We start from the raw sequence: 57,671 nt of genomic DNA on the forward strand, positions 1-57,671 counted from the left end.
AGGTGAGTTTCCTGACGCCACAGTCGTTTCGTACCTTCGCGATGCCGAGCTATCCAGATCTGCGGCTGGCGCTGCCGTATCCGGCAAAAATCGCGCGACTGATCGAAGCGGCAAAGCCCGACAGCATTCATATCGCGACCGAAGGCCCGATCGGGCTGTTGGTCCGGCGCTATTGCCGCAAGCATGGCGTGCCGTTCACCACGAGCTTTCACACCCGTTTTCCGGAATATGTATCGGCGCGCTCGCCGATCCCGGAATCCTGGGTATGGCGGGCGATGCGCTGGTTCCACCGGCCGAGCCAGGCGGTGATGTCCGCAACACCGGCGCTGGCGGCCGAATTGCGCATGCGCGGTTTTCGCAACGTGGTGCTGTGGTCGCGCGGCGTCGATACTTCGCTGTTTCATCCGCGCAGCGTTGATCTCTGCCTGCCGATGCCGGTTTATCTCAGCGTCGGCCGCCTCGCGGTTGAAAAAAACCTCGAAGCCTTCCTCGACCTCGATCTGCCCGGCACCAAGCTCGTCGTTGGCGATGGACCGGCCCGAGCGGCGCTGGAGCGGAAATATCCGGAGGCCGTGTTCCTCGGCGCAAGGCACGGCGAGGAGCTGGCCGAAATCTACGCGGCGTCGGACATTTTCGTATTTCCCAGCAAGACCGACACGTTTGGGCTGGTGTTGCTCGAGGCGCTGGCCAGCGGCCTGCCGGTGGCCGCTTTTCCGGTCACCGGTCCGCGCGACGTGATCGGCTCGGCGCCGGTCGGCGTCCTGCACGAGGATCTGCGCGCGGCCTGCCTGGAGGCGCTGCAGGTTTCGCGGGAAGATTGCGTCGAATTCGCCGCCGCCCACACCTGGCAGGCCTCCGCGCGGGTTTTTGTCGAGCATGCCCTGAGCATTCGCCCGGTCCAGCCGGAGGGCGAGACCGTTGAATTCGTAGCGGAAGACCCCCATTTCGCCGCCTGACTTCACCTGAATGCGTCTTGCCCGCTGGTCGGCTGGCGCGATACAAAGAGGGCATGACCGAACCAGTCTCCCTTGCAGCGGTCGGCGCCGCGGATATCGATGCGGCGGCGCGGGTAGTTGCGCCCTTTGCGGTGCGGACGCCGCTGTTGTCGTTTCCTGTTCTCAATGAACGCGTCGGGACCAAGGTCTTCCTGAAGCCCGAAATGCTGCAGCGGACCGGATCGTTCAAGTTCCGCGGCGCCTTCAACAAGCTGGCCTCGATCCCGCAGGACAGGCGCGGCGGCGGGGTGGTCGCGTTCTCCTCCGGCAACCACGCCCAGGGCGTGGCGGCGGCGGCGCAGATCTTCGGCATGCAGGCCACCATCGTGATGCCTGTGGACTCTCCCGTCACCAAGCGCGAGCGCACCAAGGGCTACGGCGCCGAAGTGGTGCTCTACGACCGTGACAAGGAAGACCGCGAAGCCATCGCGAATGGCATTGCCAGCAAGCGCGGCGCGACGCTGGTACGCCCCTATGACGATCCCTTCGTGATCGCCGGACAGGGCACCGCGGGCCGCGAGATCGCCGAGGACATGGCCGCGCTCGGGCTCAGCCCCGATATCGTGGTGGCGCCGGCCTCCGGCGGCGGGCTGATCGCCGGCGTTGCGACGGCGGTGAAGGCAAAGTTTCCGCAGGCGCAGGTGATCGTCGCCGAGCCCAAGGACTATGACGATCATGGCCTGTCGCTGCGCGCAGGCCATCGCGAGGCCCATCACGCCGCCGGCCGCACCATCTGCGATGCGCTGATGGCAGCGATGCCGGGCGAACTCACCTTCTCGATCAACAGCAAGCTGCTGGCCAATGGCGTGACCGCATCCGACGAGGAAGTCGGCGCGGCGGTTGCTTATGCCTATCGGGAATTGAAGCTGGTGGTCGAGCCGGGCGGCGCCGTCGGTCTCGCCGCACTGTTGGCCGGCCGCATCGACGCCAGGGGCAAGAACGTCGTCATCGTGCTCTCGGGCGGCAATGTCGATGCGGACCTGTTTGCCAAGCTGGTTGCCTGATCATCCCTTCTCAAACGGAGCCGGGCAGAGCGTGTGCTCTGCCCGGCTTTGCATTGGACGAAGCTCTTTAGTGAAAGTTAGCGCCTGAAGCCGCCGCCGCGTCCGCCGAACGAGCCGCCGCCGAACGAACTGCGGGCGAATGAATTGCGGGACGGGCTTGCGGCGAAGCGCTGGCTGAAGCCTCCGCCCACACCGCTGTTGAAACGGCGCGGCGCGGTGTTGACCATGGGCCTGTTGGTAACCCGCATCGGATGGCTGTTGATCTTGCCGGGCATGGTCGTGACCCTGCCGGTGTTGCCACTGTTTTTGCCGGCATTGACGGGGGTGTTGATCTTGCCAGGCAAGGTCGTGACCTTGCCCACTTTGCCGTTGTTGCCAATGTTGGCCGGGTTGATCCCACCCTTGGCGGGCAGCGTAACGATCTTCGACGGCGACGGCATATGAGCCTGGGCGCCAAGATTGCCCTTAAGATTGCCCTTGGAGATGCCCAGCGTCGGCGTATTGCCGAAGTTCGCCGGCTCGAACGACGGCGACTGCTTCGCCAGATGCGTGAACTGCATCAGATGCACCGCCTTCGGCGCACCCTGCAGCTTCAAGGCAGACTTGGCGTACTGGCTGTTGGAATAATTGTCGTAGAACGCCTTGTAGGCAAAGGGTGAGTTCGCAAGCACCGTCTTATGCCACGCCTTTGCCACCTGCAGATTGCCGAGCAGCATGCGGATGTGGTCGCACAGCGGGTCATGCGGGTAGAGCCGGATGAACTCTTCATAATACTCGGGCGAGCCTTCGGACAGCACGTAGTCGTAGGCCTGACGCACCGAACGCGACGGCAGGTTCGATGCGGTCTGCACGATCGGGCGGCGATCCGGCGCGCGGCCTGCGGCGACCGCCGTATCGCCGAAGAAATAGAAATCGGAGGTCAGCGACGAGCTTTCCCATGGCGTCTGACGGCCATTGGTCACGTTGTTCACTTCGAGCCGGACGCGCTTGAACAATTGCTCGATCGGTAGGTTCGGTTCGCGCGCGACATTCAGGAAGGCCGAGGTATACGGGCTGTGATTGCCATCGCCGTCCTGCGCTTCCATGCCCGGCGCGGTCGAGTAACCGACGATCGAACCCCTGGGGGCATCGACGATGGCAAGGCCCCGCCGGGTGTCATTGACCTCCGGGAATGGATTGTTGCGGCAGGCGTCGAGCACGACGATGCGCATCCGGCTCTGGATCGATTCCAGCGTGCCCATCAGGTCGACCAGCCGCAGCGAATTGCCGTCGAGATCGGACGACGAAGCGATCTTCGCATCGACCGGAAGCAGATAATTCTCGCCCGCCACCTGCACGCCGTGGCCGGCATAGTAGATCATGGCGACGGTGCCGGGGCCGCGCTCGGCGACCTTGGCGGAGAAATCCTGCACGACCCTAATCATGTCGCTGCGCGTCAGGTCGGTCGCCTGAGTGACCTCGAAGCCGGCCGAGTTCAGGAGCTGCGACATCGATTGCGCGTCGTTGCCGGGGTTGGTGAGCCTCGGTGCGGTCTGGTAATTCGAATTGCCGATGACAAGGGCGATACGCTGGTCCACGGGCGGCGGCACCTGCATGCCGTTGCGGATGTCGGCATTGGGAGCTTCGGCAAAGGCAGCGCCGGTGCCGAAGCTCAACAGGCTTGCCAGGAGACCGGCGCGCAATAGTGTTGACTTAAAACGGGACATGGCAGCGTTCCTCAAATGAAATATCGTCGCGGGATTCGCTGTGGGAACGCTAGATCGCATCCGCACGGCGGTACGTGACGCCGGTCACGCTTATTGCGAGCGGGTGTGCCGCGCTTGGTGCCGCTCTTGCCGCGGCGTGAGGTAGCTGACAATCTCGGGTTGCGGGAAGGTCGAAGGAGCCCAACATGGGGTAAGCTTCGGGCTAAACATCACGACGGCAATCATTGCGGCGGTGCTGGTCATCGCGGCGTTGGCGCAGGCGAGCAAGGTGTTCGCACCGCTTGCGGCGGCCATTTTCATCATTGCCATCGTGTGGCCGGTCCAGAAGCAGTTGCAGTCGTGGATGCCGAAGCTTGTTGCGCTGGCGATCACCGTCGTCGTCACGGTGGCGATCTGTCTCGGCTTTGCCTCGCTTGCGGCCTGGGGATTTGGCCGCGTCGGACGATCGCTGGTCGCGGAGTTGCCGCGCTACCAGGCCTTCTATTCGGCGATGGTGACCTGGCTGGACGGCCACGGCGTCTCGGTCGCAGGGCTTTGGGCGGAACATTTCAACGTAGGCTGGCTGCTGCGCGCCACGCAGTATGTCACTGGGCGCGTCAATACCACGCTCAGCTTCTGGGTGATCGCGCTGATTTACGTCATGCTCGGGCTGCTCGAAGTCGAGAACGTCAGGCGGAAGATCGAGCGGCTGGATAACCGCACGGCAGCGCGCGTGCTGCTCGACGGTAGCGCCGCGACCGCGGCGAAATTTCGAAGATACCTGCTGGTGCGAACGAAGATGAGCGCGGTGACCGGTCTGTTGGTCGGCATTTTCGCTGCGATTACCGGCCTGCCATTTGCATTCGAGTGGGGCGTGATTGCCTTCGTGCTCAACTATATCCCGTTCATCGGTCCTTTCGTCGCAACGCTGTTTCCTACTTTGCTGGCGATGACGCAGTTCGAGAGCTGGCCTGCGGTTTTGGGCCTCTTCGTCTGCCTCAACGTCATCCAGTTCGTGGTCGGCAGCTACATCGAGCCGCGGGTCGCCGGCACCATGCTGTCGATCTCGCCCGTCGTCGTGTTGTTCTCGATCTTCTTCTGGACGTTCCTGTGGGGCCTGTTCGGGACCTTCATCGGCGTGCCGATCGCGCTTGCCATTCTGACCTTCTGTGCCGCGCACCCGTCAAGCCGCTGGATCGCCGATCTGCTCGGTGGACCGGACCCGGCGAAGCCCGGCAAGCCTTAGAGCGAGATGACTTCTCTTCGATTCGTCATCTCGCTCTAACTTTTTTGTTTGAGCACGATCTTTTCGGAAAAGCCGGTGTCCACCTTTCCGGATCATGCTCTAGGATTCGTTCTCTCCGGCAATCTCCACGCGCTCCGGAGGCCGCAGATCAAGCCGTCCGCCCGGGCCGGCCGTCAGCGTGTGAATGTAGAAATGCGTCGCCGCATTGTCGGTCGCGCCCATCACGGGTGAGGGCGCGGAGACGATCTTCAGCGGGCCGCATGTACCGATCCAGTCGATATGACGGTGGCCATGCATCACGACGGCGCGATCCGCCAGCGCCGCCAGCCTGCGGACGAACCAGCTACCGTTGATCAATGCCGTTCCGATGCGCTCGGAAAACGCCTTCACCGGCATGGGATATTCCACCACATGGTGGTGCAAGGCGACGAGCCACCGTGCCCTCGGAAACCGTGCGGCCGCGCGCTCGAAGCGATGCGTCTGTTCGAGCGACACCAGCCCGAGCGCATTGGTGAAGGAGAAGTGAGTTTCTGCATTGGAGTTCAGGATCGCTATTCCGAGGCCGTCATCGCTGTCGGGCGGCAGGATCATCGGAAACTGGTCGTCGAACAGCCGGCGCAGCGCCGCAGCACGGCGCAGGCCGCCTTGCGCCGCAAGGGCCACGATCGCATCGCGGTGCGGCGCCAGCGCCTGATGCAGCGTAGCAGTCGGCATTCCCCGGGAATCGACCACGTGCAGGCGATCGCCTTGCACGGCTGCCATTGCGGACAGGGTGCGAACTTGCCGCAAGCGCTTGTTCGGGCTGAACGGCAGGTCGAGCCGGGCCGGATTGGCGCGGTCGACGATGTTGACGTCGTGATTGCCCGGCAGCAGGATCATGCGCGCGGCAAGTTCCGGATGAAGCGCCATGGCGTCGAGAAATGCCGCCCATTCGCTGGCGCGGCCGGCGTCGGTCATATCGCCGCTGACCAGGATGTGGTCGAGCGGATTGATCGCATGGATGGCGGCGAGATGCGTCAGCAGCCGCCCGAGCCGGCCATTGCCGCGCGGACCCGATCGTCCGCTTTCGATGCGAAAGCCATATTGTTCGCCGATCACGTGAAGGTCCGACAGATGCGCCACGCGCCAGCTACGGCCGCCGGAGGAGGCGGTGTCGAAGGCGGCGAGATCGACGGGCTGCGGCATGCTGGCATCCGCAAATCCCCACACCAGCGATGCGGCCGTCAAATATAGCGACAGCAGCACGACGGCATTGGCCAGCGTCGGCACGGCGAGGCGATGCAGCAAGACCAGGTCGTTCCAGCTACCTGTCCAGCGTGAGGCAGGCCAGGCCGCAAGCGCAATCAGCACCGCGCATGTCGACAGCATGACGGCGGCGCCAACCGAATTGGCGCTGCGCAACCGCGCCCGCCCGGCGAGGGTAAGGTTTTTGCTCCATATCCGTTCCGTCAAATGACGCAGCGCCTCGCGAGCGAACGCGTAGCCGGGCTGCACGGCGAGTGCGTTGAGCGACCAGAAACTGATTTCGGCGATCCGAAACAGCGGCCGCCATCCGATCCATCCCAGCGTGACGATCGCGACCAAGGCGAGGGCCGTGCCGATCTCGGTCAGCGCGGCAAGCTGTTCCGACAGCGTCGAAAACCAGGCGGACGCCAGCAATGGCACCAGACCAAGCAGCACCGCCGGCAGCAGCAGCAACACCGTCCAGGCGAACAGCAGCTTCGGCAGACTGATTTCGACGAGCAGGCTTCCGGCGATCGCAAGCAGCGACCGCTGCCCGGGACTGGCGGCATCGTCCTCGATATCGCCGTGGCGCGGATCGACCAGCATGCAGTCTTGCATGCTGACCGGATCGCGCTCCGCAGTCGGCCTCGTCATCACCGAGCCCCTATCTCGCGCCACGCTTGCGGTTACACCCCCCAGGGCAGGCCCAACAGGTACCACGCGATGAACAGAAGAATCCAAAGTGCGAACATCCAGGCCACGTAAGGCAGCATCAGCGCGACCACCGTGCCGACGCCGGCATCGCGATCGTATTTTTGGGCAAAGCCTATGACCAGCGCGAAGTAGGGGTTAAGTGGCGTGATTGAGTTGATGGGGCCGTCGCCGACCCGGTAAGCAGCCAGCACCGCCGCCGGATCGACGGCGAGCTGCACGAACAGCGGCACGAATACGGGTGCAAAGATGGCCCATGTCGCGATTGCCGGCGTGAAGACCACGTCAAGGATTGCAACAACCAGAATAAGACCCAGCAACAGCCACAGCGGACCGATGTGTGCATTCCTCAGGACGTCGGCCATCTTGACCGCTAGCAGCGTCGGCATGTTGCTGTAGGTGAAGTAGTCGACGAATTGGCTGATGACCACGAACAACAGGATGGTGCCGCCTAATCCCGAAACCGCCTTTGTCATGGCATCGACCACATCCGTGGCGCGCCGGATTGTTCCTGCTCCGATGCCATAGGCGATGCCGGTTACCAGGAACAGCATCATGACGAGCCCGATTAGTCCACCCATGAAGGGCGAATTTCCGATGAGCGCGCCGGTTGTCGGATTGCGGAGAGGTGCTCCGGATGGCAGCGTCAGCAGGCAGAAGACCAGTATGACGACCAGCAATCCCGCGCCGGCGTACCTCAACCCGAGCGTTTCCTTGGCGGACAGTTGCCCACCTTCGTGCGGTGGCAGTCGTTCCTTCGCGTGATCTTCGCGATACTCGCCAAGGCGAGGCTCGATGATCCGTTCGCTGGTCACGGCAATTACGATCGTCAAAACGACGACGGACACGATTGAAAACCACAAATTGGCGGTCACGGCGATCGACATCGATGGGTTGACGATATGAATTGCGTCGTTGGTCAATTCAGTGAGGACGGCATCGAGCGGCTTGATCAGCATGTTGACGCTGAAGGCGCTGGCGACGCCGGCAAAGCCCAGCGCGAGCCCGGCCAGCGGATGCCGGCCGACGCTCAAAAACGCGGTGCCTGCCAGCGGGATCAGCACGAGATAACCGGCGTCGGAGGCAACGCTCGACAAAATGCCAACGAAGGCGAGAATATAGGTCAGGGCCCAGTGCGGCGAGACCGTAACGAGTTTCCGGATGCATGCGTTGACGAGGCCTGCCTCTTCGGCCACGCCAACACCGATCATGGCGACGATCAGCAATCCGACCGCGCTGAAGCCCATGAAGTTCGGCACCAGTTGCGTATAGATGTGCCTGATACCCTCTGATGTCAGCAGGCTGTTGGCTCGGGCCGTCACGGTGTCCGTGTCGTGGGTCGCCAGATTGATGACCTGATAGGAAACCGAAGCGTCGAGTAGATACAGCAGGTGTGATGCGATCACGGCAACGGCGATCAGTAACAGGAAAATCACCACGGGATGGGGAACGCTGTTGCCGATCCGCTCGATGGTATCGAGAACGGCCCGTGTGGGTGCTTTCGCTGCCTTGGTATTTGCTTCGCTCGCGGCGCGCATGTCGGCCGTCCTTGTTGAGCGTGCTCCAGCCACAGCCGGCTACGGCGTCACAGCCGCAACCGGCCGATCCCTCGATAGGTCGCCGCGACCTAGGCGGCGTCGGTCTTGGGTGCAGGCTTGGGCGCAGCCTGTTCGGTGCTCGCTTTCGCCAGCGCGTCGCGAAGTTGCTGTTCCTTGGTATCGTCAAGGGATGTCTTGAGTACGGTGCCTCCCGCGTCCTGAATCTCCCGCAGCACCTTGTCAGGGGTCATGTTCTTGATGAGCACGAACAGCGCAGCGTTGCCGGGCTGCAGCTTCCCTGAGAGTTCCTTCATGAAGGCGTCATCGATGCCGTAGTCCGACAGGGCGCCGCCGAGCGCTCCGGATGCCGCGCCCAGGGCAACGCCGAGGATGGGATTGAGGAAGATCACGCCGATCAGAAGTCCCCAGAAGCTGCCTGATACGGCGCCCACCGCCGTCGTGTTGACGAACTGGTTCAGCTTGACGGGACCGGCATCGGTCTTCACTGCAATCACGGCATCGCTGATCGTGATCAGATATTCCTTCTGCAATTTGAACAGGCGCTGCCGTACCTCTTCGGCCTTTGCTTCGGATGGATAGATGATCGCGACTAGATCTGACATCTCCGTATCCTCCAACTCGATATGATGGACATGATGGTGGCCGCGCAGCGCGCTTTTGACGGATCAAAACTCCCTACGCCGCGCAGGCGCACAAACGTCGCTGCCGGCAGGTCCGTCGGCGGCGAGAACGACCCGGCAAGCGCCGTCGATCTATCAGCGGCAAGCGGCCGGGTCGCTCGGCGGCCGCGCGGATCCTGTCTACGGTATCACAACCTGCGAGCGAATGGATCACGCTTGGCTGATCGCACTCATCAAACGGTGAGAGCGCTCGGTCAAATTGGTTTCTAATTCGCGGAGCTTTGTCGATGCATCCTCGTCAGCGTCGCGCGATTTGTCACAAAGTTTTGTAGCAAAACACACTCGCCGCAAACCGACTCTAAGGTTGTACGGTTGACTCGATACACCTTCGGGCACTACGTTCGTGCAGTTCACAAGAAGCTGAAGCGGTCGAAGATCGTTTCTCGGCGTGCAGTTGGTTTGTGTTGAGCGGCCCGACAATCTCCAGGGGAGCTTGTTCCAGCCGCCGGGAGGGGTCCAATGGACTTGCCCTCGATCGCAGAACAATCAGAACGGCCATACATCTCGACGGGACATCTGCCCGAGCCCGAAATGGTGCAGAGGCTGGTGAACGATGCGCACCGGCGGTTCAAGTCGAATGGCGATGGACACAATTCTCAAGTCTATCCGGCGCTGGCCCGGGTCCCGCGAGAACTGTTTGGGGTATGCGTCGTCGGCACCAGCGGGCGCGTCTACGAGGCCGGCGACACCGAATATAAATTCTCGATCATGAGTGTATCGAAGCCGTTCGTGTTCGCGCTGGTTTGCGAGACGGTCGGCCCCGAGGAGGCGCGCGCCAGACTTGGGGCGAACGCCACCGGATTGCCGTTCAACTCGCTCGCCGCCATCGAGCAGGGCGGTGGCCGGACCAATCCGATGGTGAATGCAGGCGCCATCGCGACCACGAGCCTGGTGCCGGGGCTGACGGCGGAAGGTCAATGGCAGTTCATTCACGACGGGCTGTCGCGCTTTGCGGGGCGCAGGCTCGCGCTCAATGAGGAGGTTTACGCCTCGGCGTCGCAAACCAACTACCGCAACCGCAGCATCGCGCGGCTGCTTCAGAGCTACGACCGCATCTATTGCGACGCGAAGCAGGCGACCGATCTCTACACCAGGCAGTGCTCGCTGAACGTGAGCGCCAGGGATCTGGCGGTGATGGGCGCGACGCTGGCGGACGGCGGCGTCAATCCCGTCACCCGGCAGCGCGTGGTCGATGCGGCGGTCTGTCACTATGCGCTCACCGTGATGATAACAGCGGGATTGTACGAGACCTCGGGCGACTGGCTCTACGACATCGGCCTGCCGGGCAAGAGTGGAATCGGCGGCGGCATCGTCGCGGTTTCTCCGGGCAAAGGCGGCTTCGGCACCTTCGCGCCGCCACTGGATGCGGCCGGCAACAGCGTGAAGGGACAGCTTGCGGCAAAATTCCTGTCACAGCGGCTGGGCATGGATCTGTTCGTTTCACAACCGGAAGCTTGAGGCGATGCACAGGGCGGTGTGAACGAGCCGCCCGGCGGCCGGCCTATCCGAAACCGGGAAACTCGGGAGGACATCATGGCGACGCATTCGATACCGATCGGAGCAATCCGGGAAGGAGCGCGGGAGTCATGGGTGCCGATGATCGCAATCGCGCTCGGCCAGATGATCATGTCGTTCAACGTCGCCTCGCTGCCGGTCGCGCTCGGCGGGATGGTGAAGAGTTTTGGCGTGCCGCCGACGACGATCGCGACCGGGATCGTGGCGTATTCGATGCTGGTGGCCGGCTTCGTCATGCTCGGCGCCAAGCTCGCGCAACGGTTCGGCGCGTTGCAGGTCTTTCGCTTCGCGGTGATCCTGTTCTGCGCATCGCAGATATTGATGACCTTCAGCCCGACGGCAACCTTGATGATCACGGCACAGGCGCTTTGCGGCGCGGCGGGCGCGGTCATCGTGCCATCGCTGGTGGCGCTGATCGCCGAGAACTATACGGGGCGGCAACAGGCAACGGCCGTCGGCGCGCTCGGCTCGGCGCGGGCGGCCGCCGGCGTGCTGGCCTTCATCATCGGCGGCGTGCTGGGCACCTATATCGGCTGGCGCCCGGCGTTCGGAATCCTGGTCGCGGTTTCCGCCATCGTCTTCCTGTTGAGCTTCCGTCTCAAGCGCGACTACGGCCGCCCCGACGTGCATATCGATGTCGTTGGTGTGGTCCTGGCCGCCTCAGCAATCGTTCTCATCAGTTTCGGCTTCAATAATCTGAACGGCTGGGGCCTCGCGCTGGCGACCGCCAATGCGCCGTTCGACCTGCTCGGTCTTTCGCCGGCGCCGGTCATGATCATTCTCGGCGTCGTGCTCGGGCAGGCGTTTCTGATGTGGACGCACCAGCGGCAGGCGGCGGGAAAGACGCCGCTGTTGGCGCTCGAGGTGATCGACTCGCCGGAGGAACGCTGCGCAGTCTACGCGTTGTTTGCCGTGGTCGCGCTGGAGGCGGCGCTGAATTTCTCGGTGCCGCTGTATATCCAGATCGTCCAGGGCCGTTCGCCGCTGGCGACCGCGATTGCGATGATGCCGTTCAATCTGACGGTGTTCTTCGCGGCGATGCTGATCGTCAACGTCTACGACAGGCTAACGCCGCGGCAGATCGGCCGCTACGGCTTCATGCTGTGCACGATCGGCCTGGTGTGGCTTGCCTTTGTCGTGCGCAACGACTGGAGCGAGGTTCCCGTGATTCTCGGCCTGGTTCTGTTCGGCATCGGCCAGGGTTCGCTGGTGACGTTGCTGTTCAACGTGCTGGTCACGGCCTCGCCCAAGGAACTGGCGGGCGACGTCGGATCGCTGCGGGGCACCACGCAAAATCTCGCCGCCGCGGTCGGAACGGCGCTGGCGGGCGCGCTTCTCGTCGGCCTGCTGAGCACGATCGCGCTGACCAGCATCGCGGCGAACCCCGCGCTGCCGAAGGAAGTCCAGGGCCAGGTCGATCTCGACAACATCACCTTCGTCACCAACGACCGGCTGCGCAGCGTGATGGAAGGCACGACCGCCTCGCCGCAGCAGGTCGAGGAAGCGGTGCGCGTGAACACGGAAGCGCGGCTGCGCGCGCTGAAGATCGGACTGCTGATCATGGCGGGCCTTGCGCTGCTGGCGATCATTCCGGCAGGCCGGCTTCCGAACTATCTCCCGGGCGAAATTCCGAGCGATGCGCCGACGGGTAACCGGGTGAGATCGAACTGACTGAATACGAAGAGGCGAGGAGAGGGACATCCCGGCAAGGAGAACAACAATGGATGCAATCGATCGACGCAGTGCGCTGCGGAGCCTTCTTTGCGGCGTTGTCGCCGCAGGATTGGGCGCGGGCTTGGTGGCAAATCCGGTCGAAGCGACGCCACTCGCGATGCAGAAGGATCCCGGAAAGAAGTCGGGTGATTTCAAGGAAGAAGCGCAGGCCGTGGTGACGCGGCCGCGACCTCGGCCCCGCCCTCATCATCGGCACTGGCGCCATCGACGTCGCCCGCGTCGGGTCTGCTGGTGGCACCGGGGCCGTCGCGTATGCCGCTGGCGGTAAGCATTCGAGTGCAATGAGGCAGGGGCGATCCGAAATCTAGGAGGATTCCATGGCCACAATGGACAATAGCTCGCCGGTCGGCGCGACCGACCTGCCTGCACCGCCGCTCTGGATTTGTGTTCTGCTCGGGCTCGCGATGGTCGGGGCTGGAATTCTGGTTCTCGGCGACATCATGCTTGTCACCGTTATCAGCACCATCTTCATCGGCTGGATCTCCATCATCGCCGGTGCCTTCGAGATCGTCCACGCCTTCTGGACCAAAGGATGGGGAGGGTTCGTCTGGCAGGTGCTGCTCGGCATCCTCTACGTTGCATTCGGCATCGTGCTGGTGGGCCAGCCGGTCGCCAGCGCGCTGATCCTCACCTATGTCCTCGGCCTGGTGCTGCTGATTTCCGGTTTCGTTCGCATCCTGCTCGGCATCAGCCACTGGCGAGAAGCGGGCTGGATCATGCTGTTATCCGGCGTATTCGGCGTTCTGGCCGGCCTCGTGATCCTGACGGGATTCCCGATGACGGGATTGTGGGTCCTTGGATTCCTGCTCGGCGTCGACCTGATATCCCACGGGATCGGGTGGCTGGCTTACGCGTGGCTGCCGACGGCCAGGACAGCGAGCAGCACGTAGCAGATTTCGGATTCCGGAAGGGTTGGCAGGACTGGCGAACCCAATGCGATTTGTCGAGGAACGAACCGCCACATTGCGGTGGATGTTTGCACTTCGTGCCGTGCGTACGCGGAGGGGAGGTTTATATGCCCTCAACAGAATGGTCCGGCGTCGTTAAAGTCCTGACAATCGTTGCGGCCTTGAGCCTCCCGGCTTTGCTGCCTCCGCTCCCTGCGCAGGCCCAGCAAGGCGCGGCTGTCCTGTTTCAAAACGTACGCATCTTCGACGGAAGGAGCGGCACGCTTTCAGCGTCGTCCAATGTCCTGGTCCGGGGCAACAAGATCGAGAAAATCTCGCCCGCCGCGATCACGGCGGACGCCGCGCAAACGGCCGTCATCGACGGCGGAGGGCGCGTGCTGATGCCCGGCCTGATCGACGCGCACTGGCATGCGATGTTGATCCGCCCAACGCCGGCGGCCGCCATCGCGGGCGACGTTGGCTACAACAATCTTCTTGCGGCTGCGGAAGCGACGGACACGCTCATGCGAGGCTTCACCACTGTTCGCGACGTGGGCGGGCCTGTCTTTGGGCTCAAGCAAGCCATTGATGATGGCCTCGTCCCCGGTCCTCGCATCTACCCGTCCGGCGCCATGATCACGGTCACCAGCGGCCATGGCGACTTCCGGCAGCGCTCCGAACTGCCGAGAACGATCGGCGGCATGCTCAGCCGCATGGAGCAGATCGGCGGCAGTATGGTCGCGGATAGTCCCGACGAGGTGCGCGTGCGCGTGCGCGAGCAACTCATGCAGGGGGCGTCCCAGATCAAGTTGACGGCGGGCGGCGGGGTGTCATCGCCCTTCAGTCCGATCGACGCCGTCACCTTCACCGAGCCCGAATTGCGAGCTGCGGTCGAAGCGGCTGAGAATTGGGGCACATACGTTGTCGCGCATGCCTTTACGCCGGCTGCGATCCAGCGGTCTATTGCCGCTGGCGTGAAGTGTATCGAGCACGGGTTCCTCATGGACGACCCGACCGCCAAGCTGATTGCCGAGAAGGGCGTTTGGCTGAGCTTGCAGCCGCTCCCCGAAGAGTTGAGGCAAGGCTTTCCCGAGGGCTCAGTCGAGCGAGCCAAGGCCGAGGAGGTCTGGCCGGGCATAGGCAAGACATACGAGTTTGCGAAGAAGTACAAGCTCAAGACGGCGTGGGGCACCGATGTTCTGTTCTCCCCCGCGCTGGCCCAGCGCCAGGGGGCAATTCTGGCCTCGCTTGTCCGGTGGTACACCCCCGCCGAAGCACTCGCCATAGCGACGGGGACGAACGGCGAATTGCTGGCACTATCCGGTAAGCGCAACCCCTATCCGGGAAAGCTCGGCGTGGTGGAGGAAGGGGCGCTGGCTGACCTGCTGCTGGTTGACGGCAATCCAATCGACAACATTAAACTGATAGAGGATCCAGCCAGGAATTTCCTCGTTATCATGAAGGACGGAAAGATTCACAAGAACCTCGTCGGCGGTGACAAGGCGAAACCAGATCGGGCGGCTCGGTGAGCGCTACGTCGAGGACGAAGCGAGTTTGGGCTGGGTTCGATTGAGTGCCGCCACCTTCAGATGGAATGGCAGCATCGTGACCGACATCGGCAATTGCCCGATGCTTTCGCCGTCGACGTCGGCGCGGACCATGCGGTCGCTATCGATGGTGACCCGCGTCGCGTGACGCCGCGAGACTTTTGGATGCGCGAGATAACTGCCGTCGCCGAGGTTGGGAACGATCTTGGTCAGGCTTTCCCAGCGGCCCATCTCGCCGACCATGATCAGGTCGAGCTTGCGGTCACCGGGATCGGCGCCCGGCGCGAGCATCAGGCCTTCGCCGGCGCCGTCGAAACTGCACAGCATCAGCGACCACATCGGCAGGTTCTGTTCGGCCTCGTCGTCGATCCTGATACGGTAAGGGCGCGGACTGTAGGTCAGCGACGTGAACGCCGTCATCAGGACGTAGCTGATCGGGCCGAGCCGCTTCAGGAGCGGCACACGTTGAGCGCGCCAGGAAATCGTGGCGGCGGCGCCGACGATGGCGAGCACGAAGCCGTAGCGCGTCACCTGGTTGCCCGCATAGCCCTTGGCGTCGGCGCGGAATACATCGATGTCGCGGGTGTGGCCCATGGCGACGGCCTTGCTTGCCTCGCCGAGCGAGAGTTGGCCGAAGGAGCGGGAGAGTTCGTTCGACGTGCCGCCCGGCAGTTGCGCCAGCACGAGGTCTGGCGCGATCGGCCGGTCGTCCGAAATCACGCCATTCATCATCTCACTGAAGGTACCGTCGCCGCCAACGGCGATCAGGCGCTGGCAACCGGCATCGACGGCTTCCCGCGCCAGCTTCGTCGCGTGATTGGGCGCGCGGGTCATCGCAATGTCGTCGTCATCGATCGGGCCGAGATGCTTTTCGAGTTCGGCGCGAATCTGCAGCCAGCGCATGCCGCAGCGGCCCTTGTTCGCCATCGGATTGACGATGATCCTGGTTTTCACGGTCATCTCCGCCAGAAGACAATCGCGCCAGCTTGACGTCGGCGCAGCAGCGAATCAACCGGAAAGCGAACTATTCGCAGGTGCAATAAATGCTCCGGGCGCGTTATGGAAGCCGGAGAGCTTCGAGCGGCGGCGCAGAGCTTTTACGAAAAGAACGCGATCTTCTCGACCTGGCTCATGCGCCGGATCGGCGCCAGCGGGTCGTTGGCCGCCGTGACCGGCTTTCGCAGCATGCCGCTCGCGATGAGGGTCGAGCCGAGCGACACTTCCACCGCCGGCATGGGCGCAGGTGGCACAGGCGCAGCGGCGGGCGGCGGGGGCGGTTGAATCACCTGTTGAACCGGCGGCGGCGATGGCGCGGCGACCGGTTCGGGTGCCTTTGCGACGATCGCGGGGGCGATCGGTGCAGGCTCCGCCAAGCGGGCCTGCTCGGCTGCCGCTTCGGCGATCTCGTCGTCGTTGATCGGATCCGGCGCACCCATCTCCATCGCGATCATGTCGAGGACCGCCTCGTCCTGAGCGTCGGCGTCTTGGAAGTCGGTGTCTTGGAAGTCGGTGTCTTGGAAGTCGGTGTCTTGAGAGCCGGCGTGTTGGGCGTCGGCGTTCTGAACAGCCGCTTGGGCGGCAGCTTCCTGGAGGACGATTTCCTGGACTTCCTGGGCAGCGGCGACCTCGGTGGCCGGCGGCGTTTCCGCCTGCGTCAGCACGGCTTCCGCCGCAGCGGCCTCGGTGGGCCTGGCCAGCGAAGCGGATGGTGCCTCGGCAGCTTCCTCTGTCAAAACTGTTTTGGCTGCCGCCGCCGGGGATATTTCCGGCGCGGCCGGGAAGGGCGCCGTTGCCTCGGTCTCGGCAACCAGCGAGGAGCGGTCGTCGTCGCCGAATTCTACAAGCCGGCCCTGCAGGGCGGCAAAGGCCGCACGCAGCGCAGCTCTCGCCTCCTCGGAGGAGAACTGGTCGGTGCCCTTTTCGATGACGGTGACCTGCGAATCGATCAGGTCGCAGATCCGCCCGTCATTGCCGATTTCCCGCAACCGCCAGGCGATTTCCCGCAGCACCCGCGCGCCCTTTCGGACCGGCGCCAGCCGCTGCTCCAGCGCGAGGCTGTCGAGCGCCTCTACCGCCGATTCCTCGGCCGCCTCGACCGAACTGCGGATGGCGGCGAGCGCCTCGGTCAGGCGTTCTTGCGCCGCCGCCGCCGCGGCGACGGCCTCCGCGGCCTGCTGCGCCGAAAGGCCTTCCTCCCGGTGCAGGCTTTCTTGCCGCTGAAGGTCTTCTTCCCGCTGGGCCGCGAGGCTTTGCTCGATCCGCGCCACCGCGTCCAGCACCATGCGGGTGTCGGCATTGCGGTTGCGCTTGGCGTATTCGGTCAGGAACCAGCGGCCCCGCGAAGTCTCCATGAAGGCTTCGGCGATTGCCGCATAATCCTCCTCGCTCGGCAGCGTGGCGCGTGCTGAGATCGGCGAAAGGGCGAATGCTTCGTCGGCCATGTCAAACTCTTCGCGCAAATCAGCGCGCATTGCGATAACGAAACAACACGATATTGCCCGAATCGCAATTGAATTGATGCAGAGCGAATCACAAATCCCCACAGCTTCTCAAGGTGCATCCAGGCGTTTCGCGACGCGGGTGGCGCTGTTTTACGGCACGCTGTTCGGCATGACCGGCACCCACCTGCCGTTTTTCACGGTCTGGTTGAAGGCGGTCGGAATCGATGCGTTTTGGATAGGGCTGATCACGGCCGTTCCCCCGGTGACGCGGTTTACGGTGCTACCACTGGTGACGGGCCTTGCGGAACGGCGCCAGGCCCTGCGCGGGGCCATCATCGTGACGGCGTTTGCCACCGCTTTGGGCTTTTCCATCCTGGGCACCCAGCATCTGCCGGTGCTGGCGTTCCTGATCTACGCCCTGACCTGCTGCCTGTGGACGCCCATGGTGCCGCTGACGGATGCCTATGCGTTGCGGGGCGTGAAGCGCTATGGCCTCAACTACGGACCATTGCGGCTGTGGGGCTCGGCCGCCTTCGTCCTCGGCGCGCTGGTCTGTGGGGTGCTGTTCGACCTCATCGCCGCCGGAAACCTGATCTGGATTATTGCTGGCTCGGCCGCGATCGGGGCGCTGGCCAGCCTCGCGCTGCAGCCGCTGGATGACAGCAGGACCGCTCGCCCGGGCACTGGCGGCGTGGGCGCGCTGCTGCGCGACAGTGGCTTTCTCGCTGTTATCGTGGCGTCGGCGCTGATCCAGGGCAGCCATGCCGCCTATTACATTTTCGCATCGATTGCCTGGCAACAAGCGGGATATGACGGGCTGACGATCGCAACGCTGTGGGTGCTGGGCGTGATTGCCGAGATCGTGCTGTTCGCGCTGTCGCCGCGGTTCACCTTGCAGCCGGCGATGCTGGTGGTGATCGCGGCACTAAGCGCCGCCGCGCGCTGGGTGATTACGGCGCAGGACCCGCCGCTGGCTATACTCGCGATCGTCCAGCTCGCGCATGCGCTGAGCTTCGGGCTGACCCAGGTCGGAATCATGGGATTGATGCTGCATCACGTGCCCGGCCACGTGATGGCGCGCGCGCAGGGCTATCTGACCGCCTGCGGCGGCATCGTCGCCGGCTTGGCGTCGATTGCGTCAGGCGCGATCTACGAGACCTGGGGTCAGGGCATCTATTACGTGATGGCTGTCATGGCAGCCTCGGGAGGGCTGGTGGTCTGGCTGGCGCGGGACCGGCTATCGCATCAGCCCCACAAGGCGGCTTCCGGCGGATAGACCAGGCTGCCGTCGTAGCGCAGCCCGCCATCGCGGTCACGCGCCAGCAGCAGCGGACCGTCGAGATCGACGAATCTGGCCTGCTGCGCCAGCAGCGTGGCCGGTGCCATCGCCAGCGACGTCGCGACCATGCAGCCGATCATGATTTCAAAGCCGAGCGCTTGCGCGGCATCCGCCATGGCGAGCGCCTCCGTCAGCCCGCCGGTCTTGTCGAGCTTGATGTTGACGGCGTCGTAGCGCGCGCGAAGGCCTTCAAGGGATGCGCGGTCATGCACGCTTTCGTCGGCGCAGACCGCGACCCTTCGCTTGATGTGCGCCAGCGACTCATCCCGCCCGGCCGGCAGCGGCTGTTCGACCAGCGTCACGCCGGCGTTGGCGCAGGCGGCCAAATTGTATTCGAGATTGTCCGGCGTCCAGGCTTCGTTGGCATCCACGATCAGTTCGGATTCCGGGGCCGCCTTGCGGACCGCTGATATCCGCGCGTCGTCGCCGTCCCCGCCGAGCTTGATCTTCAAGAGCGGCCGGTGCGCGGCCTTCGCAGTTGCTGCCGCCATGGCGTCCGGCGTCGCCAGTGAGATCGTGAAAGCGGTGGTGCAAGGGCGAGGGGCCGGCCGGCCGAGCAGGGTCCAGACCCGTTGGCCGGAGCTCTTGGCCTCGAGGTCCAACAGTGCGCAATCCAGCGCGTTCCGCGCGGCGCCCGCAGGCATCGCCGCCTGCAGGGTCATTCGGTCCAGTCCCTTCGCGAGCGGTTCCTGCATCGCGTTAAGGGCTTCAAGTGTTGCTTCCGGGGTCTCGCCGTAACGGGCGTAGGGCACGCATTCGCCGCGGCCGCTCTCACCGTCATGGCTGACGGTGGCGACAACCGTGACGGCTTCGGTCTTGGCGCCCCGGCTGATGGTGAAAGCGCCTGCAATCGGCCAGCGCTCGATGCTGACGGCAAGCTTTCGAGATAGGCTGGAAGTCATTTTAAAATCTGCAATTTTCTGAACCGCAAGCTTGCCCGCTGCTACCAACTATGGCTGGTTAGGGACAGATTCGACAAGGCAATACGGCGTGCGGAACCCAGGCGTTTTGCATAGGTCACGTACTGGCCTTAAGGGGTGGGCATCGTGAGCGGCGACCCGACATTGGAGCGGATGGCCAGGGGCAACGGGCTGGCGCTGTGCGCGACCGGTGCGTGGACGGCCCGCTTTGCGCCGGTGCTGGAACGAATGGTCACTGAGGCCGAGAAGCTCAGCGGCACCAGGCCCAACATCTTCATCGACGTCTCGCAGGTGTCAAAACTCGACACGTTCGGCGCCTGGCTAATCGAGCGGCTGCGGCGAAGCCTGACCCAGGGCGGCATCGAGGCCCAGATCGCCGGGCTTTCGGCCAATTATTCGAGCCTGGTCGACGAGGTGCGCCGCGTGAAGGCCGAGCCGATCGTCGAAACCGACCGGGTGACGATCACGGGCATGCTGGAACAGATCGGCCGCAGCGTGGCCGGCGTCGGCGGCACCTTGATCGGGCTGATCGACATGCTGGGCGCGGTGCTCGCAGCGGCCGCCCATGTCCTCGTTCGGCCTCGCAACTTCCGCCTGACCTCGACCATCCACCATTTGGAGCAGGTGTGCTGGCGCGCGGTGCCGATCGTGGTGCTGATCACGTTCCTGATCGGCTGCATCATCTCGCAGCAGGGCATTTTCCATTTCCGCAAATTCGGCGCCGACATCTTCGTGGTCGACATGCTCGGCGTGCTGGTGCTGCGCGAGATCGGCGTGCTTTTGGTGGCGATCATGGTGGCGGGTCGCTCGGGCTCGGCCTATACCGCCGAACTCGGCTCGATGAAGATGCGCGAGGAGATCGACGCGCTGCGCACCATGGGTTTTGACCCGATCGAGGTCCTGATCCTGCCTCGGATGCTGGCACTGGTGCTGGCTTTGCCGATCCTGGCATTTCTGGGCGCGATGGCAGCGCTTTACGGCGGCGGGCTGGTGGCGTGGCTCTATGGCGGCGTCGATCCGGAAGCTTTCCTGCTGCGGCTGCGCGACGCCATCTCGATCGACCATTTCATCGTCGGCATTATCAAGGCGCCGGTGATGGCGGCCGTGATCGGCATCGTCGCCTGTGTCGAGGGGCTGGCCGTGCAGGGCAGCGCCGAGTCGCTCGGCCAGCACACGACGTCCTCGGTGGTGAAGGGAATCTTCTTCGTGATCGTGATGGATGGTGTGTTCGCCATCTTCTTCGCATCGATCGGAATGTGACCATGGCGGGCGAGATTTCCGACGCCATTATCCGGGTTCGCGACATCACCGTGCAATTCGGCAAAACGCGCGTGCTCGACGGGCTCAACCTCGACGTCAAGCGCGGCGAGATTCTTGGGTTTGTCGGTCCCTCGGGCGCTGGAAAGTCGGTGCTGACGCGGACGATCATCGGCCTGGTGCCCAAGATCGCCGGACGTATCGAGGTGTTCGGTGTCGACCTTGATGCGGCGAGTGCCGCGGAGCGCCGCGGCGTCGAGCGCCGCTGGGGCATCCTGTTTCAGCAGGGCGCGCTGTTCTCCTCGCTCACGGTGCGCCAGAACATCCAGTTTCCGGTGCGCGAATATCTCAACGTCTCGCAGCGGCTGCTCGACGAGATCATGGTGGCCAAGCTCGGCATGGTGGGCCTGCGGCCCGAGGTTGCCGACCGCTATCCGTCCGAACTCTCCGGCGGCATGGTCAAGCGCGTGGCGCTGGCGCGCGCGCTCGCGCTCGATCCCGAATTGGTGTTCCTGGACGAGCCGACCTCCGGGCTCGATCCGATCGGCGCCGGGGATTTCGACGAGCTGGTGCGCACCCTGCAGCGTACTTTGGGCCTGACGGTTTTCATGGTAACCCATGATCTCGACAGCCTTTATACGGCCTGCGACCGTATCGCGGTTTTAGGGAACGGTAAGATCATTGCCGCAGGATCGATTGCCGACATGCAGGCCTCGCAGCATCCCTGGCTGAGGCAATATTTCCACGGCAAGCGCGCCCGCGCGGTCATGGGCTAGAGACCATGATCACGAAACGGGCACCGGTTTTTGATGAGATCATGCTCAAACAAGCGATAAATGACAGGTCTGATCGGCAAAGCTGAACGGACCCAGGTTTCGGAGTACCTTGAGTTATGGAAACGCGGGCGAATTACGTCCTGATCGGGGCCTTCACGCTGGCGGTGATCGCCGCCGCATTCGGCTTCGTGCTGTGGTTTCAGAGCCTTCACACCACCAAGCAGCGCAGCCCGATCCGCATCGTGTTCGAAGGCCCGGCGTCGGGCCTGCGCAACGGCGGGAGCGTCAATTTTAACGGTATCAGGGTAGGGGAGGTTGTCTCGGTCAAGCTCGACAACCCGCGGCGGGTGGTCGCACTGGCGATGGTCGAGAACAACGCCCCGATCCGCAAGGACACGCTTGTCGGCCTCGAATTCCAAGGACTGACCGGCGTCGCGGCGATCTCGCTGAAGGGCGGTGAGGAGACCGCGCCTGCCGTGCCGCTCGACGAGGACGGCGTGCCGATGCTGACCGCCGACCCGAGCGCGCTGCAGGACGTGACGGAGTCGATTCGCGCCACGCTGCAGAACGTCAACCGGCTTGTCGCCGACAACCAGGAGTCGGTGAAGAACTCGCTGCGGAATCTCGAAACCTTCACGGCCGCGCTCGCGCGCAACTCCGAGAAGATCGACAACGTCATGCTCAGGGTCGACGGCGTGATGGGCAAGGCCGACAGTCTGATGCTCGGGCTGAACACGATCGCGGGCGGCGCCGCCGGCGGCGAATTGAATCTCATGGTGAAGTCGATCCGCGAACTCGCGGAGGATTTCGACAAGCGATCCGGCGCGCTGATGGCCGATGGCCGCCGCACCCTCTCCGACATCAGCCGCGCCGTGAACAATTTCGACCGTAACCCGACCCGCGTGATCTTCGGCGGAGGCAATGCTCAGGCGGCCGAGCCCGCGCCAACCGCGGCAGCCTCGCCAAGGCCGGCACCGACCGCGGCAGCTCCGAAGCCGCCGAACGGGCAGAAACGGCAGTAAGGGCCGCAAACCTCGCGTGAAGCCTTATCAACTCGCGGTCTTGAGCCGGGCGCCTGCATCGGCTTTCATGTACTCGGCGTATAGCTCAGCCTTGTGCGGGCGTCCGATCAAATAGCCCTGCATATCGTCGCATCGCTCCCGCATCAGGATCGTAAGCTGCTCGTTGGTCTCGACGCCTTCGGCAAGAACCGGAACGTTGAAGCCATGAGCGAGCCCGATCACGGCCCGAACGATTGCCAACGAGCGCGCGCTGCAGCCGAGTGAGGCGACGAAGGAGCGGTCGATCTTGATCCGGTCGAGCGGAAACGCCTGCAGATAGGACAATGACGAGTAGCCGGTCCCGAAATCGTCGAGCGCGATCATGATGCCGAGGGATTTGAGGGATTTCAGGGTCTGGCTCGCACGCGAGATATCCTCGATCAGGACGCCCTCGGTAATTTCCAGCTCGAGCCGGGATGGCGGCAGGCCGCTGTCGCGCAACGCCGCGCGCACCTGATCCTCCAGATTCTCGCGGCGGAACTGGGCGGCCGAGACGTTCACGGCAATGCGCACGCTCTCGTCCCATGACGCCGCCTGCCGGCAAGCCTCCCGCAGGACCCATTCATCGATCTTCGCAATCGACCCGCTCTCCTCGGCGACCGGAATGAATTCTCCGGGCATCACCAGACCGCGCAGCGGATGCTGCCAGCGCACCAGCGCCTCAAATCCGTTGATCCTGCCGTCCCTGTGGCGCTGCGGCTGGTATTCGAGATAGAGTTCGCCGTTCTCGACGGCAGAACGAAGATCGTGCTCCATGGCACGACGCTCGCGCAACTGCCGGTCCATCGCGCTGGTAAAGATGCGCGTTGTCCCGCGCCCCTCATTCTTTGCGCGATAGAGCGCCGCATCCGCATTGGCCAAGAGCGATGCAGGGGTGTCACCATCGCGCGGGTAGAGCGCCACGCCGATGCTGAGGTCGATGTCCAGCGCGTGGCCGTCGATCTCGATCGCGTGTCTGAACGCGTCGCGCATTCGGCCGGCCACGAGTTCTGCAGCTCCCGGCAACGGCACCTGTTCGGTGATGGCAATGAATTCGTCGCCGCCCACGCGCGCGACATAGGCGCCCTGGGCGGCCTGGCGCAGCCTTCGGGATGCCTCCTGCAGCACGGCATCGCCCGTCGAATGCCCGAACAGGTCGTTGACTTCCTTGAAGTGATCCAGATCGATGCAAAGGACCGCAAAGTTGCCGCCGGCGTCTCCGGTATGCTGCATCAACGTGGAAAGGCGCGCGTCGAACGCGGCACGATTGGGCAGATCGGTCAGAAGATCGTGCGATGCCAGGTATCTGACTTTCTGCTCGGCGCGGTTGCGCTCTGTCACATCGAACGCCACCGAAACGATCCCGGCCTTGCCCTGATAGAGCAGAGGCCGCGATTCAATCACGACTTCGATCAGGTCGCCTCGGGAAGTCTTGTGGATGACGGGTTCCTGCAGTGTCCGGGCCAGCTCCGCCGGCGCGCAACCGTCTGCGCTGAGATTGTGCTCGGACATCGAGAGCAGTTCTTCGCTCAGATAGCCGTAATGGCTGCACATCGCGGCATTGACTGCCAATAGCCGCCTCGTACTCGCGTCCGCTACCCACATCGGCAACGGGTTCTCTTCGAACAGCAGCCGGAACGAAGCCTCGCTGCGTTTCAGGTCGGTGATATCGACACGAATCCCGATGCTGCCGCCGTCCGCGGTCCGCCGCTCCTCGATTCGGGTCCATCTGTCGCCCGGCAGTTGTTGCTCGTGGTAGCTTTGCGGCAGGGCATGGCGGGCCATGCGTTCCCTAAACCATTCGTCCTCGCGCCCAACGGCGTCGGCGTATTGACGATGCGCCAGGCCAGCACGAAGAATGTCTTCGAAGCGGGCGCCCTCAACGATGGCCGCCGCATTGGACGCATAGAGCCTGGGATATTGCCGGTTCCACAGAACCAGCCGGTCGTCCCTGTCGAATATTGCCAGTCCTTCGGGGACAACGTCCAGGGCTTCCGTCAGATAGGTATGCGCGGCCCGGGTACGCTCTCCTTCCTCGGCAAGTCTCGCCTGAGTTTCGATCAGCCGGACGAAATTGCCGAAATTCGTGTTGATCATCCGGACGAACAGAACCAGCAGAAGGCCCAGATTGATGCCGATGCAAACCAGAAGCGGTTCTCCGGAAGCGAGCAAGCGCAACGCGAGCGGCAGTCCTGCAATGAACAGCGTCAGCCGCGACGCAGCCGGGAAAATGCCAAGACAATAGGCCGCGCCGATGCAGCCCATGAATACGAGCAGCGAGATCGGTGCGCGAAGCGAGGGGTCCACGGCTTCGATCAGCGCCAGGGTCCAGATGAGAAATCCGGCGGGCAACGCGGCGGAAAGAATTCGCATCCGTGCCAGAAACCGATAGGCCTCATCCGGCGTGAGTTCGACCCCGCGCATCCTGACCCACTGGATCATGCGAATGACGCTAATGGTCAGAAGCGCGCCGGGGAGGGTGAATCTGAGCCATCCATTGACCGGTGAAGGTAGGACAAAGCCGACGCTGATGCTGTCCAGCAGCAGCACGGCATAAAGAATCGGGACCTGGTTGGTGAGGATGCGAAATTGCTCGCTGACGAGCGCGCGGCCGTGCGGCGTTGTGCATTCGCCGACGGCGAACAAGCTACGCGCCCTGGTTATGAAGTTCATGCCATCTCGTCCCGTCACGAGACGGCAAGCTATGCCGCAATCAAGAATCTCTCGTAAAAACACTTGGTAGCAATGAGCTTAATCCGCGCCAAACCGCATTTTCCTCACGGAAAAGCGCCGGAATCCGGCAAATCATCAGCCCGCGTTTCGCGGAACACCGTGGTTTTACGGACGCACAATTTCATGAATGGGATTTCGCAGCGGAAGCCACGTCCACGTGACGTGGCATGGGCATCACGGCTACCGCATATAAAAACGGAGGCATCGGTGCCTCCGTTTTTTTATGTCGCCAGTCGCTGGTTGCTTACCCCAGCCGTCCCGCCGCGTGCGCGAGCAATGTGTAGACCAGCCCGGTCTCCGAGGTGAGGTGGCCGCGCAGCGCCTGCGGTCCGCGATCTTCGCGGGCGACTTCGTCGAGCAGCCGCTCGAACTCGGCGATATAGCGGTCGACCGTCTGCTTGAAGCCGCGGTCGGCGCGATATTTGCGGGCGACTTCGTCGAACGCCTTCTGGCCGGCCGGCGTGTAGAGCCGTTTAGAGAACGCCTTGCTCTCGCCGCGCTGATAGCGGTCCCACATTTCGGCGGCGAGGTTGCGGTCCATCAGCCGGCCGATGTCGAGCGACAGCGACTCCAGCGGATTGGCGGGGGTCTGCGGCAGGCGGCCACGGGGAGCCTGTCCCGCACCTGCGTCGGTGCGGTGGAGCAGGTCGGACAGCCATCCGTCGCCGCGTCCGGCATCCTGGCTTGCCGGCGAGACGGGCGGGGCTTCGGCGCGGCGCGGGGCCGGCATGCCGAGATCCGGCGGCGGCAGCGTCGATGCGCTGCCGGCGTCGCGCATGCGTACCTCGTTGCGGCCGGCGGCGGTTGCCATCACGGGCTCCTCCTGGCGCTGCACGCTGGCCCGAGCGGAGGTCACGACATCGAGGCCGCGGCCGTGATGGGCGACGATCCGGTTGAGCTCGGCGAGCGCCTCGATCTGGTCGACAATCACCTTGCGCATCTGCGCGGTATTGTCGGCCGCCTCCTGCGGCATCTCGAGCACGCCGCGGCGCAGCTCGTTGCGGGTCGCCTCGAGTTCGTTATGCATCTCGGCGGCCATCTGCTTCATGGCCTGCACCATCGCGCCGAACTTCTCGGTCGACTCCTTGAACATCGCATCCGTTTCATGGGTGCTCTGCTGGTACAGGTCATTCATCGCATTGAGGGTCTGCTGCCGTTCGTTTTCGGCCGCAGTGCGCACCGCTTCGAACTGGCGGCTGATCGCCGCAGAGCCGGCGCCGGCGGTTTCCGCGACCACGCGCGCGATATCGCGGGCGCGCTCTTCGGCCGCGGCGAGCGATTCGTCGAGCAGGCCGGTGAAGCGCGACAGCCGCTGGTCGAGGTCGGTGGTGCGCAGGTCGATGGTGGTCACAAGCGATTCAAGCTGCGACTTGCGGTCGGCGACCGAGCTCGAGGTGGAGCGGTTGGCCTGTTCGACCACGCCGGCTGCCTCGACCAGCTCCTTGCCGTGCTTTTCGAACTCGCTCGACAATGCGCCGAGATCCTCCAGCGCCTTGGTGGTCTTGCTGTTGAAGACGGTGAGCTGGTCTTCCAGGGTCTGCGTGGCGACCCCGTTGCGGGCGGTGACGTCGTTCATGGCGGACACGAAGTCGGCCACGCGCGTCACCAGCGCGCGCTCCAGCGAGTTGAGATTGTCGTGGGCGCCGGTCAGCACTTCCTGCAGCAGGATGTTGCCTTCACGCAGCCGCTCGAACAGCGCCACCGTATCGGTGCGCAGGATCTTGCTGGTTTCCTGCATTTCGGTGACGGCAGCGATCGACACCTGACGCGACTGGTCGATGGCCGAGCGCGAAGACTGCTCGAGGTCCTTCAGCGACTTCGCCACCGCGCCGGTGGCCATGTCGCCGGCGGACGTGATCGTGCGCGCGACTTCCGAGCCGTGGGTCGACATCGATTGCGAGAACGCCTGGCCGCGGGTCTCGATCGATTTCAGGGCGTCGGCGGTGACGCGGTCGATGTCGGTCGTTAGTTGCGTGGTCCTGGAAGAGAGCGCCTCGACCAGCGCACCGCGGCGGCTGTCGACGATCTGCGCCAGACGGTCGGTCTGCTGTTGAACGTAGGTGACGATTTCGTCGGTCTTGCCGGTCATCGTCGAGCCGAAATTGCTGCTCGCGGCGAGCACCGAACGCTCGATATCGGCCGAAGTCGACTTGACCTTGGTGCTGACCTCGTTGGTTGCGGCGACCAGCGCGCTCTGCGCGTTCTGCGCCGTGGTCTGGATGGTGTCGGTCGTGCTGGCGGTGATGACGCCGAGCGAACGCTCCATGTCGGCGGCGATCGCCTTGATCTGGTTTGCGGCGTCGGCGGAGGTCGCGGAAAACGAGCTCTGGGCTTCGCGCGCGGTGCCGAGGATGGAGGCGGCGGTCTCGGCGCCGACCGCGGTTAGCGTGCGTTCGACATCGATCGCCAGCGACTTGACATGGTTGGCGGCTTCGGTCGACGCCGTGATGAGCGTGTTCTGCGCTTCGCGCGCGCCCGTCGTGATCGACTCGGCGGTGGCGTTGCCGGCCATCGAGAGCGAACGCTGCACGTCGGCTGCGAGCGACTTGACCTGGCTCGATGCCTCGGTGGACGCGTTCATGAGGGTGCTCTGGGCCTCGCGGGCGCCTGCCGTGACCGCCTCGGCGGTCGCCGTACCGGCGATCGAGAGCGAACGCTGAACGTCGGCGGCGAGCGACTTGACCTGGTTGGCGGCCTCCGCGGAGGCGGCGACCAGCGTGCTCTGGGCTTCGCGGGCGCCTGCGGTGACGGCCTCGGCAGTTGCCGAACCGGCGATCGACAGCGAACGCTCGACATCGGCGGCGAGCGACTTGACCTGGCTTGCGGCGTCCGCGGACGCGGTGACCAGCGTGGTCTGCGCCTCGCGCGCGCCGGCGAGAACCGATGCGGCCGTGGCGTCGCCTGCGGCCGAAAGCGTGCGCTCGACGTCGGCGGCGAGGGACTTGATCTGCGCGGCTGCGTCGGAGGAGGCCGACACCAGTGTGGTCTGGGCTTCCTGGGCGCTGGTCAGGATCGAATTGGCCGCGCCGGTGCCGACGGCGGTAAGGGAGGCTTCGACCTCGGCCGAGGTCAATTTGAGTTGTGCGCCGACATCGGAGGAAACCGTCAGCAGCGCCTGCTGCGCGGAGCGCGCGCCGGTCTGGATGGTCTCGGCGGTGTTGACGACGAGATTGGTCAGCGAACGCTCGGCATCCTCGACATGCGACTTGATGCCGGAGGACAGCATTTCGGCGCGCGACATCAGGTCTTCGCTGGCCTGGCGCCCACTGCTTTCGATCCGGCCCGCCACGGCTTCGATGCGCGAGCCGAGCAGATCCTCGAACTGCGTAACGCGGGTGTCGATGTCGGTGGCTATGGCGCCGACCCGCGTCTCCATGCCGCTGGCGATGCCGCCGACCCGTGTCTCGAGTCCACTGGCGATATCGCCGACCCGCGTCTCAATGCCCTGATGAATTTCCTGGAACCGCGCCTGGATGGTGTCGGTCAGATAGGCGCTGCGGCCGTCGAGGGTCTCGGTGACGTTGGCAATACGATGGTCGACCGCCGCAATCGCCTGCGCGGTGCCCTCGGTCAGCGAGGAGGTGAGCAGGCTAAGCCGCTGGTCGATCGATTGGATCGCCTGCGCCGCGCCGTCGGTCAGCGAGCCCGTCAGGGTGCTGAGGCGGTTGTCGATGGTTTCGGTGACGGATTTGGCGCGGGTGTCGAACGTCGTCTCCAGTGATTGCAGACGGCCGTCGACGGTCTCATCGAACCATTTGAGCTTGTTGTCGAGCGAAGTGTCGAGGTTGCTGACGCGGGTGCTGAGGGTGGTTTCGAACTGCAGCAGGCGCTGATCGAGCGAAGCGGTGATCTCGCCGCTGTTCGATACCAGGCGGGTGTCGAAAGTGTCGACGTAGTTCTTCAGGCTGTCACTGATCTCCTGGGTGCGCGCGCCCATACGCTCGACGATCTCGCCGCCGAAGGTCTTGACGGTGCGATCGAACTCCGAGATGTGGCGCGTGATCAGCGCGCCGAGCGTGCCGCTGTCGCGGGCGAACTTTTCCGCAAGCTCGCCGCCCTGGTTCTTCACCAGCTCGTCAAAGGCGCTCATCTGCAGCGCGAGGCTGTCATGCGCGTTTTCGGTCTGGCTGATCACCTTGGCGACCAGCGTGTTCACGGTTACGTCGAGTGCGTCGCTGGCCTTGTCGCCGGAAGTGAGGATGCGGCTGGCGAGGCGGTTGCCGGCATCGTCGATCTTGCTGACGAGATCGCCCGAGCGCAGCTCGAGCTCGAGCAAGAGCGAGTCGGAGGAGTTCTTCAGGGAGTCGTGGACCTGCTCGGTGCGGTCGGAGATGCCGTCGACGATGGTCGAGGAGCGCTGCTCGAATTCGCCGGTGATGCGGTCGATGCGTTCGTTCAGCATCTCGTGGACGCGATCGGCGAGATCGACGAACTCGTCGTGGACGTGGCCGGTCTTGAAGTTGAGACTGGTGGTCAGCCGCTCGGAGGCGTCGAGCACGGCGCGCGTGGTCTCGGCGCTGGCTTCTTCCAGGCGGTCGAGCAGGTCGCCGCCGCGCTCACCGAGCGCGAGGATCATGTTGTCGCCGGCATGGCTGAGCGCGCTCGTAATGTGCTGGCCGCGCTCTTCCAGCGCGCCGGTGATGCTTTTGGCGACCTCGTCGACGCGCGAGGCGATTGCGTCCGAGATCAGTGCGATGTCGTGGCGCAGGTCGATCTGGACGCCGGAAATGGCGCTGCGAACCTGCTCGGCCTGGCCGACCAGATTGTCGCGCTGATGGGCGATGTCCTGCAGCAGCGCGCGGATCCGCACCTCGTTGTCGGAATAGGCGCGCTCAAGGGCTGCGACTTCATTGGCGACGAGCGTTTCCAGTTCACCGGCGCGCGCGATCGCGCGCTCGACGCCGTCGCCCATCGCGGCGACTTCGCGGCGAATCGCCTGACCGACGGTCACCATTGAATCGGCGGCGGCCCCCTCGGGCTCGGAGAAGCGGATCGCGACCTGCGCCATCGATTGCGCGATCATCCGCATTTCCTGGCCGCGCCAGGCAAGGCTGGCGAGGAAATAGAACAGCAGCACCGGCGCAAAGAACAACGCTGCGAGACCGGCGAGCACCAGGACGCCGCCGCTCTGTCCGATTGCCGCCTGCAGCGCGGGCAGGAAGCTGACCGTCAGCAGGCCGCAACCGAGCACCCAGACGGCGCCAAACACGCTGGCAAGCGTGTAGACGCTGCGGGCAGGGTGGTTCTTCTGGATCGCCTGCAGAATCTGTCCGATGGTTTCGCGATCATCATTGGCGGCGCGACGGGGGCTGCGCGGCTCTTCGATCGAATCGAACGCCTGCCGTTCTGTGCTTCCGCGCGTGTCGAACGGCGCTTCGGAATAGGACGGCGCGGCGGACGGCATGGTCGGCGGCGAGAGCTCGCCTCCGATCGAATTTCGGTTGGTGTCGACGCTCGTATCGCCGATGTTGAGCGCCTCCTGAATGGCGGAGAGCGCGACTTCAGTGGGATCTTTGACCTTCTTCGGATTGTTCGCCATGTCAGTCCGAGCCCTCTTAAATTTTTACGCGCCCAGCCGTTCTTGCAAAAACGCCCGCAAGCTCGAAGCTGGATTCATAAACCCCCGCGGACCGCAAGCGTGCCCCGCCGGCAGCTTGTCCGCACACGTCCGCAAACATCCTATTGGTTGAGCGATACGAATGAAATGGCCGCGATTAAGACATTCTTAATCATCGTTAACAGCTTTGTTCCTTAAGGCCTTAAGGATACACAAATTTCTGGAACCGGATTGTCGATCGAGGCGAGTTGTCGGCAAAAACAAGGCGAAGTTGGGGCAAATTCTGAGAACGTTCCGTTAACCGCAGTCGTGATTGGCTGGCCAGGATCCCCCGGGAAGAATCAGTGCAGTGGGGCGATCGGGACTTGGGCCATGCCGCTTCATCTCGAACGGATAGAATGGATGCCATCGCCACCGCTGGCTCCCGGCGACGGGCCGATCGATTTCGACCATCTGCAACGCATGACGCTCGGCGATGCCGCCATCGAGCAGGAGGTGTTGACGATGTTCTTGGCCCAATCGACAACGCTCATGCACACGCTCGCCGCCATACCTGCGGATGCCAGCGCGCTGGCGCACACGCTTAAGGGCTCGGCCCGCGCGATCGGCGCGTTTGCCGTCGCCGATGCCGCATCCCGGCTGGAGGCGGTCATCGCCAGAGGCCTCGATGCGTCCGCTGCGCTCGCCGAGCTTGGCGAGGCGGTTGAAGAGGCGCGGGCAGCGATCGAGGCGGTTCTGCACCGTTCCTGAGCGGAACAGCGGTCCGTATCGGCCAAATGGCGGTAAAGTGCTGCGTTAAGGTTTTCGTCCCGACCGCTGGCGCTGTGCGGATCGACCCGTTATACGACTGCCGGGACCTTCCTTACATATTCCGGCAGTACGAGCGATCATGGCCAAAATCCACTTTGTCGACCATACCGGCGAAAAACGAACCATTGAAGTCGAGAACGGCGCGACCGTGATGGAAGCCGCGATTCGCAACGCCATTCCAGGCATCGAAGCCGAGTGCGGCGGCGCCTGCGCCTGCGCGACCTGCCATGTCTATGTCGAGGAGCCGTGGCGCGAGAAGGTCGGCGCGCCGACGCCGATGGAAGAGGACATGCTGGATTTCGGTTTCGACGTGCGGCCGAACTCGCGCCTGTCGTGCCAGATCAAGGTGAGCGACGACCTCGACGGCCTCGTGGTGTCGACGCCGGAGCGGCAGGCCTGAAGTCCGGAAAACATTCAGCGCGATCGGGCGTTGGCGGTCTCCGCGAGATAATCATCGACCGGATATTCTGCATGCCGCCAACATCGCCGCGCGCGTCATATCGGCTTTGCGCCGCGGCGAATCCAGCGCTGAAAATTCGCCAGGATTTCCGGCGTCAACGGCGTCGGCTTGCGCGTGGCTTCGTCGAGCAGCACCGATACCGATTGCGCTGAAGCGACGCATTTGCCTTCGGAGAACACCACCTGATCGAAGGTGACGGAAGTCCGGCCGAACTTGACCACGCCCAGTCCCATTTCGATCGTGCCGGGCCAGCGCAATTCGGCGCGGAAATGCATGTCGAGGCGGACCATGATCCAGGCAAAGCCGTCCGGCATCAGCCCGTAGCTGGGGTCCTTCATCAGCGTGACGCGGCCGGTTTCGAAATAGGTGGCGTAAACCGCGTTGTTGACGTGCTGGTTGGGATCGAGGTCGGCAAACCTCACATTGTCCGACAGGCGATAGGGAAAGTCTTCCAGGCGCGGGGTCGCGTCGGGACGCAAGGGGGCGTTCACGGGGGGCCATCTCCGAAAATCTCGTTCCCTTACAACCCACTTGTCGAATGGCGGCAAGGGGTTGCCGCGACCGGGAACGCGATATTATGGCTTTCCTGTTGGCCCTGCCTTGGCTAGACAGATGCGGCCTTCCCGCCAGGTTCAACCGAAAAGAAGCTGATATGAGCGAAGCGATCAAAACCGATGTGCTGATTATTGGCGCGGGTCCGTGCGGCCTGTTCGCCGTCTTCGAACTTGGCTTGTTGGACATGAAGACGCATCTGGTCGACATCCTCGACAAAATCGGCGGCCAGTGTGCCGAGCTCTATCCGGAAAAGCCGATCTACGACATTCCCGGCATTCCCTTCGTCACCGGCCAGGGTCTCACCGAGGCGCTGCTCGAACAGATCAAGCCGTTTCATCCGACCTTCCATCTCAACGAGATGGTGGAGACGATCGAGAAGATCGGCGATCCCGGCTTTCGCGTCACGACTGATGCCGGCCAGGTGTTCGAGTGCAAGGTGGTGGTGATTTCCGCAGGCGGCGGCTCGTTCCAGCCGAAGCGTCCGCCGGTGCCGGGCATCGAGGCCTATGAAAGCACCTCGGTATTTTATGCCGTGCGCAAGATGGAGCAATTCCGCGACAAGAGCATCCTGATCGTCGGCGGCGGCGATTCCGCGCTCGACTGGACGCTCAACCTGCATCCGATCGCCAAGCGCGTGACGCTGCTGCACCGGCGCGATGATTTCCGCGCTGCGCCCCACAGCGTCGAACAGATGCGTGCGCTGGTGGCGAGCGGCAAGATGGATTTGAAGATCGGTCAGGTGACCGCGCTGGAAGGCGCCGGCGGCAAGCTGTCCGCAGCGATGATGAAGGGCAACGATAACGCGATTTCGAAGATCGAGTGCGATACGATGCTACCGTTCTTCGGGCTGACCATGAAACTCGGCCCGGTGGCGAATTGGGGCGTTGCGCTCGAGAACAATCTGGTTCCGGTCGACACCGCGGCGTTCGAGACCAATGTTCCCGGCATCTTCGCGATCGGCGACATCAACACCTATCCCGGCAAACTCAAGCTGATCCTGTCCGGATTCCACGAGGGCGCACTGATGGCGCAGAAGGCGCACCGCTACGTGTATCCGGACAAGCGGTTGGTGTTCCAGTACACGACCTCGTCGTCGAGCCTGCAGAAGAAGCTCGGGGTCAGCTGATTCCCAAAACATGCCAGTTGGGCTCGCCGAGCCTTGTCGGGGCGCGACGATCGTTACTGGAACCGTCCGCGAAATGGCCTTAGTCTGCGGCCATTCATTTAGCGAATTGATCAGGTGATGGCGATGCGCAAGCTGGGCGGATTTCAACTGATACTTCCGATCGTGATCGGGCTCGTATTTGCCGGTGAACTCGCTGCGCAGCCGGCGGAACTTTCCGCGGCCGGGCTGTGGGAGAAGGTCGAGAAGGGCAAGACGGTCGGATGGTTTCTGGTGGTCGATCGCAACGGCAGCTTCGAAGGCGTGTTCGCCAAATTCTTTCCTGAGCCCGGCGATGCTCCCAACCCGATCTGCTCGAAATGTACCGACGATCGAAAGGATGCGCCGTGGCTCGGGCTTTCCTTCATCCGCGACATGAAGCGCGAGGGATTGAAGTACGAGAATGGCAACGTGCTCGATCCACGCGATGGCAAGATCTACAAGGCCAAGATGACGCTGAGCCCCGACGGGCAGACGTTGACGATGCGTGGCTATCTCGGCATCTCGCTGCTGGGCAGGGATGAGGTCTGGACTCGCCTGCCTGATACGGCGTTGGCGCAGGTCGATCCCGCGATCATCGCAAAATATCTGCCGGCGCAGGCTGCGGCGATGAAGCCGCCTGCCGGTCCGGCAAAGGCCCCGGCGGCGCCCAAGAAGACCACTGCGCCAGCACCGGTTCCTGCACCTGCGCGCTAGAGCCTTTTCCGTTCCGATGGAATCGGAACGGGGCTCTAGGTTTTTGTTTGACGCGTTTTCTTGACGCGAACCGGTCCCCACTTCGCTAGAAAACGCTCTGGCTAATAAAGTCCGCCGGCTTTGCGTGGTGGACGCGGCGCGTCCGGCGCAAGCGGTATCGGCGGCACCGGCTGCGACGTGACTTCAGGCACCGTCGCATCGAGCTGCAGCACGGCGGCGGCGGCCGGCACGGCGGCATCCGCCATCGCGGCGTGGCCCTCGGCGCTCGGATGCACCGCGCCGCCATAGACCGCCGACAGCACACCCCAGGTCGCGTCATGAATATCGGAGGGCTGTTGCGACGTCGGCAGGCCTTGCGGGTAGGTCATCGCCGCGAAGTAGCTGTCATTGGCATCGCGGATCCAGCGCGCGCGGGGCAGATAGGCGCGGTACTCGCCGGCGCTGCGGCCGCACAGCATCGGCTGGTTGGCAGCCGAGACGATATCGGGATCGAAGCTGTCACCGGTCGCCGAGAAGCACTGCCGATCGAATTCGGGATCGCTTTCGGCGCGTGCGCAGAAGCCGTGGCTGGCAAAACTGGCCTGATGGCCATCGACGAAGGTCATGCGGTCGGCGCTCGGATTGCGGCACAGGATGCCGCCCTCGCACCGCGCCAACCCTCTCAACTGCGGCAGGAATTCGCCTTCGACGAAGTTCGACACGGCGGCCAGCCGCTGCGGCTGGGCGTTGAAGGAGGGATGAATGTCGAAGCCGGCGCGTCCGCCGGGGCAGGGTGCGCCGCCATTCGACAGCGTCGGATTGGCGTAGGAGGTGTAGACCACCCGCGACAGGTCGCCGCCGACCAGCGGCTTCAGCGCCTCGCGCAGTTTTGCAAAGCCCTGCGGCAGGTCGCGCGTCATCGCCGATCGTGCATCGTCCACCGACGCCATCACGCCGCTGCGCCGAAACAGCGTACGTTCAGTCGCCGTGTCCACGATCACGTCGGCGACGAGGCCGGAGAAATAGATGTCGTTGGCGCCGACCGACAGCAGCACCAGGTCGAGGTTGCGATCCGGCTGGCGGCGTTTCGCCGCGGTGACCGCTTCGCGCAGTTCGGCCAGTTGACCGTTGACGGTGCCCTGGCACGCACCGCCCGATTTCGACGGCAGGCAGTCGCGGGCGCGCTGCGAGCCGAACAGCCCGTCGGAAATGGTGGCGCCAGTGCAGGCCAGCGGCAGATAGGTCACCGCGATATGCGGGTATCGCACGGCGAGCGCCAGTGCGGTCCGGGTCTGATAGCTGTAGAGCGAGCGGTGGCAGGCAGGATTGAACCAGAGCGCGCTCTGCCGCTGCCAGACCGGCAGCGTGTCGGGTGCCTCGCATGCGCGCCCGCCTTTATAACCGGCGCGGCTCGGCCGGTAGTATTGCGCGGCGGCCGTTCCGAGGTAGGAGCGGAAGCAAAAACCTTCATCGGCCAGCGCAATCGGCCGGTCCGGATTTCCCTCGCCGGACGCGACGCTGTCGCCGAGGCCGGCGATGAAGATGTCGCGCACCGCGATCTCGGTGAACACGCGCTGACTGCCCTCCGAACTGGACACATCGACGGTGGCCACCGTAGTGCGGCCATAGCGGACCCGGACATTGACAGGTTCGGCACAGTCGAACGTGGAGGTTTGCGGGCCGTCGCCGTCGTCGAGCGTCCAGGCGCAGGTGGCGCCGACCGGAACCGGGCCGGTCAGCCGGGCCACGATCGGATGATCGATCGGCGTCAGGTAGCTTTCCTTGACGTTGTCGCGCGTGCAGGGCTCGTTGACGCGGCCGGCCAGATCGATACAGAGCCGGTTCACGGTGTTGCGCGCCCAACCGCGGCCGTCGCTCTGGATTGCCAGCACCTGCTCCGTGGCCAGCACGCTGCGGCCGCGCGCGGTTTCGGCGTGCAGCAGGAAATCCCGCTCCTCGCGGAACAGGCGGAAACGGTTGCGGACCTCCCAGGAAATCTGCAGCGGGCCGTAGCCGCCGGCGGTCTGGGCTTGCGCGGCCGGCGTGAATACGCCGACCAGCGCGCCGGCAACCAGCGCGACCGACATCACCGAACGTAAGAGAATTCCAGCCATGGCGTCGTTTGACGTTAGCGGTAAGGCAGAAATAAGAGAATGAGGCAGCTCTGCCTCAAAAGACCAGACGGCGCAGATAACGACGCCGTTACCAGCCTCAGGATTGCCGGCCGTTGATCGGGGGGCGCACCCGGGCCTTGGCGGTGCAGGCTTCGCCAAGCCGGCGCCGATCCAGCCATGGTTGCAGCACACTGAGCCAGAGTTCGCGTGTCCCCATGATCCAGATCGAGATGCCGAACGGGATCAGGAAGTACAGGATCCGGAACACCACCAGCGTCGCCAGCAACTGCTCCTTGCTGAACTGCGGCAGCGCCACCAGCATCGCGGCGTCGAACACGCCGATGCTGCCGGGGGCATGACTGGCAAAGCCGAGCAGCGTCGCCAGGATGAACACCACCGCCAGCGAAACGAAGTCGATATGCGGCTCGGTCGGCATCAACAGATACATTGCCAGCGCGCAGAAGCCGAGATCGACCACGCCGATGAAGACTTGCAGCAGCGTCAGCCGGGCGGACGGCAGCACCACCTTCCAGCCGTTCTGCCCGAGTTCGCGGCGACCCTCGCCCATCAGCAGCCAGACGAAATAGGCGGCAATGCCGGCAAGGCAGCCGATCGCGATCAGCCGGTTCATCGCCGGGGGCAGCAGGTCCATCGAGGACGCCGCCTCGGGATGCCAGGACATACCGCAGCCGAGCACGAACAGATTGCCAAGCCAGAAAGTGAGGCCGGAGAGAAAGCAGATTTTTGCGACATCGATCGCGGTCAGGCCATAGTCGGAATAGATCCGGAATCGGATCGCGCCGCCGGTAAAGACGGTGGCGCCGATGTTGTGGCCGATGGTGTAGCTGGTGAAGCTCGACATCGCAGCGATGCGATAGGGGACGTGCGTCTTGCCAATGGTTCGCAACGCGAAGAAATCATAGAAGGTCAGCGTGCAAAACGCGCCCACCACGCACAGCGCGGCCAGCGCGATCCGATGCGGGGCGATGTCGGTGAGCGCAGTCAGGATAACCCCGGTGTCGACCCCCTTGAGGGTCTGAACCAGGTGGGTGATCGCAAGACCGATGATGAGGAGACTCGCAGCGATTCCCAGCCGTTTCCAGCCGATCTTCTTCTTGAAGCCACGCCCGAGCGCGGTCAGCAGCCGATGCATTCATCCTCCCGGCGGGGCGGCAACGTAACGAGATAAGGCCTGTCACGACAGATGACAGTCGACGGCAAGAGGCACCGTGCGCGCAACCCATAAGCCAAAACCACGCCGTTGTGCAGCCCCTTGACAAGCCTGCCTTTTGGCGTCGTTCGTCGCCTTTGTCATATGCCCTACATATGTCGCCGCATTAACGATTTTGAGTCGCAATGAGGTCCGTTCCGCGGGCTGTTTTTGCCGCATCGTTCCATCCGTTCCATCGCGGCGTATTCGAGGCCTTCAGGAACATCCCTTTTACGAGCCGGTTAGCTCTCATCAACACCGAACATGAAGCGCGGCCGGGCCAGGAAAAGGCCTGACGGCCTTCCTGTTCCCAACACAAAGGAGGACCGCAATGGGACTCTTCACCAAAGACATCAAGACCATGAATGACCTGTTCGTGCATCAATTGCAGGACATCTACTATGCCGAAAAGCAGCTCGTGAAGGCATTGCCAAAAATGGCCGAAAAGGCCACCGACAAGCAGCTCAAACAGGGCTTTTTGAGCCATCTCGATGAAACCAAGACGCATGTGCAGCGCCTCGAAGAAATATTCCGCATGCATGGCGCCGAGGTGAAGGCGGCCGACTGCCCGGCGATCGACGGCATCATCGAGGAAGCCGATGATGTCGCGGGCGAGATCGCTGACAAGGCCGTGCTGGACGCAGCCCTGATCAACGCAGCCCAGGCCGCCGAGCATTATGAGATCACCCGCTACGGCAGCCTGATTGCGTGGGCGCGGCAACTCGGGCGCAACGATTGCGCCACCATCCTGCAGAAGACGCTCGACGAGGAGAAGACGGTCGACAAGAAGTTGACCTCGTTGGCGGAAGGCATGGTCAATCTGCGCGCCGCAAGCTGATCGTTCGCGCAGTTGAGACAAAACGCCGCGCGGGAACAATTCCCACGCGGCAATTTTTCGTGCCGGAGCGATTGGCCACATTCACACTTCCACACTTCGATCGTTAACGAAATGTCTTGCTGAAACGGACGCGGCTGAGCAGGCGTTGCCCCCAAGAGGGTGGAGCCCATGGGAAGTGCGTATCTCAAATTCAGGCCGCTTTCGGGCACCTATGCGTCAGTCCGCTCCGAAGCCGGACCGGCGGCGGGAAGTTTTGCGGCCTCGCTCACGCTTGCTGCGATGAGTCTCGGCTACGGCGTCGTTCAGCTTGACGTCACCATCGTCAACACCGCGCTCAATGCCATCGGGATCTCGCTCGGCGGCGGCGTCACCGAATTGCAATGGGTGGTGAGTGCCTACACCATCGCCTTTGCGGCCTTCATACTGACGGCGGGTGCGCTCGGCGATCGGATCGGCGCCAAGCGGATGTTCATGGCAGGCTTTGCCATCTTCACGGCGGCCTCGGTCGGCTGCGCGCTGGCGCCTAATGCAACGGTCCTGATCCTGGCGCGCTGCGTTCAGGGATTGGCCGCGGCCATTCTGGTGCCGAATTCGCTCGCGCTGCTCAGTCATGCCTATACGGGAGAAAAGGCCCGCGGGCGCGCCGTCGGCATCTGGGCCGCGGGCGCAAGCCTTGCGCTGACGGCCGGCCCATTTGTTGGCGGCGCGCTGATAGCGCTGGTCGGCTGGCGTTCCATCTTCCTCGTCAATTTGCCGATCGGCCTTGCTGGCCTGTGGCTGGCCTGGCGCTTTGCCGACGAGACGACGCGAACGCCCGAACGCGAGATCGACTTGCCCGGCCAGATCGCCGCGATTGCGGCGCTTGGCTCGCTCGCTGGCGCCATCATCGAGGGCGGCTCGTTTGGCTGGGATCATTCACTCGTGATCACGGGCTTTGTGGTGTTTGTGGCCTTCGCAGTCCTGTTCGGATGGCGGGAAGCGCGCGCGCCGCAACCGATGTTGCCGCTCGCACTATTCCGAAATCGGATGTTTACCCTGGCGTCGCTGATCGGCTTGCTGGTCAATGTCGCGATCTACGGCTTGATCTTCGTGCTCAGCCTCTACTTTCAGCAGGTCAACGGATTGTCGGTGTTCGCGACCGGGCTTGCTTTTGTACCGATGATGGGCGCGGTGCTGCCGGTAAATCTGATGGCGCCGCGGCTGGCCGAACGCATTGGCGCATCAGCCACGATCGCAGCCGGTGCCGCGCTCTCGGCAGCCGGATGTCTTGCGATGCTCGGAATCGAGGCCGACACCAGCTATTGGTCGATCTGCCTGCAACTGATCGCGCTAAGTACCGGTCTCGGGCTGCTGGTGCCGCCATTGACATCGACGCTGCTCGGCAGCGTGGAGAAATCGCGTTCGGGCATCGCCGCAGGCGTGCTCAACGCGACCCGGCAAACCGGCAGTGTGCTCGGCGTCGCCTTGTTCGGTTCGCTGGTCGGCCGTTCCGGCGCGTTCATGAGCGGCCTGCACGCGTCGCTGGTGATTTCGGCCGGCGTGTTGCTCGCGGCCGCTGCCGCGATCTGGTGGGGCGGCCGGCCGGCAGTAACGGATCAGAAACGATACTTCGCTCAGAGCGGAACTCGCTGACGAATTGATTTCCGGAAATCTCTCGGTGATTGCCGCCTTTTCGATACCCGCAACCGGCGGCGGGAGTGCCGTTTAAGAAATTCGTTCACCATCCGTGCAACTCGGCCGCGGCGGGTTACCCCAAATATACCAATGGAACCGCAGTTACAGGCCAATGGGGAGAGTCTGTAATGTATCGCGTCCTAACCTGTCTCACCACCGAGCATGACTGGAGACTTGTCCTGCTTGCCGGCACCATTTGCTGGCTCGCAAGCGCGGTTGCGATCAGCCTGTTTCATCGTGCCAGGGCCTCGCGCGGCCAAACGCGCACGCTCTGGATCGGCCTCGACGCAACGGTCGGCGGTTGCGGAATCTGGGCCACCCATTTCGTCGCGATGCTGGCTTACGATCCCGGCGCCGGAGCGGGATACAGCATTCCAGTCACATTGTTGTCGCTGGTATTCGCGATCAGCATCGTCGCCATCGGCCTCTGCATCGTGTTGTCTACCGCGCACCGATCGGTGATTGCGATCGGCGGTGCTGTGATCGGCGCCGGCGTCGCGGCGATGCACTATACCGGCATGCTGGCGCTCGAGCTTCCGGCGTTCATTGTGTGGTCGAGCGGCATCGTCGTGACCTCGATCGTGCTGGGCAGCCTGTTCGCGGCCCTGGCCTTTCTGGTGGCCGTGCGTCGTGACGATCCTGCCCACATGCTCACCGCTACGGGGCTGCTGACCGTCGCCATCGTTTCGCATCACTTTACGGCCATGGGCGCCGTCACGCTGATTCCCGAACCGGCGCTTGGGACCGATGGGCTGTCGATTTCTCCGACCGCGCTGTCGTTTCTGACCGCGGTCGCAGCCTTCGCCATTCTCGGCATATCGCTGCTGGCGGCCATGCTTGACCGCCGCTCGAAGAGCGAACTCCATCAGCAAAAAGTCCTGCTCGACACCGCGCTCGACAACATGTCGCAGGGACTTTCCATGTTCGATGCGGATGGCCGCATCCTCCTGTACAACGATCGCTATGCCGAAATGATGGGGCGGACCGGCATGGCCCTCCAGGGCCGTTTGCTGCTCGATGTGCTTCGGCAGCAGAAGGCACTCGATCGATGGGACGGCGATCCCGATCAGTTTGTCGCCAGCGTGATTGCTGCGGCCAAGGCCGGCAACAGCGTGACCAGGACGGTGAGCCGCAACGGACGATCGCTACGCGTCGTCGATCAGCCCATGAAGGGCGGCGGATGGGTTGCCACCTTCGAGGACATCACCGAATGGCAGGCGGCCCAGGAACAGATTTCCCATATGGCGCGCCATGACGCGCTGACCAATTTGCCGAACCGGACATTGTTCCGCGAGCAACTCGAAAAGGCCTTGAGGCTTGCCAAACGCAGCGATCAGCTTGCAGTGCTCTGTCTGGACCTCGACCATTTCAAGGACATCAACGATTCGCTCGGTCATCCGGTCGGCGATGCGCTCTTGAAGGAAGTCGCCCGCCGCCTTGGCGAATGCATCACCGAGTACGATACGGTGGCGCGACTGGGCGGGGACGAATTCGCGATCGTGCAGTTCTGCAGCGATTGCGATCCGTCCGCCGTCGCCTTGCTGGCCAGCCATGTCGTCGAGCAGGTTTCCGCGCCCTACGAAATTGCCGGTCATCAGCTCGTCATCGGCGTCAGCATCGGCATTTCGCTGGCGCCGGAGGATGGCAAGAATCCCGACGAGCTGCTCAAGAAAGCCGATCTCGCGCTCTATCGCGCCAAGGAGGACGGCCGCGGCACCTATCGCTTCTTCGAGACCGGGATGGACGCCCGCGCGCAGGCCCGGCGGCTGCTGGAACTCGATTTGCGCTCCGCGCTGAAGCGCGGAGAATTCGAAGTCTATTATCAGCCGATCCGCGACGTCGTCAGGGACACGGTCGTTGCTTTCGAAGCCCTGGTGCGCTGGAATCATTCACTGCGTGGCATGATCTCTCCGGTCAACTTCATTCCGCTGGCGGAAGAAACCGGCCTGATCGTGCCGATCGGCGAGTGGGTGTTGCGCCAGGCCTGCATGGACGCGGCCCAATGGTCGCAGGAGGTCGGCGTCGCCGTCAATCTCTCGCCGGTGCAGTTCAAGAATCTCAACCTGGTCTCGTCGGTGAAGGATGCATTGAATGCTTCTGGCCTTCCGGCACATCGGCTCGAACTGGAAATCACCGAATCGGTGCTGCTGCAGAACAGCGAGGCGACGCTTTCGGTTCTGCACGAGCTTCGCGGCTTCGGCGTCAGGATCTCGCTGGACGATTTCGGAACGGGATATTCGTCGCTAAGCTATTTGCGCAGCTTTCCGTTCGACAAGATCAAGATCGACCGCTCGTTTGTCAGCGAACTGGCGACGCGTGAAGATTCCATGGCGATCGTCCGCGCTGTCACCGGCCTTGGCAAGAGCCTGGGCATCGTCACCACGGCCGAAGGTGTCGAGACCGACGCGCAGTTCGAGCTCCTGCGCCAGGAAGGCTGCACACAGGCGCAAGGCTATCTGTTCAGCCCGCCGCGTCCCGTAGCCGAGGTGGAATCGATGCTGTCGAAAACGCGGGCGCGGGTCGTCGCCTAATTTCCTCGAGCCTTGTTTCTTCATGCCTTGTTTCTTCAGGCCTTGCGGAGCGCGAAATGCGCGCCGCAGAACGCCATCACGGCGCCGAGGCATAAGGCTGCAAGGCCGGCGAGCACGCCCGATACGGTCGGGACCGCGCTCGGCGCCGAGGCGGCCTGTCCCGCGCCGGCCAGGATCAGCACGCCGACCACGATCAGGAATTGCCGCATCCGCTGCGGAATCTGGCCCGAGGCCGCGCTGTGCATCAGGTTGGCAGTGAAATAGCCGCCGGAAAAGCCCACGGTCGCGATCAGCCACCAGGCGATCGCCGCACCCGCGGGCATGAATTCGCTGGAATCGGATCGCCACAGGCCGCCGAGGTCGAGCCCGTAACGCGCGCCCAGCATATGGACGGCGAGCGCCAGCAGCACTCCGGAAACTATCGCGCCGGCCAGGATCAGTCGGCGCGGAAAATAAGTCGTCTCGGCCATGGCCCGCTTGTAAGGTAAAGCTGGCGCGCCGCGCAAGCGGACGGTTTAACACGACACGGGATATTTTGAGTTGCCGATATCACTGCCGAACCAGATTGCGGAAGGCGAGGGCGCGGGCACGATCAGCTACGCCTACAAGGCGTCACTGATTTCGTCGGCGTATCAATTCGAACTGACGGATTCCGGATTGTCGTGGCAGATGGGCCGCCGGTCCGGCGTGTGGCCTTATGCAGATATCGCTTCGATCCGCCTGTCGTATCGGCCGATGTCGATGCAATCCCGTCGCTTTCGCGCCGATATCGAAAGGGCCGGCGGCGAACGGATCGCCGTCCTTTCGACGACCTGGCAGACTGTCTCGTTGATGACGCCGCAGGACCAGGACTACCGCACCTTCATCACCGAATTGCACCGAAGGATGAGGGTGGCGGGCAGCAAGGCGTCCCTGATCGGCGGCATCGGGACAGTGACCTATGCCATGGCGGTTGCGATGCTGGTGTTGTTGGCCATCGCCATGATCGGACTTCTCGTCCGGGCACTAGCGACGTCCGAATTCACCGGCGCGCTGTTTCTGGTCGGCATCGCGGTCTGGTTTGCCTGGACCATCGGCGGATTCATCAAGCGCAATCGGCCGCGCAGATATTCGTTCGACGCGCTTCCCGCGACACTGCTGCCGTAGCCTGATTCGCAATCAAGCGACACGAAACGTGATTTCGCGAAGCGCCGCAGGGCACGGCAATCTGTGCGCCGTCCCTGATAGAAGCGAGTGGCCGTGAAAAGCCCGACGACGCGATCGCCGACGGAAGCCGAGATTGCCGCGATCAATGCGCGGCATCTGGTCGAGACGCCGCTACGGCCTGCCGACCTGCTGTTCGTGTTCGGCACCCGCGAGGATGTCGAGGAGCGCGTCGATGAAGCCTGCCGGCTGTGGCGCGAAGGGTTTTTTCGCTGGGCGATCGTGAGCGGTGGCGTGACGCCGGGATCCGATCTGTCGGAATGCGAGACCATTGCCGGTGCAATGGTCGCGCGCGGCGTTCCTGCCGACGTCATCCTGCGGGAGGATGGCGCGATGAACACCGGCGAGAACGTGATCTTCTCGCTGCCGATCATCGAGCGGGCGCTCGGGCTCGCCAACATCCGCAGCGTGATCTGTCTCGGCAACACCTGGACGGCGCGCCGCTATCCGATGACGCTGCACCGGCACTGGCCGGACGTGGAGAAAATGCTGGTTATGGTCGACAGCTTCAATACGCCGCGGGCGCTCTGGCACACCGACGCCGAATTCTCGCGCCGGATGCTCAATGAATGGGACAAGATCGAGCCGTACAAGGCGAGGGGCTTTATCGCGGAGTGGCCGGGGAGCGAAATGCGCGACCGGTAGATCTATTCAGTCGTATCGACGTCTTCTTTCGCCGTCAGCATTCCCGAAAGCGTACGCAGGGCCAGATCGAGTTGTTCGGTACTCGGGGCGCCAAGCGCCAGGCGGACGGCGTTGGGGGCATGGCCGGGGCTCACGGCGAAGGTGGTCGAAGGGGTCAGCGCGATGTCGCGCCGGGCCGCGGCCGCGACGAATGTCTGCGAACGCCAATGCTGGGGCAAGGTGAGCCAGAGATGGTAGGATTTGACGTTCGCCTGGATTTCGAGGCCGGCGAGGTATTTCGCGGCCATCTGCTGGCGCCGGGCCGCATCGATCCGTTTCAGGCGTGATAATTCGGCGACCGTGCCATCAGCCATCAGCCGTTGCCCGGCGGCAAATGCAAATCCGGAAGCCGTCCATCCGCCCGAGCGAACCGCGGCCATGATGCGTTCGCGCAGGCGCGGCGGCGAAACGATGAAGCCGAGCGCAAGGCCGGGCGCCACCTTCTTCGACAGGCTGTCCAAGGTGATGCAGCTATCCGGCGCCAGCGCGGCCATCGGCGTTTCTTCGTCGAGAAAGCCATAGACCGTATCCTCGATGACGGTGAGGCCGAGCTTCTCGACGACCCGCAGCAGATCGGCCCGGCGCGCCGGAGGCATGGTCATGCCGAGCGGATTTTGAATCGTCGGCTGAACGTACAGCGCCGACAAATGCGCTTCGCGGTGCGCCTTCTGCACCGCGTCCGGGCGAACGCCTTGCTCGTCCATCGCAAGCGGCACCAGTGTGACGCCTAGCCTGGCGGCGATGTCCTTGATGAAGGGATAGGTCAGCGCCTCGACGCCGCAGCGGCCGCCGCTCGGCACCATCGCCGCCAGCGCCGCGGCGATGCATTGCCTGCCGTTCGCGGTGAAGACGAGTTGATCGGGGGCGGGGGACCACTCTTCGCGGGAGAGAAACTCGGCGGAAATGGTCCGGGCCGCCAGCGTGCCGGTCGTGGTCGAGTGCCGCAATGCGAGATCGAGCACTTCGGGACGTTCCAGCCCCGCAAGGCTTCTTGCGATCATCACCGATTGCGTTGGCAAAATTGGATAGTTCACTTCCAGATCGATGCGCGCGCCGCGCGGCTCAGTCGGCATGGCGATACCGCGGCGTGTCTCGCCCGAAACGAACGTGCCGCGCCCGACTTCGCCGACCACGAGGCCGCGGCGCAACAGCTCGGTGTAGACGCGGCTCGCGGTCGAGACCGCGATCTTGCGCTGATAGGCAAAGCTGCGCTGCGGCGGCAGGCGGTCGCCGGGCTTGAGTCCGCCATTGGCGATCTCGGCGGCGACGGTATCGGCAAGCTTCAGGTACTCGAACTTCGACATTATTGCACCGAGAGCAATGTTTCCCTTGCACCGAGCAGTGTATCGGATCATTTTGGAGCCATCAAGCCAGAGATTGCACTGAGAGGGGTGCAAAACAATCGGTCCATTAAGGTGCAAGCGCTCTCGCAAGCGTTTGCGCCGGCGGCAGCGGCTTGCCGTGTGAAAGCAAGGAGAAGTGCGATGACCACGATATTCCCGACTGCAGCCCAGCCCACATCCCGGAGCCTGGCGAGCGGATTCTTCCGCCGGCTCGGAAGCTGGGCAAACGGCATCGTCACTTATTTCGCGCGCCGCGAAGCCATCAAAACGCTGAGTGAACTGGACGATCGTGCGCTCCGCGACATCGGCATCGAGCGCGGCCGGATTGAATCGGCGGTGCGCGGCACCGTCGATCCGGAATTCGGGCGGATAATGTAAGGCGTCCGGCGTCGCCGCCCAGCGGCGCCGTCACGTCCTCAGTGCCGCACCACCAGCACCGAGCACCTGGCGTAGCGCACCACATGGCCGGCGTTGGAGCCGAGGAAGTAGGTCCGCATCGCCGGCCGGTGCGAGGTCATTACGATCAGGTCGGCCTTGATCGCCGCCGCCTCTTCGAGAATCTCGTGATAGATGCCGCCCTGCCGCACAGCGGTAGAAATGCGTGACGCCTCGATGCCGGATTCCTTCGCCACGATGGAGAGCGCTTCTTCCGAGGTGGCGCGCTGCTGCGCATCGAAATCGGCCGGCACATATTCCGCCAGCATCACCGGCGTCATCGGCAATACGTTGAGCAGCCGCACCGAGCCGTCCCAGGTCTGTGACAGCGTCGCGGCCGTTGCGATCGCGGGCTTGGCCAGATCGGTATCGGCGAGGTCGATCGGCACGAGAATCGACTTGAACATCTGCGCCTCCTGGCTTGAGTCCGTTCGGTCCTGACTTATCAGGATAGGGCTCCAGCCTTTTGTTTTGACGCGTCTTCTTTTACGCGAACTTGTTCTCAATTCGCTCGAAAAGCGCCTTGTGAAAAGCTTAGCATGGCGGGGCAGGGATGTCCGCCTGCCTCAATCGTCCAGTGCCTGCTTCAGCAATTTCGGGCTGGTGAAGCGCACGAGTTTGCCGCGGCGAAATGCCACTTCGCTCCAATCGTCGATCGCAAAATCCAGGATGGCCAGGCCTGCGGTTGGCAGATTGTCCTCGAGTGATTTCTTCGCCGTCGCATCGCCGCTGCCGGCGAGCATCAGCGCCAGCTCGTGCATGCCGGGATTGTGGCCGATCAGCATCAAGCGCGCGGGATCGATGATCTCGGCCATGCGGATGATCCGCAGGAGATGTGCCGGCTCGGCGCCGTAGAGTTCATCGAGCAGTTCGACCTGTGGCTGCGGAAGCCGTTCCCGCACTGCATCCTTCATCGCATCGCGTGCGATCTCCCAGGTCTGGCGCGACCGCACTGCGGTCGAAACCAGAACGGCTTCGGGAACGGGCGGATGCCGGCCGATCCAGGTTCCAATGGCCGCGGCGTCCCGTCGGCCGCGCTCGTCGAGTCGGCGGTCGTGGTCATGGCCCGAAGGCGCGTCGTGTTCAGTCTTGGCGTGACGCAGCAGCATCAAACGGCGCATGGGCACGATCTCGATTCGGTCTTAGTCTGGACTAATCTACAAGCTCATGTCTGGGACAAGGTGACAAGCGCCGCAGCCGCCCGTAAGAAACGCCATGCCTGAGACTTTCACAAGTGCGACCAACGGCCCCGAGGACGACGCGCTTTTTCGCTCGCGTCTATCGTTCGACCTGGATGTTGACATTTGCGTGGTCGGAGCCGGCCTTGCCGGCCTGACGGTGGCGCTGGAAGCCGCGCGCCTCGGCGCCAGCGTGGCCGTGCTCGAAGGCCGGCATGTCGGCTGGAACGCTTCAGGCCATCAGCTCGGCACGGTCATGCCGGGCTACAGCCTTCCGATCAGCGACCTGATCGAGCGCGTCGGACTTGATGACGCGCGCGAGCTGTGGGCGATGTCGAAGGAGGGCGCCGATTACGTTCGCGCCGCCGCCACCGAAGCGGCGATGCCTGGCATTGCGCTGACCGAGGGCGCGCTGGAGGTCTCCAACGTCGACGCCGGCGAAACGCTGATCAGCCGCCTGCAGACGCTGAGCGAAGATTTCGAGACCGAGGTCGAGGGATGGCAGGTCGATCGCGTTCGCGATCAGCTCGGGACCGCACGCTATTTCCACGGCATCTATTATCCGCGTGCGTTCCAGATCGACGGCCGCAAATATATCCGCGGTCTCGCCGCGCAGGCGAGGCGGGCGGGCGCGCGCATCTTCGAGGATACGCCTGTCGTCAGCATCGATCCGTCAGGGATTCGCAAGCGCATCGTGACGCCGTCGGCGCGGCTGCGCGCCTCGCACATCGTCCTGGCCGGCAACGTTCATCTCGGAGCCCCAATGCGCCGCCTGTCGGAAACGTTGCTGCCGGTCTGGCGCTATGCCGCGGTGACGGAGCCGCTCGGCGAGCGGCTCGGCGAAGTGATCGCCTTCAAGGGGTCGGTCGCCGACAGCGACGGCATCGATCATTTCCGGATCGTCGACGGTGACCGGCTGATGTGGGCGAGCCCGGAAACCACCTGGGAGGCGCGGCCACGTCGCTTTGCACCTGTCATTCAACGCCGCATTGCCACCATCTTCCCAGCGCTCGGCAAGGTCGCGATATCAGACGTGTTCGGCGGTGCGGTCGGGGTGACCGTGCACGGCATGCCGCAGATCGGCCAGTTGCGCAAAGGGCTGTGGGTCGCCAGCGGCTTCGGGCGCCATGGGCTTAACACCTCGGCGATGGCGGGGCAGGTCATCGCGCGCAGCATTCTGTGGGGCGAGGAACGCTGGAAACTGTTCTCGCCGTTTGAACTGGTCTGGGCGGGCGGCGCCACCGGCCGCGTCGCCGGCCATCTGATCGGCGTGTGGGGGCGGGGCCATGCGGCCGCGGCGGGCGCGCTGGCCCGTTACCGCGAAGGCGCTCGAGCCCGGGAACGCGTTCGTGAGGCGCGATTGGCGGAGGCCAACCGGCAGGCCGGAACCAGGCCGCCGCGCCGTCCGCCGGTTGGACAACGCCCGGCGCGTTCACAGCCTCCGCGCCCGGCAGAGGCGCGGGACGGCGGGACATCAGCCGCGCCCTCGCAGGAAAGTGAGAAAATCCGGGACGGATCCGTGTAACGTCGGCGCTTGTGGGCCGTATTTGATGGCGAACCGTTAAGCCCGCCATGCACGGAGACTTCCATGTTCGACCGCCGTATCCTGCTCGCATCCGTCGCCGGCCTGTTTGGCTTGGCCGCTTTCCGCTGGCTGCGCGGCAGCCCGGCGCAAGCCGCCGAGAAATTCGAGGTGGAAAAGACCGACGCCGAATGGCGCGCACAGCTCACGCCGCAGCAGTATGAAATCCTGCGCAACCATGGCACCGAGCGGCCGGGCTCGAGCCCGCTGCTGAAGGAAAAGCGCAAGGGCATCTTCGCCTGCGCCGGTTGCGACCTGCCGCTATTCTCCTCGGAGACCAAATACGAGAGCGGCACCGGCTGGCCGAGCTTCTGGAAGCCGCTCGACAACGCCCTGGGCGAAACCAAGGATACGACGTTCGGGATGACGCGCACCGAAGTCCACTGCCGCCGCTGCGGCGGACACATGGGCCACGTCTTCGACGACGGCCCGAAGCCGACCGGCTTGCGCTATTGCATCGACGGGTTTGGGCTGGTGTTTCACCCGGCAGGTCCTTCGGCTTCGTAAGGCGCTGCCCGGCAATTGTTGCCCGCCCGGCAAATGTGCCCTGGTCTTCGGACCGGGGCTTTTTTCTTAAGCGCTTGATTTTTATTGATTTTGTAGTTTGGCACAACGCTTGCGACATCTTCTCCCGACGCGGCCTCGGTTTCCCTGGAACGGCGAGCCGCCCGGATCGAATTTGGAGAACATGTCATGGGTATCTTCGGCGCTCTTACCACGTCCGTCGCGGGCCTGCGCGCGCAGTCCTACGCGCTGGAAAACATCTCCGGCAACATCGCCAACTCGCAGACCACCGCCTTTAAGCGGATCGACACCAGCTTCCTCGATCTGATCCCGGACACCGGCGTCAACAATCAGCTCGCCGGCAGCGTCACCACCGCATCGCGTGAGACCAACACTGTGCAAGGCGACGTGCAGGCCGCGTCGGTCTCCACCTACATGGCGATCAACGGCAACGGCTTCTTCGTGGTGCAGAAGCCGGGCAGCTTCAGCGATAACCAGCCGGTGTTTTCGGGCGTCGACAATTACACCCGCCGCGGCGACTTTGCGCTCGACAAGAACGGCTACCTGGTCAACGGCGCCGGCTATTATGTCGAAGGTGTTCCGATCGATCCGGCGACCGGCAACATGACCGGCAGCGTGCCGCAGGTGCTGAAATTCGCCAACGACTTCCTGCCGGCGGTGCCGACATCGGTGGTGAGCTATCGCGCCAACCTGGCGAGCTATCCGCTGACCACCAAGCACGACAATTCGATTCCGGGGTCGGAGCTGCTGCAGCCGGCGGATTTTGCGTCCGGCAATCCGCGCACGCTCGGCACGCCTGCCACGCCTTATGGCGACGCAACGATCACGGGCGCCGCCAAGAACAACAAGCTGACCACGCCGACCCCCATCACGGGATCAACCCTGTTGAACGGCGGCACAAACACGGATTCGCTCACGACCAATTTCGTCCTCGGAGATACGATTACGGTGGACGGCACCGCGATCACCATCGTCAGTACTCCAACCAATCTGGCCGCCAACCAGATCAATCTCACAACCGGCACCATCCAGGATCTGTTGGCAAATATCCAAGCAATCACCGGCGTGGCGCCGACGATCAGCGGCGGTGCGATCACGCTACATAGCGGCACTGGCGCCAACCTCACGGTCACTACCAGCAATACTACTGCATTTGGGGCCCTTGGCCTGACCGCGCCCGTGAATGTGCCGCGCACCGGCGGCGGCACTGCCGGCACCGGAAAGGTGCTCGGCAGCGATCTCCAGGCCTTCATCAACGAATCCGTCAGCGGCGGAGCGGTGACCGCCTACGACATCTCCGGCTCGCCGGTCAGCCTGCAACTGCGCTGGGCCAAGGTCGACAGTTCATCGCTCGGCACCGGCCACACCGATACCTGGAATTTGTTCTACCAGGTCAACTCCAGCGCCACCGGCACCGATCTCGCCTGGCAGAACGTCAATACCGACTTCACCTTCTCGCCGAATGGCCAGATGACGCCGCCGATCGCCGGCATCACCCTGACGGCGCCGACCATTGGCGGCGTGCCGCTCGGCAATATCTCGCTCAACTTCGGCGCCGGCGGCGTCACACAGTTCGCCGATGCCAACGGCAACGTGAAGGTCAACCAGATCCAGCAGGACGGCTTTCCGGCCGGATCGCTGCAGACCGTGTCGATCGGCCAGAACGGCCGGGTGGTCGGCAACTATTCCAACGGTCGCAACATCGACCTTGCGCAGATTTCGGTCGCAACCTTCAACGGCACCAATTTCCTCAAACGCATCGACGGCGGCGCGTTTGAGGCGACGGACCAGTCCGGCCAGGCGCTGTTCGGCAGCGGCGGGACGATCGTCGGCTCGTCGCTGGAAAGCTCCAACACCGACATCGCCGACGAGTTCACCAAGCTGATCGTCACCCAGCAGGCCTATTCGGCCAACACGAAGGTGATCACCACATCCAACTCGATGGTTCAGGATCTGCTGAACGTACTGCGATAGGTCGCGCAGATGGACGGTCTGATCCGGCGGGGAATTGAAACGAGCAGTTTGTCATGAGTCTCAGTCAAGCCCTCTCAATTGCCATGTCGGGATTGCGCGCCAACCAGCTTGCGCTGTCGCTGACGTCGTCGAACGTCGCCAATTCCGACACGCCGGGCTACATCCGCAAGACCGTCAACCAGATCCAGACGTCCTCCGGTTCGATCGGCGCCGGCGTCAGCGTCACCGGCGTCAATCGCGAACTCGACCTGTATCTGCAGCAGCAGATTCGCACCGAGCAGTCCGGCGCGTCGTACGCCGACCTGCGCTCTTCGATCCTGAGTAGCCTGCAGTCGATCTACGGCACCCCCGGCGGCACCGGAACGCTGGAAACCGCGTTCAACAATCTGGTCACCGCGGTGCAGGGGCTATCGACCAGCTCGGACAGCCAGTCGGCACGGATTGGCGTGCTCAATGCCGCGCAGTCGCTAACGCAGCAGCTCAACAGCATGTCGGCCGGCATCCAGTCGCTGCGCAGCCAGGCGGAATCCGGTCTCAATTCGGCGGTCAACACCGCCAATACGGCGATGCAGCAGATCGTCAATCTGAACACCCAGCTTGCTAGCGGCGACACCACCGATGCTGCGGCCGCGGCTCTGAAGGACCAGCGCGACCAGTATGTCGATCAGTTATCGCAACTGATGGACATTCGCGTCATCGACAACGGCAACAATCAAATCCAGGTCTTCACCAATTCGGGCGTGCAACTGGTCGGTGCCGAGGCCTCGACGCTGTCGTTCAATCCGCAAGGCACGGTGACACCGAACACCCAGTGGGACGCCGATCCGACCAAGAGCACGCTCGGCACCCTCGCGGTCCATTTCCCGAACGGCGGTTCGCTCAACCTGATTCAGACGAATTCGATCCGCTCCGGCACCATCGCCGGCTATCTCGAACTGCGCGACAAAACGCTGGTGCAGGCACAAACCCAGCTTGACCAGTTCGCCGCCAATATGTCGAGCCTGCTGTCCGACAAGACCACGGCCGGAACTGCGGTGAGCTTGCCGCCCTCGAACGGCTTCGATCTCGATCTGTCCGGTCTGCAGAACGGCAATGTAATCCATCTCACCTATACGGATGTCGGTAACGTCCAGCATCAACTGTCGCTGGTGCGGGTCAACGATCCGTCGGTGCTGCCGTTGTCCAACAACGCCACCACCGATCCCAACGATCAGGTGATCGGCATCGATTTCTCCGCCGGCATGGCTTCGGTGACGAGCCAGCTCAATGCGGCGCTCGGTTCGGCCGGCCTGCAGTTCTCCAATACCGGCTCGACGCTGCGGGTGCTCGACGACGGCGTCGGAACCGCGACCGTGAATGCCGCCTCCGTGACGTCGACCACATCGTCGCTGCTGGGCGGCAGCGGCGAGGTGCCGTTGTTCACCGACGGCAACGGCCTTTATACCGGCGCGATCACCGCGGCGGGCCAGCAGTCGGTGGGGCTCGCGGCGCGCATCCGGGTGAACAGCCAGCTCGTCGGTGATCCGTCGAAGCTGGTGCAGTACAACGCGACGACGCCGTCCGGCGACACCAAGCGACCGGATTTCCTTTACCAGCAGCTCACCGCCGGCAAGTCGCTGTATTCGCCGTCGACCGGCTTCGGTACCTCGACGTTGCCGTTCCAGGCGACGCTGTCGAATTTCTCGCAGCAGATCGCCAGCGCCCAGGGCCAGGCGGCGGACACCGCCAAGCAGATCGCCGACGGTCAGGACGTGGTGCTGAGCACGCTGCAGCAGAAGTTCAACAGCGAGTCCGGCGTCAACATCGACGAAGAGATGGCGCATTTGCTGTCGCTGCAGAATTCATATGCGGCGAACGCGCGGGTGATGTCGACCGTCAAGCAGATGTTCGACGCGTTGCTGCAGGTCTAGCGTTATGGGTTTGGCGCGACAGGTTTGGAGTAGGTCATCATGACGATTAGCGGTGTAGGCACCAAGACATCGATTCTGGCGTCGCGAATCCTGGACTTGCAAAGCCAGTTCGACAGTCTGCAGACCCAGCTTGCCACCGGCAAGAAATCGAACACCTATGCCGGCATGGGCGTCAACCGCGGCTTTGCCGTCGCGCTGCGCGCGCAGGTCAGCAGCATCGACGCGTTCGCGGATACGATGACCAATGTCACCACGCGCATCAACGTCGCCAACGCGGCACTGACGCGGATTATCGCGATCGGAACCACGGTGCAGGGCGCGGCGGTGACGTCCTCGACCCAGATCACCAGCAACGGCCAGACCATTGCCCAGGGCACGGCGCGCAGTTCGCTCGACGAGATGCTGAGCCTGCTGAACAGCCAGTCGGGCGATCGCTATCTGTTTTCCGGACGCGCCACCGACACGCCGGCGACGGCGGCGACCGACGACGTTCTCAACGGCGTCGGCGCGCAGGCGGGCCTGAAGCAGCTGATCGCGGAACGCAAGCAGGCCGACGTCGGCTCCGGCACCGGCCGGCTGACACAGGCGACGCCGACGGCGACGTCGATTTCATTGACCGAGGACACCGGTCCGTTTGGCCTGAAGCTCGCCTCGATCACCTCGTCGGCCGCAAGCGTCACGACCACCGGGCCGACCGGCTCGCCGGCCACCGGGTCGTTCGATCTCGGCGCGACCAACCTGAACACCGGCGACACCATCACGCTGGCGTTCAATCTGCCGGACGGCACCTCGGAAAACGTGCAGTTGACCGCGACCACCACGACGCCGCCGCAGGCCGGCCAGTTCCTGATCGGCGCCAACTCGACCGCGACCGCCGCCAACATCAACGCCGCGTTGACCACCGGCGTCGGCGGCCTCGCCAACGGCGCGCTGGTCGCTGCGTCCGCGCTGAAGGCGTCCAGCGAATTCTTCAGCGGCAGCCCAGTGCCGCGCGTCGGCGGTCCGCCGTTCGCCACCGCGACGACGCAGGTGCCCGGCACGGCTGCGAATACGCTCTCCTGGTATACTGGCGAAACCGGCACCGACCCCGCGCGCGGCACCGCGGTGGCACGCGTCGACGACGGCATCACCGTGCAATATGGCGCCCGCGCCAACGAGCAGGCGCTGACGGCGCAATTGCAGACCATTGCCGCCATGGCCGCCATGACCACCGTGTCCGGCGACCCCAATGCCAGCGCCCAGATCGGCGCGCTCTACCAGCGGGTGGCGACAAAACTTCTGCCGCAGACCGGCCAGCAGAGCGTGCAGGATATTGCGGCGGATTTCGCCGGCGCGCAGGCCGCGATGAAGTCGGCAGGCGATCGCCAGACCCAGACCAGGAACACCGCGGAGACCATGCTGCAATCGATCGAAGGCGTTACCGACGCGGAGGTCACGGCGAAACTCCTCGCCGTGCAGAACAGCCTCAACGCGTCGTACCAGACGACGGCGATGCTGTATCAGACGACGCTGCTGAAATACATCTAAGGCGTGCTGCGCGGTTTAAATTCGTGCAAACTCTCAGCAGTCGTCCCTGCGAACGCAGGGATCCATAGCCACCGGCAGCAATTGTTTCGCGCGCTGGTCGTTAACTTGTCTTTTCCGACAACGATGGCTGCGGCGTATGGGTTCCTGCGTTCGCAGGGACGATAGGTGAGAGTGCGAAGCGCACCTCGGCGGTATTTACGTTCGCTTAAGACCTGGCCGGCAACTCGCCCGCCAAATCGATTTGATCTCTCCCACCATCTTCACCCCTTTTTAACCATGATTTTGGAACCGGCGCGGTAGCACCGTTTCTGCCGGTCCCAATTTATTTCTCGTTGATCATTTGCTTTCAGGGTGCCCCCCGGGTTCGGCCAAGAAGGCCGGGCTGTTGCGTAACACCAGAAAGGTTGTTTCCATGTCTCTCTCCAACATCACCCTCTCGGCTTCGGTTCGCCAGAACCTGCTCTCGCTGCAGGGCACCGCCGATCTGCTCTCGACCACGCAGACCCGCCTTGCCACCGGCAAGAAGGTCAACAGCGCGCTCGACAACCCGACCAACTTCTTCACCGCCGCCGGCCTCGACGCCCGCGCCAGCGACATCGGCAACCTGCTCGACAGCATCGGCAACGGCGTGCAGGTTCTGCAGGCTGCCAACACCGGCATCACCTCGCTGTCAAAGCTGGTTGATACCGCGAAGTCGATCGCCAATCAGGCGCTGCAGACTACCTCGGGCTACAGCACCAAAGCCAGCCTCAAAACGGACGGGCCGACCGGCGCCGGTGTGCTCGACGACGCAGGTACAACGACCGATCTGACCAACGGCGGCACGAACTCGCTGCAGGGCAAGACGCTGGTCTTCACGACAGCGACCGGTGCGACCACACTGAACATCAGCAATGTGGCCGGTGCCACCAATGTCAACTCGATCGACTCGATCAATACGAAGCTTGCGACGGCTGGCATTCAGCTGACCGCAAGCCTCGACTCTGCAGGTGCGATTACCTTCACATCCACCAACGATGCGGCTTCGCAGACGATCACCAAGACCGGGGTCCTACGCTGCGCCGCCCGCTGGTTCGTCGACCTCGGTGGATATTTCCGGCACGGTTGGCACCACCGCGGCGGTTAGCGCGGCGGTCGTCGACGTCAACTCGCAGAACACCCGTGCAAGTCTCGTTGCTCAGTATAACCAGATCATCCAGCAGATCACGACGACGGCGCAGGACGCGTCCTTCAACGGCGTCAACCTGCTGAATGGCGACACGCTGAAGCTGGTGTTCAACGAAACCGGCAAGTCGACCTCGACGATCACGGGCGTGACCTTCAATCCGAATGGTCTCGGCCTGGGCTCGGCCACCGTGGGCACTGACTTCATCGACAACGCCGCCACCAACAAGGTGCTGACGGCACTCAACACCGCCAGCACCACGCTGCGCTCGCAGGCTTCGGCCTTCGGTGCCAACCTCTCGATCGTGCAGATCCGTCAGGACTTCTCGAAGAACCTGATCAACGTGCTGCAGACCGGGTCGTCCAACCTGACCCTGGCCGACTCCAACGAGGAAGCGGCCAACAGCCAGGCGCTGTCGACCCGCCAGTCGATCGCGGTCTCCGCGCTCGCGCTCGCCAACCAGTCGAACCAGAGCGTTCTGCAGCTCCTGCGCTGATTTCGGCGAACTACTCGATCCATCACGGCGGCGGGGCTTCGGCCCCGCCGTTTTTTTGTGTCCGGGGTCCGGCAGCCGCCGTCGCGACAAGAGGAGCAGATCGCTAGAAACAGCGCCTGAAACGGGCGCGAACGGCGTATCAGAGTATTTTAACCATGCTTGCTAAGGTGCGGTTAACCACATTTTAAAGGCTTTTGTTCATAACCTTCTCAGGTGAAGTCATGTAGCCCGTCGGCGCGGGAGAAGGCGCTGGCGACGCACACTTGAGGAAGGCGTTGAATATGTCCGATATCGTCCTGACGGCGGCAGTCCGCCAGAACCTGCTCTCGCTGCAGGGCACCGCCGATCTGCTCTCGACCACGCAGACCCGCCTCGCCACCGGAAAGAAGGTCAACAGCGCGCTCGACAACCCGACCAATTACTTCACCGCGGCCGGCCTCGACGCCCGCGCCGGCGACATCAGCAATCTGCTCGACAGCATCGGCAACGGCGTCCAGGTGCTGCAGGCCGCCAACACCGGCATCACCTCGCTGCAGAAGTTGGTCGATACCGCCAAGTCGATCGCCAACCAAGCGCTGCAGCAGCCGACGGGCTACAGCACCAAGTCCAGCATTGCATTCACCGGCACGGGCACCGGGGTCGCCCCCGCAGGTCCGGCGACTGCCGCCGACCTCACGACCAGCAAGCTCAACGGTGGTGTTTACACGTTCACCAATTCGGCGGGCACCGCTGTGACAATCACCGTCGGCACGGCTGCGTCGGCCTTCAAT

45 protein-coding genes (2 of these 45 only partly in view) are annotated in these 57,671 nt (G+C 63.7%); 29 read left to right on the forward strand and 16 right to left on the reverse strand.

Features of this window, described 5'->3' with window-relative positions; all coding sequences use genetic code 11:
• Both V1288_RS21465 and V1288_RS21470 read left to right on the forward strand, forming a co-directional pair.
• On the forward strand, nucleotides 1-956 hold the 3' portion of the coding sequence (locus V1288_RS21465) for a glycosyltransferase family 4 protein (RefSeq protein ID WP_334358940.1). The gene continues 103 nt to the left of window position 1, outside the view; 956 of the gene's 1,059 nt are visible here — the last part of the coding sequence; its start codon lies off the left edge, out of view; the stop codon is at nucleotides 954-956.
• Between the two features lie 53 nt (nucleotides 957-1,009).
• Complete coding sequence (locus V1288_RS21470) at nucleotides 1,010-1,999, forward strand: threonine ammonia-lyase (protein WP_334358941.1); 990 nt, start codon at nucleotides 1,010-1,012, stop codon at nucleotides 1,997-1,999.
• Between the two features lie 77 nt (nucleotides 2,000-2,076).
• On the opposite strand, the gene V1288_RS21475 is transcribed toward V1288_RS21470, so the two are convergent.
• The gene (locus V1288_RS21475) at nucleotides 2,077-3,705 is read right to left on the reverse strand and encodes a caspase family protein (protein ID WP_334358942.1); all 1,629 of its coding nucleotides are present in this window, start codon (nucleotides 3,703-3,705) and stop codon (nucleotides 2,077-2,079) included.
• A gap of 232 nt (nucleotides 3,706-3,937) precedes the next feature.
• Between V1288_RS21475 and V1288_RS21480 the strand changes: the two genes are divergently transcribed.
• Complete coding sequence (locus V1288_RS21480; RefSeq protein WP_334358943.1) at nucleotides 3,938-4,930, forward strand: AI-2E family transporter; 993 nt, start codon at nucleotides 3,938-3,940, stop codon at nucleotides 4,928-4,930.
• 99 nt (nucleotides 4,931-5,029) lie between these two features.
• Here the strand turns inward: V1288_RS21480 and V1288_RS21485 are convergent, their stop codons facing one another.
• From V1288_RS21485 to V1288_RS21495, 3 genes are all read right to left on the reverse strand, one after another.
• On the reverse strand, nucleotides 5,030-6,808 hold the full coding sequence (locus tag V1288_RS21485; RefSeq protein WP_334358944.1) for a metallophosphoesterase family protein: 1,779 nt from the start codon (nucleotides 6,806-6,808) through the stop codon (nucleotides 5,030-5,032).
• Nucleotides 6,809-6,840: 32 nt separating this feature from the next.
• On the reverse strand, nucleotides 6,841-8,403 hold the full coding sequence (locus V1288_RS21490; RefSeq protein WP_334358945.1) for an AbgT family transporter: 1,563 nt from the start codon (nucleotides 8,401-8,403) through the stop codon (nucleotides 6,841-6,843).
• Nucleotides 8,404-8,492: 89 nt separating this feature from the next.
• A complete protein-coding gene (locus V1288_RS21495) occupies nucleotides 8,493-9,026 on the reverse strand; it encodes a DUF1269 domain-containing protein (RefSeq protein ID WP_334358946.1) in 534 nt (177 codons plus the stop codon).
• Nucleotides 9,027-9,563: 537 nt separating this feature from the next.
• Here V1288_RS21495 and glsA point away from each other — a divergent pair.
• From glsA to V1288_RS21515, 4 genes are all read left to right on the forward strand, one after another.
• Nucleotides 9,564-10,562, forward strand: a complete 999-nt coding sequence (glsA, locus tag V1288_RS21500; protein WP_334358947.1) for a glutaminase A — start codon at nucleotides 9,564-9,566, stop codon at nucleotides 10,560-10,562.
• Between the two features lie 75 nt (nucleotides 10,563-10,637).
• On the forward strand, nucleotides 10,638-12,290 hold the full coding sequence (locus V1288_RS21505; protein ID WP_334358948.1) for an MFS transporter: 1,653 nt from the start codon (nucleotides 10,638-10,640) through the stop codon (nucleotides 12,288-12,290).
• Between the two features lie 380 nt (nucleotides 12,291-12,670).
• Nucleotides 12,671-13,243 (forward strand): HdeD family acid-resistance protein, encoded by a 573-nt coding sequence (locus V1288_RS21510; protein ID WP_334358949.1) that lies wholly within the window; start codon nucleotides 12,671-12,673, stop codon nucleotides 13,241-13,243.
• A 125-nt stretch (nucleotides 13,244-13,368) separates the two neighbouring features.
• A complete protein-coding gene (locus V1288_RS21515; protein WP_334358950.1) occupies nucleotides 13,369-14,769 on the forward strand; it encodes a metal-dependent hydrolase family protein in 1,401 nt (466 codons plus the stop codon).
• Between the two features lie 3 nt (nucleotides 14,770-14,772).
• Here the strand turns inward: V1288_RS21515 and V1288_RS21520 are convergent, their stop codons facing one another.
• The gene (locus tag V1288_RS21520; RefSeq protein WP_334358951.1) at nucleotides 14,773-15,741 is read right to left on the reverse strand and encodes a diacylglycerol/lipid kinase family protein; all 969 of its coding nucleotides are present in this window, start codon (nucleotides 15,739-15,741) and stop codon (nucleotides 14,773-14,775) included.
• 143 nt (nucleotides 15,742-15,884) lie between these two features.
• Nucleotides 15,885-17,228 carry a hypothetical protein gene (locus tag V1288_RS21525; protein WP_334358952.1) on the reverse strand — a complete coding sequence of 448 codons (1,344 nt, stop codon included), beginning with the start codon at nucleotides 17,226-17,228 and terminating at the stop codon, nucleotides 15,885-15,887.
• A gap of 76 nt (nucleotides 17,229-17,304) precedes the next feature.
• Here V1288_RS21525 and V1288_RS21530 point away from each other — a divergent pair, with 76 nt between their 5' ends.
• Nucleotides 17,305-18,504: an MFS transporter gene (locus tag V1288_RS21530; protein WP_334358953.1), complete on the forward strand. Its 1,200-nt coding sequence runs from the start codon at nucleotides 17,305-17,307 to the stop codon at nucleotides 18,502-18,504.
• Here V1288_RS21530 and dgcA read toward each other — a convergent pair.
• The gene (gene dgcA / locus V1288_RS21535) at nucleotides 18,474-19,469 is read right to left on the reverse strand and encodes an N-acetyl-D-Glu racemase DgcA (protein ID WP_334358954.1); all 996 of its coding nucleotides are present in this window, start codon (nucleotides 19,467-19,469) and stop codon (nucleotides 18,474-18,476) included. The two genes, V1288_RS21530 and dgcA, sit on opposite strands and share 31 nt — an antisense overlap.
• A gap of 144 nt (nucleotides 19,470-19,613) precedes the next feature.
• On the opposite strand from dgcA, the gene V1288_RS21540 reads away from it, so the two are divergent.
• From V1288_RS21540 to V1288_RS21550, 3 genes are all read left to right on the forward strand, one after another.
• Nucleotides 19,614-20,747: an ABC transporter permease gene (locus tag V1288_RS21540; protein ID WP_334358955.1), complete on the forward strand. Its 1,134-nt coding sequence runs from the start codon at nucleotides 19,614-19,616 to the stop codon at nucleotides 20,745-20,747.
• Between the two features lie 2 nt (nucleotides 20,748-20,749).
• Nucleotides 20,750-21,520, forward strand: a complete 771-nt coding sequence (locus V1288_RS21545; RefSeq protein ID WP_334358956.1) for an ABC transporter ATP-binding protein — start codon at nucleotides 20,750-20,752, stop codon at nucleotides 21,518-21,520.
• A 116-nt stretch (nucleotides 21,521-21,636) separates the two neighbouring features.
• Complete coding sequence (locus V1288_RS21550; RefSeq protein WP_334358957.1) at nucleotides 21,637-22,542, forward strand: MlaD family protein; 906 nt, start codon at nucleotides 21,637-21,639, stop codon at nucleotides 22,540-22,542.
• Between the two features lie 27 nt (nucleotides 22,543-22,569).
• Here the strand turns inward: V1288_RS21550 and V1288_RS21555 are convergent, their stop codons facing one another.
• A complete protein-coding gene (locus V1288_RS21555) occupies nucleotides 22,570-25,233 on the reverse strand; it encodes a putative bifunctional diguanylate cyclase/phosphodiesterase (protein ID WP_334358958.1) in 2,664 nt (887 codons plus the stop codon).
• 304 nt (nucleotides 25,234-25,537) lie between these two features.
• Nucleotides 25,538-30,832: a hypothetical protein gene (locus tag V1288_RS21560; protein WP_334358959.1), complete on the reverse strand. Its 5,295-nt coding sequence runs from the start codon at nucleotides 30,830-30,832 to the stop codon at nucleotides 25,538-25,540.
• A gap of 390 nt (nucleotides 30,833-31,222) precedes the next feature.
• On the opposite strand from V1288_RS21560, the gene V1288_RS21565 reads away from it, so the two are divergent.
• Nucleotides 31,223-31,600: an Hpt domain-containing protein gene (locus tag V1288_RS21565; RefSeq protein WP_334358960.1), complete on the forward strand. Its 378-nt coding sequence runs from the start codon at nucleotides 31,223-31,225 to the stop codon at nucleotides 31,598-31,600.
• Nucleotides 31,601-31,739: 139 nt separating this feature from the next.
• Complete coding sequence (locus V1288_RS21570; protein WP_247516240.1) at nucleotides 31,740-32,060, forward strand: 2Fe-2S iron-sulfur cluster-binding protein; 321 nt, start codon at nucleotides 31,740-31,742, stop codon at nucleotides 32,058-32,060.
• Between the two features lie 95 nt (nucleotides 32,061-32,155).
• On the opposite strand, the gene V1288_RS21575 is transcribed toward V1288_RS21570, so the two are convergent.
• Complete coding sequence (locus V1288_RS21575) at nucleotides 32,156-32,611, reverse strand: acyl-CoA thioesterase (RefSeq protein ID WP_334358961.1); 456 nt, start codon at nucleotides 32,609-32,611, stop codon at nucleotides 32,156-32,158.
• A gap of 161 nt (nucleotides 32,612-32,772) precedes the next feature.
• On the opposite strand from V1288_RS21575, the gene V1288_RS21580 reads away from it, so the two are divergent.
• Both V1288_RS21580 and V1288_RS21585 read left to right on the forward strand, forming a co-directional pair.
• Entirely contained in the window at nucleotides 32,773-33,801 is a 1,029-nt protein-coding gene (locus V1288_RS21580) for an NAD(P)/FAD-dependent oxidoreductase (protein WP_334358962.1), read from the forward strand.
• Nucleotides 33,802-33,924: 123 nt separating this feature from the next.
• Complete coding sequence (locus V1288_RS21585; RefSeq protein ID WP_334358963.1) at nucleotides 33,925-34,533, forward strand: DUF2147 domain-containing protein; 609 nt, start codon at nucleotides 33,925-33,927, stop codon at nucleotides 34,531-34,533.
• A gap of 101 nt (nucleotides 34,534-34,634) precedes the next feature.
• Here the strand turns inward: V1288_RS21585 and V1288_RS21590 are convergent, their stop codons facing one another.
• Nucleotides 34,635-36,626 carry a hypothetical protein gene (locus V1288_RS21590; RefSeq protein ID WP_334358964.1) on the reverse strand — a complete coding sequence of 664 codons (1,992 nt, stop codon included), beginning with the start codon at nucleotides 36,624-36,626 and terminating at the stop codon, nucleotides 34,635-34,637.
• A 97-nt stretch (nucleotides 36,627-36,723) separates the two neighbouring features.
• Nucleotides 36,724-37,779 (reverse strand): lysylphosphatidylglycerol synthase transmembrane domain-containing protein, encoded by a 1,056-nt coding sequence (locus V1288_RS21595; protein ID WP_334358965.1) that lies wholly within the window; start codon nucleotides 37,777-37,779, stop codon nucleotides 36,724-36,726.
• Nucleotides 37,780-38,167: 388 nt separating this feature from the next.
• On the opposite strand from V1288_RS21595, the gene V1288_RS21600 reads away from it, so the two are divergent.
• From V1288_RS21600 to V1288_RS21610, 3 genes are all read left to right on the forward strand, one after another.
• Nucleotides 38,168-38,674, forward strand: a complete 507-nt coding sequence (locus V1288_RS21600; RefSeq protein ID WP_334358966.1) for a YciE/YciF ferroxidase family protein — start codon at nucleotides 38,168-38,170, stop codon at nucleotides 38,672-38,674.
• A gap of 168 nt (nucleotides 38,675-38,842) precedes the next feature.
• Complete coding sequence (locus V1288_RS21605; protein ID WP_334358967.1) at nucleotides 38,843-40,306, forward strand: MFS transporter; 1,464 nt, start codon at nucleotides 38,843-38,845, stop codon at nucleotides 40,304-40,306.
• Between the two features lie 170 nt (nucleotides 40,307-40,476).
• Nucleotides 40,477-42,879: a bifunctional diguanylate cyclase/phosphodiesterase gene (locus V1288_RS21610; protein ID WP_334358968.1), complete on the forward strand. Its 2,403-nt coding sequence runs from the start codon at nucleotides 40,477-40,479 to the stop codon at nucleotides 42,877-42,879.
• A gap of 35 nt (nucleotides 42,880-42,914) precedes the next feature.
• Here V1288_RS21610 and V1288_RS21615 read toward each other — a convergent pair whose 3' ends face one another.
• Nucleotides 42,915-43,349 carry a hypothetical protein gene (locus tag V1288_RS21615; RefSeq protein WP_334358969.1) on the reverse strand — a complete coding sequence of 145 codons (435 nt, stop codon included), beginning with the start codon at nucleotides 43,347-43,349 and terminating at the stop codon, nucleotides 42,915-42,917.
• Between the two features lie 70 nt (nucleotides 43,350-43,419).
• Here V1288_RS21615 and V1288_RS21620 point away from each other — a divergent pair, with 70 nt between their 5' ends.
• Both V1288_RS21620 and V1288_RS21625 read left to right on the forward strand, forming a co-directional pair.
• Nucleotides 43,420-44,025 (forward strand): hypothetical protein, encoded by a 606-nt coding sequence (locus tag V1288_RS21620; protein ID WP_334358970.1) that lies wholly within the window; start codon nucleotides 43,420-43,422, stop codon nucleotides 44,023-44,025.
• A 93-nt stretch (nucleotides 44,026-44,118) separates the two neighbouring features.
• Complete coding sequence (locus tag V1288_RS21625) at nucleotides 44,119-44,727, forward strand: YdcF family protein (protein WP_334358971.1); 609 nt, start codon at nucleotides 44,119-44,121, stop codon at nucleotides 44,725-44,727.
• A 2-nt stretch (nucleotides 44,728-44,729) separates the two neighbouring features.
• Here V1288_RS21625 and V1288_RS21630 read toward each other — a convergent pair whose 3' ends face one another.
• Nucleotides 44,730-46,070 (reverse strand): aminotransferase-like domain-containing protein, encoded by a 1,341-nt coding sequence (locus V1288_RS21630; RefSeq protein ID WP_334358972.1) that lies wholly within the window; start codon nucleotides 46,068-46,070, stop codon nucleotides 44,730-44,732.
• 180 nt (nucleotides 46,071-46,250) lie between these two features.
• Here V1288_RS21630 and V1288_RS21635 point away from each other — a divergent pair, with 180 nt between their 5' ends.
• Nucleotides 46,251-46,487 carry a DUF1127 domain-containing protein gene (locus V1288_RS21635; RefSeq protein ID WP_334358973.1) on the forward strand — a complete coding sequence of 79 codons (237 nt, stop codon included), beginning with the start codon at nucleotides 46,251-46,253 and terminating at the stop codon, nucleotides 46,485-46,487.
• Between the two features lie 38 nt (nucleotides 46,488-46,525).
• On the opposite strand, the gene V1288_RS21640 is transcribed toward V1288_RS21635, so the two are convergent.
• Entirely contained in the window at nucleotides 46,526-46,951 is a 426-nt protein-coding gene (locus tag V1288_RS21640; RefSeq protein WP_334358974.1) for a universal stress protein, read from the reverse strand.
• Nucleotides 46,952-47,110: 159 nt separating this feature from the next.
• Nucleotides 47,111-47,665, reverse strand: a complete 555-nt coding sequence (locus V1288_RS21645; protein WP_334358975.1) for a SixA phosphatase family protein — start codon at nucleotides 47,663-47,665, stop codon at nucleotides 47,111-47,113.
• Nucleotides 47,666-47,759: 94 nt separating this feature from the next.
• On the opposite strand from V1288_RS21645, the gene V1288_RS21650 reads away from it, so the two are divergent.
• The 8 genes from V1288_RS21650 to V1288_RS21685 all read left to right on the forward strand — a co-directional run.
• The gene (locus tag V1288_RS21650; protein ID WP_334358976.1) at nucleotides 47,760-49,247 is read left to right on the forward strand and encodes an NAD(P)/FAD-dependent oxidoreductase; all 1,488 of its coding nucleotides are present in this window, start codon (nucleotides 47,760-47,762) and stop codon (nucleotides 49,245-49,247) included.
• Nucleotides 49,248-49,310: 63 nt separating this feature from the next.
• Nucleotides 49,311-49,811: a peptide-methionine (R)-S-oxide reductase MsrB gene (gene msrB, locus V1288_RS21655; RefSeq protein ID WP_334358977.1), complete on the forward strand. Its 501-nt coding sequence runs from the start codon at nucleotides 49,311-49,313 to the stop codon at nucleotides 49,809-49,811.
• A 186-nt stretch (nucleotides 49,812-49,997) separates the two neighbouring features.
• Entirely contained in the window at nucleotides 49,998-51,803 is a 1,806-nt protein-coding gene (locus V1288_RS21660; RefSeq protein WP_334358978.1) for a flagellar hook protein FlgE, read from the forward strand.
• Nucleotides 51,804-51,856: 53 nt separating this feature from the next.
• Nucleotides 51,857-53,713, forward strand: a complete 1,857-nt coding sequence (flgK, locus tag V1288_RS21665) for a flagellar hook-associated protein FlgK (RefSeq protein WP_334358979.1) — start codon at nucleotides 51,857-51,859, stop codon at nucleotides 53,711-53,713.
• A 39-nt stretch (nucleotides 53,714-53,752) separates the two neighbouring features.
• Nucleotides 53,753-55,240 (forward strand): flagellar biosynthesis protein FlgL, encoded by a 1,488-nt coding sequence (locus tag V1288_RS21670; protein WP_334358980.1) that lies wholly within the window; start codon nucleotides 53,753-53,755, stop codon nucleotides 55,238-55,240.
• Nucleotides 55,241-55,625: 385 nt separating this feature from the next.
• Nucleotides 55,626-56,366 (forward strand): flagellin N-terminal helical domain-containing protein, encoded by a 741-nt coding sequence (locus V1288_RS21675; RefSeq protein WP_334358981.1) that lies wholly within the window; start codon nucleotides 55,626-55,628, stop codon nucleotides 56,364-56,366.
• Entirely contained in the window at nucleotides 56,326-56,901 is a 576-nt protein-coding gene (locus V1288_RS21680; protein ID WP_334358982.1) for a flagellin, read from the forward strand. The genes V1288_RS21675 and V1288_RS21680 overlap by 41 nt, the downstream gene beginning before the upstream one ends.
• A 281-nt stretch (nucleotides 56,902-57,182) precedes the next feature.
• Nucleotides 57,183-57,671, forward strand: partial view of a flagellin N-terminal helical domain-containing protein gene (locus V1288_RS21685; protein ID WP_334358983.1) — the start only. The gene runs 771 nt beyond the window's last position; the window shows 489 of its 1,260 coding nt (coding positions 1-489); it begins with the start codon at nucleotides 57,183-57,185; the stop codon falls past the right edge of the window.

The organism is Bradyrhizobium sp. AZCC 2176 (genome assembly GCF_036924645.1).
Taxonomy (GTDB): Bacteria; Pseudomonadota; Alphaproteobacteria; order Rhizobiales; family Xanthobacteraceae; genus Bradyrhizobium.

What these genes read in the sequence shown, in the direction of transcription:
- V1288_RS21555 (WP_334358958.1), bottom strand. Translation starts at nt 25,233, where the DNA reads ATGAACTTCATAACCAGGGCGCGTAGCTTGTTCGCCGTCGGCGAATGC.
- V1288_RS21615 (WP_334358969.1), bottom strand. Translation starts at nt 43,349, where the DNA reads ATGGCCGAGACGACTTATTTTCCGCGCCGACTGATCCTGGCCGGCGCG.
- V1288_RS21550 (WP_334358957.1), top strand. Translation starts at nt 21,637, where the DNA reads ATGGAAACGCGGGCGAATTACGTCCTGATCGGGGCCTTCACGCTGGCG.
- V1288_RS21630 (WP_334358972.1), bottom strand. Translation starts at nt 46,070, where the DNA reads ATGTCGAAGTTCGAGTACCTGAAGCTTGCCGATACCGTCGCCGCCGAG.
- V1288_RS21600 (WP_334358966.1), top strand. Translation starts at nt 38,168, where the DNA reads ATGGGACTCTTCACCAAAGACATCAAGACCATGAATGACCTGTTCGTG.
- V1288_RS21595 (WP_334358965.1), bottom strand. Translation starts at nt 37,779, where the DNA reads ATGCATCGGCTGCTGACCGCGCTCGGGCGTGGCTTCAAGAAGAAGATC.
- V1288_RS21530 (WP_334358953.1), top strand. Translation starts at nt 17,305, where the DNA reads ATGCAGAGCGAATCACAAATCCCCACAGCTTCTCAAGGTGCATCCAGG.
- V1288_RS21505 (WP_334358948.1), top strand. Translation starts at nt 10,638, where the DNA reads ATGGCGACGCATTCGATACCGATCGGAGCAATCCGGGAAGGAGCGCGG.
- V1288_RS21640 (WP_334358974.1), bottom strand. Translation starts at nt 46,951, where the DNA reads ATGTTCAAGTCGATTCTCGTGCCGATCGACCTCGCCGATACCGATCTG.
- V1288_RS21515 (WP_334358950.1), top strand. Translation starts at nt 13,369, where the DNA reads ATGCCCTCAACAGAATGGTCCGGCGTCGTTAAAGTCCTGACAATCGTT.
- V1288_RS21490 (WP_334358945.1), bottom strand. Translation starts at nt 8,403, where the DNA reads ATGCGCGCCGCGAGCGAAGCAAATACCAAGGCAGCGAAAGCACCCACA.
- V1288_RS21650 (WP_334358976.1), top strand. Translation starts at nt 47,760, where the DNA reads ATGCCTGAGACTTTCACAAGTGCGACCAACGGCCCCGAGGACGACGCG.
- V1288_RS21510 (WP_334358949.1), top strand. Translation starts at nt 12,671, where the DNA reads ATGGCCACAATGGACAATAGCTCGCCGGTCGGCGCGACCGACCTGCCT.
- V1288_RS21560 (WP_334358959.1), bottom strand. Translation starts at nt 30,832, where the DNA reads ATGGCGAACAATCCGAAGAAGGTCAAAGATCCCACTGAAGTCGCGCTC.
- V1288_RS21545 (WP_334358956.1), top strand. Translation starts at nt 20,750, where the DNA reads ATGGCGGGCGAGATTTCCGACGCCATTATCCGGGTTCGCGACATCACC.
- flgK (WP_334358979.1), top strand. Translation starts at nt 51,857, where the DNA reads ATGAGTCTCAGTCAAGCCCTCTCAATTGCCATGTCGGGATTGCGCGCC.
- V1288_RS21485 (WP_334358944.1), bottom strand. Translation starts at nt 6,808, where the DNA reads ATGACGAGGCCGACTGCGGAGCGCGATCCGGTCAGCATGCAAGACTGC.
- V1288_RS21585 (WP_334358963.1), top strand. Translation starts at nt 33,925, where the DNA reads ATGCGCAAGCTGGGCGGATTTCAACTGATACTTCCGATCGTGATCGGG.
- V1288_RS21525 (WP_334358952.1), bottom strand. Translation starts at nt 17,228, where the DNA reads ATGGCCGACGAAGCATTCGCCCTTTCGCCGATCTCAGCACGCGCCACG.
- V1288_RS21475 (WP_334358942.1), bottom strand. Translation starts at nt 3,705, where the DNA reads ATGTCCCGTTTTAAGTCAACACTATTGCGCGCCGGTCTCCTGGCAAGC.
- V1288_RS21590 (WP_334358964.1), bottom strand. Translation starts at nt 36,626, where the DNA reads ATGGCTGGAATTCTCTTACGTTCGGTGATGTCGGTCGCGCTGGTTGCC.
- msrB (WP_334358977.1), top strand. Translation starts at nt 49,311, where the DNA reads ATGTTCGACCGCCGTATCCTGCTCGCATCCGTCGCCGGCCTGTTTGGC.
- V1288_RS21610 (WP_334358968.1), top strand. Translation starts at nt 40,477, where the DNA reads ATGTATCGCGTCCTAACCTGTCTCACCACCGAGCATGACTGGAGACTT.
- V1288_RS21645 (WP_334358975.1), bottom strand. Translation starts at nt 47,665, where the DNA reads ATGCGCCGTTTGATGCTGCTGCGTCACGCCAAGACTGAACACGACGCG.
- glsA (WP_334358947.1), top strand. Translation starts at nt 9,564, where the DNA reads ATGGACTTGCCCTCGATCGCAGAACAATCAGAACGGCCATACATCTCG.
- V1288_RS21660 (WP_334358978.1), top strand. Translation starts at nt 49,998, where the DNA reads ATGGGTATCTTCGGCGCTCTTACCACGTCCGTCGCGGGCCTGCGCGCG.
- V1288_RS21570 (WP_247516240.1), top strand. Translation starts at nt 31,740, where the DNA reads ATGGCCAAAATCCACTTTGTCGACCATACCGGCGAAAAACGAACCATT.
- V1288_RS21605 (WP_334358967.1), top strand. Translation starts at nt 38,843, where the DNA reads ATGGGAAGTGCGTATCTCAAATTCAGGCCGCTTTCGGGCACCTATGCG.
- V1288_RS21470 (WP_334358941.1), top strand. Translation starts at nt 1,010, where the DNA reads ATGACCGAACCAGTCTCCCTTGCAGCGGTCGGCGCCGCGGATATCGAT.
- V1288_RS21635 (WP_334358973.1), top strand. Translation starts at nt 46,251, where the DNA reads ATGACCACGATATTCCCGACTGCAGCCCAGCCCACATCCCGGAGCCTG.
- V1288_RS21670 (WP_334358980.1), top strand. Translation starts at nt 53,753, where the DNA reads ATGACGATTAGCGGTGTAGGCACCAAGACATCGATTCTGGCGTCGCGA.
- dgcA (WP_334358954.1), bottom strand. Translation starts at nt 19,469, where the DNA reads ATGACTTCCAGCCTATCTCGAAAGCTTGCCGTCAGCATCGAGCGCTGG.
- V1288_RS21565 (WP_334358960.1), top strand. Translation starts at nt 31,223, where the DNA reads ATGCCGCTTCATCTCGAACGGATAGAATGGATGCCATCGCCACCGCTG.
- V1288_RS21495 (WP_334358946.1), bottom strand. Translation starts at nt 9,026, where the DNA reads ATGTCAGATCTAGTCGCGATCATCTATCCATCCGAAGCAAAGGCCGAA.
- V1288_RS21580 (WP_334358962.1), top strand. Translation starts at nt 32,773, where the DNA reads ATGAGCGAAGCGATCAAAACCGATGTGCTGATTATTGGCGCGGGTCCG.